Consider the following 57406-nt stretch of genomic DNA (forward strand, 5'->3'; position numbering starts at 1 on the left):
TGAACCATCTCGGATTGATTTGCCAACCCGCCGCACGAAAGAAATTGATCTGTGGATCGGCCCTGTCGGTCGACCCTGGGCACCCGGGAATCACAGGAAAAACACGCCGAGATAAGGGTGGATTGATGGCCTCGTAATGTGTAAACGGGCGCTCCCTCCCGGAGCCTCCCATGTCGATCTGCGGCCTTGATTTCGGAACGTCGAACACGACGCTCGGCACCATTGATGGCCGGGCGCCCGCGCTGGCGCCGCTCGAGGCGGCCCACACCACGATTCCCAGTGCGATCTTCTATGAGCCGAATGGCAACGTCCTGATCGGCCGCAGGGCCATGGAGGCCTATGTCGAAGGCACGGCCGGCCGGCTGATGCGCAGCCTGAAATCGGTGCTCGGCACCTCGCTGATCGAGGAAACCACCCGGCTCGGACGCGCCCGGGTCGGCTTCCGCGACGTGATTGCCTATTATGTCGGTGCGGTCAAACGCCGCGCGGAACAGGCAACTAGCCGCGAACTGCGCCGTGTCGTCCATGGCCGCCCCGTGCATTTCGTCGACAATGCGCCGGACGCCGACCGCAAGGCCGAGGAAACCCTGCGGTCGATCGCAATGGGAGCGGGCTTCGAAGAGGTCACGTTTCAGTTCGAGCCGATTGCGGCGGCTCTCGACTATGAGCGGCAGATCGCATCCGAGGAACTCGCATTGATCGCCGATATCGGCGGCGGCACGTCGGATTTTTCGATCGTGCGCCTGGGGCCCGAGCGTCATGGCAAGGCCGATCGTGCGGCCGATATCCTCGCCAATGACGGCGTGCGGATCGGCGGCACCGATTTCGACCGTCAGCTCAGCCTCGGCGTCGTCATGCCGCTGTTCGGATTCCGCAGCGCCATGAAGCGTGCCGGGCTTGACGTGCCGTCGAGCTATTTTCACGACCTCGCCACCTGGTCGAGCATCAACCGCATGTATGAGTCGCGCGTGATGACCGATATCCGGCAGGTCCGCCAGCAGGCGAGCCGGCCGGAACTTCTCGACCGGCTGATCCGCGTGATCCACGAACAGCGCGGCCATACGCTGGCGATGGAAGTCGAGGATGCCAAGATCGCGCTCTCCGAGAAACCGCGCGCGGACATTTCCCTGGAATGGGTCGCTCCCGGCCTCAGCGCTGACATCGGCCGCCCCGATCTCGTCAACCACACAAAACAGTTGGCCGATCGCATCGCTGCACGTATCAGGAACTGCCTGGTTCAGGCCGGCCTTGCCGCCGGCGATATCGATTCCGTTTTCCTGACCGGCGGTTCCGTAAAGCTCGCCCACGTCCAGAAGGCGATCACCAAGGCCGTGCCGTCGGCCCGCATCGTCGAAGGCGACATCTTCGGCGCCGTCGGCAAGGGGCTGACGCTGGAGGCGCTGCGCCGATACGGGCCTGCGAATTGAGGCCCGTCTTCGCGGAACAGTGGCTGTTCAGCCCACCACTTCCGTCACCGGTTGGAGATCGACGGCAAACGTTTCCAGAAACTTCGACGTCATGATGTAAAAGCCGACCGAGAGCTGCAGTTCGATCAATGCGGCCGGGCTCAGCTTGGCGGCAATCGCGCTGAAGGTCGCCTCCGTCGGCTTGTGACGTTTGACGATTTCATCAGTGAACGCCAGCGCGGCGCGCTGCACGTCGTTGAAGCACGTTGCCGATTCCCAGTTCTCCAGCGCCTCGTTCTGCTCGTCGGTAACACCGACATTCTTGCCGATCCGCTTGTGGGCGACGATTTCGTAAGGCGACTCGCACAGGATGCCGGTGCGGGTGATGGCGAGTTCGCGCACGATCGGGTCCAGTTCGCCCTTGTGTCTGATCGCTCCGCCGAGCCGGCAATACTGTTCGAGATAGCTCGGCGAATGCGCCATCATCCGGAAGATGTTCGCATTGCGGTTTTTGCCGAGCAGTTCTCGGGTGCGATCGTTGTGCTTGGCAGGATCGCTATATTCAATGCGGGCCATTACTTCACCTTGGGCTTTGCACTTTTCTGATTTGCTGACAGAGGGATCATGCACCGCAGCAGGAGCCCGATCAACCGTCGAAACGCGGCCGCCGCGGGTTCGAGCCAGCACCCAAGCCCTTAGATCCGCGCCAAAAAACTCCCTTTCTCGCGCACAAACCGGCTGCGAGCGAGACAAATTGCCGCCTCAATGCTGGTCGATTCTCGGGACTGTCGATATTCGCTGAGTGGGGACTCAAAAGAGCGAATACTCGTCGCGCGGGGTGTTCCGAGTAAAACCAAACTGAGCTCATCAGGCCTTCACGGGCAAGGATGACTCATGCCCAAGTCTAGGGAGTTAGGCATGAAGGAAGCCACCAGGAAGGCGGCCTCGGAAGCGCTCGCGCAGATGTTGGCGGTATCAGCAATGCTCGTTATCGCCAGCGTTGTGTTCTACTGGCACTGAATGTTGACGCGTCGAAGCACTCAGATTTTTCACCCGTTCCGCGTAATTCTGGGTTGCTTCGTTGCGTGAGCATTGTGTCTGAACACGTCACTTCGTCTTCTCGAAATACGGGATCAGCTTTCCAGCAAACGGCCGATAGCTTGCGATGACCGCATCGCCGATGGCGAGATCGTTGTCGCCATGCGCCATCATGCGAAAACCCTCCACTGTATCGACCAGCACGATGTTATAGGGAACATGCGCGCGCGTCTCCGGCGTCGCCGCACGGCACACCAGCGAGGTCGCATAGACAGTCGCGATTCCGCTTGCTTGCTTCTGTGCCGGATCCGGCGCGCCACAGGCGGCGCAGAAGTTGCGGCGGAAATACTGTACGTTCCCGCAGGCCGGGCAGGATTGATAGACGATGGCCTCGGCGCCCTTGGTCCAGTCCGCTGACTTGTCGCTCATCGCACCCGCTCCAGGAACATGCTGACATGCGACGACAGCACGCCACCGTCGCCGTGCAATAGCGCAATCGAGGCATCGCGGACCTGCCGGGGACCGGCACGCCCGGTCATCTGCAGATGCGTCTCGACCAGATGCGCCATCGCGCCGCCGACGCCGCAATGGCCATAGCTCAACAGGCCGCCATGGGTGTTGAGCGGCATGGCGCCGTCGCGGCCGAAATGCCCTGCCCGCACCCGCGCCGCTGCCTCGCCGCGCCCGGCAAGGCCGAGGTCTTCTAGGAGCATCGCCAGCGTGATGGTGAAACTATCGTAGACCGCAGCGTAGCGCACATCCGATATCGCGACGCCCGAGGCGGCCTTCGCCTTGGCAATCGCGATCTCGGCGCCGAGTTCGCTCAAGGCCGGCGCGGCGGTGACGTGCTGGTGGGTGTGTGCCTGCGCGCAGCCGCGCACGCGAATGCCGGTCGCGGAGGTCGGCTCGCGGCTGACCACGAACGCCGCGCCGCCGTCGGACACCGGGCAGCAGTCCAAAAGCTTGAGCGGCATCGCCACCGGTTTTGAGGCCATCACATCGGCGACGGTGATCGGTTCGTGAAATTGCGCGCCGGGATGGGTCATCGCGTGCGAGCGCATCAGCACCGCAAATTCGGCGAGGTCTTCCTGGGTGACGCCATACTCATGCATGTAGCGCGAGGCGACGAGGCCGTAATAGGCGGGGATCGTCGGCCCCAGGCTCACCTCGTAGTCGGGATGGCCGACCTGCGCCAGCGCCTGGATCGAGGCGTCGCGGCTTTGCCCGGTGAGACGGTTTTCGCCGCCGACCACCAGCACATGTCTTGCCACGCCGGCATCGACTAGATGATGCGCCAGCATCGTCATCGCAAGCCCGGTGGCGCCGCCGACCTGCACGGCGTGGGCATAGGACGGCTGAATGCCGAAATGTTCAGCGAATACGGTCGCCAGCATGATGTGCGGCGAGACCGTGGAATAGCCGCAGAGAATGCCGTCGACCTCGGAGCGCTTCAGCCCGGCATCGGCAATGGCTGTCTCAGCGGCCTTGCTCATGAGATCGAGCGAGGACGAGCCTTCATGCTTGCCATAGGACGTCAGTCCAACGCCGGTGATGAAGCTCATGGTTGTTCCGGTTCCCTCTTCGTCATCCGGGGCGCGTCGCAGACGCGAACTCGGAATCTCGAGGTTCCGGGTTCGATGCTTCGCATCGCCCCGGAACGACGTTAGAGCTCAGTCATCTTCAATACGACTTCGGCAGACTCAGCACCTTCTCCGCGATAAAACTGAGAATGAGCTGCGGGCTGATCGGGGCGATGCGCGGGATCAGCGATTCCCGCAAGTAACGCTCGACGTGATATTCCTTGGCGTAACCGAAGCCACCATGCGTCATCACCGCCTGCTCGCAGGCGTGGAAGCCGGCTTCCGCCGCGAGATATTTCGCAGCATTGGCGGCCGGCCGCATTGCATGCCCTGGTCGTATTGCCAGCCGGCGGAGAGCACCATCAGCCACGCGGCTTCCAGCTCCATCCAGTTCTTCGCCAGCGGATGCTGGATACCTTGATTCATGCCGATCGGGCGATTGAACACGATGCGGTTCTTCGCATAGGCGGCGGCCCGCGACAGCGCAACCTGGCCCAACCCCACCGCTTCGGCCGCGATCAGGATGCGCTCCGGATTCATGCCGTGCAGGATATATTCGAAGCCGCGGCCTTCCTCGCCGAGACGATCTTCCACCGGGATTTCAAAATTCTCGAAAAACAATTCGTTTGAATCGACGGGCTTGCGGCCCATCTTTTCGATCTCGTGCACGGTGACGCGCTGCTTGTCGAAATCGGTGTAGAACAGGCTCAGGCCGTGGGTCGGGTTCTTCACCTCTTCGAGCGGCGTGGTGCGCGCCAAAAGCAAAATCTTGTTGGCGACCTGCGCGGTGGAAATCCAGACCTTCTGGCCGTTGACGACGTATTTGTCGCCCTTGCGCACCGCGCGTGTCTTCAGTTGCGTGGTGTTGAGCCCGGTATTGGGTTCGGTCACGGCAAAGCACGACTTGTCGCGACCGTCGATGATCGGCGGCAACATCCGCGTGCACTGCTCCTTGGTGCCGAACACGACGACGGGATTGAGCCCGAACACGTTCATATGAACGGCGGAGGCACCGGACATGCCGGCGCCCGATTCCGAAATCGTCCGCATCATGATTGCGGCGTCGGTGATGCCGAGCCCTGCCCCGCCATATTCCTCGGGAATGCAGATGCCGAGCCAGCCGGCATCCGCCAGCGCGCGGTGGAAGTCGGCGGGATAGCCGCCTTCCTTGTCCTTCTTTAGCCAATAGGCATCGTCGAAACGCGAGCAGATCTTTCCGACCGCGTCACGGATCGATTCCTGGTTGGCGGATAGCGCAAAATCCATATGTCCGTCCTACGTGTTTGGTACGGCCTTGGTAACGCCTTCGCGAACCAGGCTTGCGATTTCATCCGGCGTGAAGCCGGCCTCTTGCAGAATTTCGGCGCTGTGCTCGCTCAGGCGCGGCGCCAACCGCTTTGTTTCAACCGGCGTTTCGGAAAACCGCGTCGATGGCCTCATGTTGCGAATGCGGCCCTCGGTCGGATGCTTGACGACCGGAAAGAACTTCGTCGCGACGATGTGGGGATCGCCGAGCAGGCTTTCGAGATCGTGCATCGGCATAACAGGCACATCGGCTTTCTCGAGGATCGCGGTCCACTCGGCGGTGGTCTTGGTCTCGAGGATGCGCGCCAGCTCGGCATAAACCGTATCGATATTGGCGGCGCGGCCGGCGAAGGTCGCAAATTTCGGGTGAACGCGAAGATCCTCTCGTCCAGTAGCATCGAAGAAGTTCTGCCACTGCTTGTCGTTGTAGACGATCACGCAGATATAGCCATCTGACGTCTTGTAGGGACGGCGGTCCGGCGACAAATGACGGGCGTAGCCGCCCTTGTCGAGCGGCGGCTCATAGGTGAGGCCGCCCATGTGGTCGCCCATCACGAAGCCGGCCATGGTTTCGAACATCGGGATGTCGACGCGCTGGCCGCGCCCGGTACGGTCACGGTCGACCAGGCTGGCGCAGATCGCACCCACCGCAGTCAATCCGACGATGCGGTCGACCAGCGCATTGGGAACGTAGCGCGGCACGCCGTCGGCCGTCTGCGCCATCAGCGCCGGAAGTGCGGTTGCGCCCTGGATCAGATCGTCATAGGCGGGCTTTGCCGCATAGGGGCCGTCCTGGCCGAAACCGAACACGCCGGCATAGATCAGGCGCGGATTGACTTGCGACACCACGTCGTAGCCGAGGTTCAGCCGCGCCATCGCCTGCGGGCGCACATTGTAGACCAGCACGTCGGCGGATTTGATCAGCCGCAGCACCGCGTCGCGCCCGGCCGGTTTCTTCAGGTCGAGGCAGATGGAGCGCTTGCTGCGGTTGGTGTTGAGGAACACCGGTCCCATGCCGGGATGGCGCGTCGGCCCGATCTGCCGCGTCACGTCGCCGTCGAGCGATTCAACCTTGATGACGTCGGCGCCGTAATCGCCGAGCGTCTGGGTTGCATAGGGCCCCATCAGCACGGTCGTCATGTCGATGACCTTGATGCCCGCCAATGGTCCCATGGATCAGCTTGCTCCCGCTTAGCGGCCATCGCCGGCCGCATTGTTGTGGGAACCAAGTAACGGCAGGCGCTTGCGAAGATCAAGGCGCGCTCAGCGTATGGCCGTATGCGCGATGGCGGCGGCTATGTCGTCGGCGGCTTGGATCTGGCGTCGCGCTCCCGGGTCAGGCGTTCCAGCTCTTCATTCTGCTGGTGGAGGCGGTCGGCGATGCGCGCTTCGTTCTGTTCGCCGGAGGCGGCGGCAGCCTGTTCGATCAACTGCCGGATATTGTCTTCCAGAATTCTGATCCGGTTGTTCAGTTCTGCCGATGACAACGAACTTTCGTTGCTCATGATGTACGCTCCGGAAATTGTAGGGTGGGCAAAGTGACGCCCACCGGCCTCATCTCGCGGTACTCATGGTGGGCACGGCGCAACTGCGCCTTTGCCTACCCTACGGTAGCACATTCGCGGCTACTTTGCGGGCTCCAGTACGGAGACGTAATTGGCCACCGCCGCGCCACCCATGTTGAAGATGCCCGCAAGCTTCGGGTTCTTGAGCTGCATGCCCTCGGGCGCCTGGCCGGCGAGTTGCATCGCGCTCATCACATGCATGGAGACGCCGGTGGCGCCGATCGGGTGGCCCTTGGCCTTCAGGCCGCCGGATGGATTGACCGGCAGCTTGCCGTCCTTCAGCGTCCAGCCTTCCTTGATCGCACGGGCGCCCTGCCCGCGCGGCGTCAGGCCCATCGCTTCATATTCGATCAGTTCGGCGACCGTGAAGCAATCGTGCGTTTCGACAAAGGAGAGATCGGTGAGCTGCACGCCGGCCTGCGCCAGCGCGCGTTGCCAGGCGACCGTGCAGCCTTCGAACTGCAGGATGTCGCGCTTGGACATCGGCAGGAAATCCTGCGCATGCGCGGTGGCGCGGAAGTTCACCGCCTTGCCCATGGCCTTCGCGGTCTCCCTATCGGTCAGCACCAGCGCCGCCGCGCCATCAGACACCAGCGAACAGTCCGTGCGTTTCAGCGGGCCAGCGACATAGGGGTTCTTCTCGCTCTCGGAACGGCAGAACTCGAAGCCGAAATCCTTGCGCATCTGCGCATAGGGATTGGCGACGCCGTTCTTGTGGTTCTTGGCCGCGATCATCGCCAGAGCGTCCGACTGGTCGCCATATTTCTGGAAATAGCCATGCGCGATCTTGCCGAATACGCCGGCGAAGCCGCCGACGGTGTCGCCATCCTCGGGCAGATAGGACGCCTTCAGGAGATAGCGCCCGATATCGGCCGAGGGCGTCCGCGTCATCTGCTCGACGCCGACCACCAGCACAATCCTGGCCGCGCCCGAGGCGATTGCCCGAATGCCCTGATGCACCGCCGCCGTACCGGTGGCGCAGGCGTTCTCAACACGGGTTGTCGGCTTGAAACGCAGCTTGGGATCGGCCTGCAGCACGAGCGAGGCGGTAAAATCCTGCGGCGAGAAGCCAGCATTGAAATGCCCAAGCACGATCTCGTCGACGTCTTCGGCTGAGATACCGGCGTCGGCCAGCGCGTCGGTCGCAACCTTCACCACGAGGCTTTCGACGGTTTCGGCGTCGAACTTGCCGAATGGCGTGTGCGCCCATCCGACGATGCTGGCTGTCATGGTCGTTCTCCCTGTTCCGGTTCTGAAGCCCTTGTAGCCTATCGGGAAAAAGACTTCACGCCGGTTTCAGCGATTTCAGGGTGCGCTGGCACATGGCGGTTATGCCGGCCCAATTGCCGGCCCGTATATCCGCTGCCGGGCAGATCCAGGAACCGCCGACCGCCACTACGTTCGGCTCGGCCAGCCAGGACGCCGCGTTGGCCTCGCCGATGCCGCCGGTTGGACACACCCTGATGTTCGGGAACGGTCCCGCCAGCGCCCGAAGTGCCTTGATACCGCCGGCCTGCTCGGCGGGAAAGAATTTCACGAGATCGAAGCCGGCCGCCAGCGCCTGCATCAGCTCGGAAGCGGTCGCGATCCCCGGGGCAAACGGCAGGTCGCTTGCGGCGGCAGCCTTCAAAAGCTCTGGCGTTGCGCCCGGGCTGATGCCGAATTTGGCCCCGAGCGCCTTCGCGCGTGCCAGATCGTCGCCGTTGAGGATCGTGCCGATGCCGACGATGGCGTCCGGCACCTCCGCGATCATGGCCTTGGCGGCGTCGGCGGCGACCGGCGTCCGCAGGGTGACTTCCAGCACGCGCACCCCGCCGGCCACCAGCGCGCGCGCCAGCGGCACCGCATCTTCCAGCCGTTCGATGGTGAGCACGGGGATGACGGTGGCGGACTTGAAGATGGCGGCGAGTTTTTCCTGCCTTGTGGCTGCGGTCATGGCGATGCCTTGCGAGAATTGGCGTGGTTCGGGATGAGCCCCGGCGGCATCGCCGCACGCGGGATAATTGCACCGGGATGGCATACCACAACGCCAGCCAGACGATGCCCCGCCCGGGCGGCCTCAATCGGATCCGCACCCACGAGGCGCGCGGCCACGTAGGCGGCCGCAAAGCTGTCGCCGGCCGCCGTCGTATCTACGACGGGCTCCTCCACCGGCTTCGCCTTGATCGGATAAGGAACGCCTTCCAGGCGCACGATGCTCGCCGGCTCGGAAAGCTTCAACACCACCTCAGCCCCGGGAATCCGCGCCAGCAAGGTTTCGTTGGTTACACCCGGATAGAGCGGCAGCAAATCCTCCGTGGAGGCCAGCACGATATCGGCCGTGGCAAAGGCCTCGCGGAAAACGTCGCGGGCGACGTCGAGGTCGGGCCAGCCGCGCGCCCGGAAATTGGTATCGAAGGCGAACCGCGCGCCGGCTTCACGCGCGCTTCTTAGCGCCCCAAACAGCCGCGCCCGGCCCTCCCCGCCATAGAGCGACAGCGTGATCGCGGAGAGATAGATGACGTCATAGCTCGCCAACGAATCCAGGATCTCCGGCGTCTGCGGCAAATCCATCAGGCTGCGCGCCGCGGCGCTGTCGCGCCAGTGGAAGAACCGGCGTTCGCCCTTGTCGTCGGTCTGGATCATGTAGAGGCCCGGCAGCTTGCCGGCCAGCCGCGCCACGCTGGCGGTGCCGACCCCCTCGGCCGCCCAACCCGCGATCATCTCCTCGCTAAGGCTGTCGTCGCCAAGCGCGGTGATGTAATCGACGCCGGCGCCAAGGCGGGCGAGATAGACGGCGGTATTGAGCGTGTCGCCGCCATAGCCGCGCGAAAACAGGCCGCCATCGGCCTGCTTCAGCTCGACCATGCATTCGCCGATGCAGGCTACCCTGCTCATGACCGCATCCACGCTGGGAAACGTGAAGCCACGTCAGCCTGCGAACTTGCCGCCGAGTTCATCCTCGATGTGGATCCGGATGATGTCGTCGAACGTCTTCTCGGCGGTGGTGAAGCCGAGCTTGAGCGCGCGGTCGGTGGAAAAATCGCGCGGCCAGCCCGATACAATACTGATGATGGTCGGATCGGGCACGCGCTTGATGCGCGCGGTGACGTTCTTGCCGGCGACGCGGTCGAGCGCGGCGATCTGTTCGCCGACAGTCACGGACATGCCGGGCATGCTGAGATTGCGCCGCGGGCCCATCGCGTCGAGATCCATGGTGCCGGCGTGGACCAGAAAGCCGACCGCCGATTTCGGCGAGGCGTGCCAGTGCCGGACATCCTCGGACACCGGCAAGATGGCCTCCTCGCCCGCCAGCGGCTCGCGGATGATGTTGGAGAAGAAGCCGGAAGCCGCCTTGTTCGGCTTGCCCGGACGCACACAGATCGTCGGCAGGCGAATGCTGATGCCGTCGAGCAGGCCCTTGCGGGTGTAGTCGTTGATCAGGAGTTCGCAGATCGATTTCTGCGTGCCGTAGCTCGTCAGCGGCGTATGAAAGAATTCGTCGCCGATCTTTTCCGGGAACGGCGCGCCGAACACCGCAATCGAGGACGTGAACACCAGCCGCGGCTTGTAGCCGCCACCGGCGTGACGGATGGCATCGATCAGATGGCGGGTGCCGTCGAGATTGATGCGGTAGCCCTTGTCGAATTCGGCTTCCGCCTCGCCGGAGACGATGGCGGCGAGATGAAAGATCACCTCCGGCCGGTGTGCGATCAGCGGCGCCGCCGCGCCGGCATTGGCAAAATCGGAAGACACGACCTGGATCGGGATCGACGCGTTGGCAGGCTTGGCGGGCGCCACCACGTCCTGCAACGTCATGCGGGTGATGGCGTGCTTGCCGAGGCGGCCGTCGCGCAGCAGGCGGTCGGTCAACTTGCGGCCAACCATGCCGGCGGCGCCGAGAATCAGAACGTGCAAGACCCGTCTCCTTTTTTTGGCCTTCTATAGCGTTTTCAGGCGAAGTGGGAATCGGTTCGCGTGAAGAAAACGCGTCAAGAGATGATGTCAGATACGGGCCTTGAAGCGCTCACTCTTTCACGGCTCCCGTCATGGCCGACACATAGTGCTCGACGAAGAAGGCGTAAAGGATGACGAGCGGCAAAGAGCCCGCCAGCGCGCCCGCCATCAGCGAGCCCCAGCGATAGACGTCGCCATCGACGAACTCGTTGACGATCGCGACCGGCACCGTCTTGTTGGAGGTCGATTGCAGGAACGTCAGCGCGTAGATGAACTCGTTCCAGCACAATGTGAAGCAGAAGATGAACGCCGAGATCAGCCCGGGGATCGCCAGCGGCAGCACGATCTTGATCAGGATCTGCCAGCGGCTGGCACCGTCGATCAGCGCACACTCTTCCAGCTCGAACGGGATGGTCTTGAAATAGCCCATCAGCAGCCAGGTCGAGAACGGGATCAGGATCGTCGGATAGGTCAGGATCAGCGCGAGCGGCGAGTCGAACAGCCCGTACTGGAACACGACAGTGGCAAGCGGAATGAACAGGATCGACGGCGGCACGAGGTAGGCAAGGAAGATCAGGCCACCGACGAGATTGGCACCCTTGTAGCGCAGCCGCACGATGGCATAGGCCGCGAGCACGCTAGCGATAATCGACAGGATGGTGGCGCCGACCGCGACATACATCGTGTTCCACAGCCACCGCGGATAGTAGCTCTCAAACAACAGCTTGTAGAAGTGCTTGAAGGTCGGCTCCCAGGTCCAGAACGGATTGTAGGTTTCCATGTCGAGGAGCTGCGCATCCGGCTTCACGGCCGTAAGCGCCATCCAGTAGAACGGGAACAGCAGGACAACGACGATGATCAACAGCGGCAAATAGAGCGTCACCAGCCGGCGCGGCACCGACTGCAGATAGCTCATGCCCTCGCTGTGGTCTTCCTTTGCAACCGTCGGCGCCGAAGCCGACAGCACGCCCTTGAGATCGATACGCGTGGTCGGGAGATCAGTCATTGTTTTCTCCCTGCTGCCACTTGCGCCGCTGCAAGCCGAACCAGGAAACCATGATGGCGGCGAGCAGGAACGGAATCATGGCGCTGGAAATCGCGGCGCCTTCGCCCAGTTGGCCGGCGATGATCGCCCGCTGGTAGGACAAGGTCGCCATCAGGTGCGTCGAGTTCACCGGACCGCCACGGGTCATCGCCCAGATCAACTGGAAGTCGGTGAAAGTGAACAGCACCGAGAAGGTCATCACGACCGCGATGATCGGGGTGAGCAAGGGATAGGTGATGTGGCGGAACATCTGCCAGCGTGTTGCACCGTCGAGTGTCGCCGCCTCGTAGAGCGAAGGCGACACCGTCTGCAAGCCGGCGAGCAGCGTGATCGCGACGAACGGCACGCCACGCCAGATGTTGGCGAAGATCACGCAGATACGCGCCCACGTGGTGTCGCCCAGGAAATTGATGTTGTAGTCGATGATGCCGAGATGTTTCAGCGACCAGGAGATGATCGAGAACTGAGAATCGAAAATCCACCAGAAGGCCAGTGCCGACAGCACGGTCGGCACGATGAAGGGGATCAGCACCGCTGCACGCAGCATCGCCTTGAATGGCAAGTTCTCGTTCAGGAGCAGCGCGAGATAGAGGCCGATGCCAAATTTGATGGCACTGGCGACAAACGTGTAGAGCAGCGTATTGGTGACCGAGAGCCAGAAGATCGCATCGTCCCACAGCCACTCGTAGTTCTCGATACCGATGAACTGCCCGACCCGACCGATCTTGGTATCGGTGAGCGAGAGCCAGATGCCGAGCCCGAGGGGGTAGGCCAGGAAAAAGATCAGGAACCCCATCGCTGGCACCATGAACCAGAAACCGAGCCAGTTCCTGTTGTGCTTGACCTGGTCCCACGCCGTCGCTTCGCGAAGCTGCGGCTTGGCTTTGGTCGGCGTGAGTACAATGTCAGCCATGGGCCGATTCCCGGGCGATGCCACTCGTGGTGAGATTGGAACGGGCGGCGGTCAGCCGCCGCCCGTCGCTCGCGTTCTAGCGATAGATGCGCTTCAACTGCCGCTCGGCTTCCGCCATGGCGGTCTTGGCATCCTTGGCGCCGGTGCAGTAGTTGGCGAACATGTCGACGACGATAAAGTCAGCGATCGCGGTCGCCGCCTTTTCGCCGACCTTGCCGATGCCTGAGGCGGGCAGCGCGCGCTTGCTCGCCTGGGCAAACACCGCGTTCTTCGGGTCCGCGGTCCACACTGGCGCAGCGTCGTAGGCGTTGAGCGTGTGGGTGAGGTAGCCGCGGGCGCCCGTCAGCCACTTGTCGTAGTTTTCCTTCTCGAGCATGAAGGCGACAAAGGCCTTTGCGGCGTTCGGATATTTCGTGAAGTTGAACGCCAGGATCGGCACCGCGAGCTGCAACTCGGTCGGCTTGCCGATCGGGCCCACCGGCCACAGCGCATGATACGTGTCTTCGGTGAGTTCCTTCTTGGTGGGATCGTCCTTGGCGGCGACATAGATCGAGATGCCGTTGGCGGTGCAGTACAACTCGCCGGCAAGGTATGCCTTGTTGTTCGAGCCGTCATTCCAGGATGCGGTGCCTGGAATGAAGGTGTCGGACAGCGCTTTGCAATATTCCAGCGCTTTCATCGTCTCCGGCGAGTTGATGATGACCTTGTCGTCCTTGTCGACGGTCCAGGCATTGTGGCCCCAGAGGATCCAGGCGAGCCAGGCGTTGGCGTCACCGGTGGCATGACCGAGCGCGAAACCGGCCGGGGTGTTGTTGGCCTTGAGCTTCTTGCACAACTCCAGGAAGCCCGGAAAATCCGTCGGGAATTCCTTGAAGCCCGCCTTGTCGACCGCGGACTTGCGATACGTCAGATAGCCGCCGACGGTTGCGACAGGGATGCCGAGCCAGTCGTTGCCCAGCATGCAGGTCTTCTGAGCGGCATCGGTCCATCCGCCGTATTTCTTGCCGAGGTAGTCGGCAACGTCGTTCATTTTCAGGACCTTGGTCGGGAACAGCTGCGGCAGCGTGTGCAGGCCCCAAGCGAGGTCGAGACCCGAGCCGACATTGGCGGCGACCGACGCTTTCGGCTGCACGTCCTCGAACGCCTCCGAGAAGACGTTCATCTCGGTGCCGGTCGCGGTCTTGAAAGCGGCGACCATGGCATTGAAGGCGTCGTCCTCCGCCGGCACGAAACGCTTCCAGCGCATCACGGTGAGCTTGGCGCCGGGCTCCGCCTTCCACGGCGAGGCCTGCGCCCAGGCCTTGGCGAAATCGAGCAGTGCGGGTCCGGTCAAGGCGCCGGTCGCCGCCAGTGCCGTGCCACCCTGAAGCAGAGAGCGGCGGGTAAAGTCATGCATGGTCCATCCTCCCTTTGAATATTTTTTAGTTATTGCTCAGCCACTTAAGTTCTTGTCAGCCATTCAGTCGCTTGCCAGTCGCCTCGTCGAACAGATGCACGAGCGACGGATCCGGCTTGAGCCGGATTTTGTCGCCCGGATTGAATTGATGACGCTCGCGGAACACGGCGACCACCTGTTCTCCGCCAAGCTTGGCGAAGACCTGGGTTTCCGATCCGGTCGGCTCGACCACGACGATCTCGGCTTCGGCGCCGTCATCGGCGATGGTGAAATGTTCGGGCCGCACGCCGTAGACGGCCGGCTGGCCCTCGGAATTGGCGGGGGCGGATTTCAGCGGCAGCTTGACGCCGTTCGGACCTTCGAACCCGGCGCTGCCGTTCGACTTCACCTTGCCCTTGAGGAAGTTCATCGCCGGCGAACCGATGAAGCCGGCGACGAACTGGTTGGCCGGGGTGTCGTAGAGTTCGAGCGGGGTGCCCATCTGCTCGACGATGCCGTCATGCATCACGACAATCTTGTCGGCCATGGTCATGGCCTCGATCTGATCGTGGGTGACGTAAACCGTGGTGGTCTTCAGCCGCTGGTGCAGTTCCTTGATCTCGGTGCGCATCGCGACGCGCAGCTTGGCGTCGAGGTTGGACAAGGGCTCGTCGAAAAGGAACACCTGCGGATCGCGCACGATGGCGCGGCCCATGGCGACGCGCTGGCGCTGGCCGCCCGACAACTGCCGGGGATAACGATCGAGCAGCGGGGTCAGCGCGAGGATTTCAGCGGCGCGCTTGACGCCGGTGGAGATCTCATCCTGCTTGGCGCCGCGCAGCTTGAGCGAAAAGCCCATATTGTCGGCGACGGTCATATGCGGATAGAGCGCATAGTTCTGGAACACCATGGCAATGTCGCGCTCTTTGGGCTGGACATTGTTGACCACGCGGTCGCCGATCGAAATCGTGCCGGAGGTGATGTTCTCGAGGCCGGCGAGCATCCGCAGCAAAGTCGATTTGCCGCAACCGGAGGGGCCGACAAGCACGACGAATTCGCCATCCTCGATCGGAATCGACACGCCGTGCAAAACTTCAAAACTGCCGAACGACTTGCGCACGTCGCGAATCTGTACCGACGACATCGAATTCACTCCCCTCATTGTTCTGTTATTGGCGCCACAAGCGGGCGGCGGCGCCTTGCTGTCTTTTCGACTCTAATGCCGGAAGCCGAATTCAACGGTCATTATCATCCGCAGTTTGTCGGTTTTTAGCAATCCGATGGTAGCGCTGTCAATAATTGTTCAAACGTCTAATCTGTTGTGGTATGAGCGCAAGATGGGACGAAAACAGACAAAGTCTGGCAAAATCCGCCTCACCGAGGTCGCCAAGCTCGCGGGCGTCAGTCCCATTACGGCATCGCGTTTTTTCAGGAACCCCGAAGCGCTGTCGGAAAGCAAGCGGGAACGCGTCGACAGCGCGGTGAAGGAACTGGGTTACGTTCCCAATCTCGCCGCGCGCGCCCTCGCCTCGCACCGCACCGAAGTCATCGGCGTCGTGATTCCGTCTCTCACCAACAATGTGTTCGCCGATGTGTTGCGCGGCATCTATGATTCATCCGAAGGCAGCCGCTACTCCATTCAGCTTGCCAATACGCGATACAGCATCCTGCAGGAGGAAAAGCTGCTGCGGCTGTTTCGGGCGCAGAAGCCCGCAGGGCTGATCGTCACGGGCATCAATCAGACCGCGGAATCGCGCACGATCCTGGAGTCGATGAATTGCCCGGTCACGCAAATCATGGAGATCGGCGACAGCCCGGTCGACATGATGGTCGGCTTTTCGCATTATGACGCAAGTTTTGCCGCGATCTCTCACATTCTGGAGCAAGGGCACCGCCGCATCGGATTTCTCGGCGCGCGAATGGATCCGCGCGTGCAACGGCGGTTCGAAGGGTATCGTGATGCCATGAAAGCGGCATCCCTGTTCGATCCGAACCTCGTCGTCACCACGTCGGTGCCGACAACGGTCACGCTTGGCGGGACGTTGTTCGCCGATCTTCTGACGCGGGCAGCCGAGATCGACGCCGTATTCTGCGTCAACGACGACCTGGCGCTGGGCGTGCTGTTCGAATGCCAGCGCCGCCAGATCGCGGTACCGCGCGACCTGGCGATCGTCGGCTTCAACGACCTGGAGTTCATGGCGTCCGCGGTCCCCTCCCTCACCAGCGTGCGCACCAATCGCTATGAAATGGGAAGACACGCCGTCACCATGGTGATCGACGCGATCGAAGGCCGCCGGCCGCGAGAGCCCGTGCTCGACCTCGGCTTTCAGCTCATGGTCCGCGAAAGCTCGATGCCGCAAACCGCGTAACGATGACGTCAGACACAAGGTCGCAGCGGGTGACGAAAATGGTAGCGCTACCTTTCGGAGCGAACTAGGATTGACTTACCTGAAACCGATTGACGCGGGCGAGCGCGTTTGCAGCGGATGAAATTTTCAGCATTGTGCAATCGCTGCCTCGATTTGAACCGCTCACCCGGTTTGCAGTGCGGGAGGACCCAATGAAGAAGAACGACAACAAGACTGCCACCAACGGCAAGGGCCGCAGGCTGCGCTCCCTCGAATGGTTCGACAACCCGCACAATCCGGGCATGACGGCGCTCTATCTCGAGCGCTATCTCAATTACGGCCTGACCCGGGAGGAATTGCAATCCGGCAAGCCGATCATCGGCATCGCCCAGACCGGCAACGACCTCTCCCCGTGCAACCGGCATCATCTCGAACTGGCGCACCGCGTGCGCGAAGGCATTCGCGCGGCCGGCGGCATCGCGATGGAATTTCCGACGCATCCGATCCAGGAGACCGGAAAGCGGCCGACCGCAGCACTCGATCGCAACCTCGCCTATCTCGGCCTGGTCGAAGTGCTTTTCGGCTATCCGCTCGACGGCGTGGTGCTGACCACCGGCTGCGACAAGACCACGCCGGCCTGCATGATGGCGGCAGCGACCGTCAATCTGCCCGCGATCGTGCTCTCCGGCGGCCCGATGCTGAACGGCTGGTTCAACGGCGAGCGCACCGGGTCCGGCACCATCGTCTGGAAACAACGCGAGCGGCTTGCCGCCGGCGAGATCGACTACAACGAGTTCATCGAAATCGTGGCCTCCTCAGCCCCGTCGGTCGGCCATTGCAACACGATGGGCACGGCATCGACGATGAATTCGCTGGCGGAGGCGCTCGGCATGTCGTTGCCGGGATGCGCGGCAATCCCCGCGCCCTATCGCGAGCGCGGCCAGATCGCCTACGAGACCGGCAAGCGGATCGTCGAGATGGTCTGGGAGGACTTGAAACCCTCGGACATCCTGACCCGCAAGGCATTCGAGAACTGCATCGCCGTGAATTCGGCGATCGGCGGCTCGACCAACGCGCCGATCCACATCAACGCGCTGGCCCGGCACATCGGCGTCGAGCTCTCGATCGACGACTGGCAGAAGCATGGCCACGACATTCCGCTCCTGGTGAACATGCAGCCGGCCGGCTTCTATCTCGGCGAGGAATATCATCGCGCCGGCGGCGTGCCGTCAGTGGTGCGCGAATTGATGGCGAAGAAGCGGATCCACGAAGACGCCGTCACGGTCAATGGCCGCACCATCGGCGACAACTGCCGCGAGGCGCCCAAGCCCGACGGCGACGTGATCTGGAGCTACGACAAGCCGCTGGTGAAGGATGCCGGCTTCCTGGTGCTGCGCGGCAACCTGTTTGATTCCGCAATCATGAAGACAAGCGTGATTTCGAAGGAATTCCGCGAGCGCTACCTAGTCAATCCGAAGGACCCGAACGCGTTCGAGGGGCGCGCCATCGTGTTCGAGGGACCGGAGGATTATCACGACCGGATCGACGATCCCGCGCTCAACATCGACGAGCACTGCGTGCTGTTCATCCGCGGCGCCGGGCCGATCGGCTATCCCGGCGGTGCCGAGGTCGTGAACATGCAGCCGCCGGCGGCGCTGATCAAGCGCGGCATCCTCTCGCTGCCCTGCATCGGCGACGGCAGGCAGTCCGGCACTTCGGGCTCGCCCTCGATCCTCAACGCCTCGCCGGAAGCAGCCGCCGACGGCGGGCTCGCAATCCTGCGGACCGGCGACAAGGTTCGCATCGACCTCAACAAGGGCGACGCCAACATCCTGATTACGAGCGATGAACTGAAGAAGCGTCGCGCCGAATTGAAGGACAAGGGCGGCTTCCCCTACCCGGCCAACCAGACGCCGTGGCAGGAGGTTTATCGCTCGACCGTCGGCCAGCAGGCCACCGGCGCCTGCATGGAGCTCGCCACGCGCTATCAGAATATTGCCGGCACGGTCGGCGTGGCGCGGGATAATCATTAGGCAACCGCCGTCATTGCGAGGAGCGTAAGCGACGAAGCAATCCATTCTTCCCTTTATCGCGGTGAGATGGATTGCTTCGCTTCGCTCGCAATGACGACCAATAGACATCCAGCCAATTCTCGGAGAAGAAAAAAATGTCAGATCGCCTGAAGGGCAAGCGCGCTTTCGTCACCGCCGCCGCTGTCGGAATCGGCCGCGCCTGCGCGGTGGCCTTTGCGCGTGAAGGCGCAACGGTGTTCGCCACCGACATCGACGAAGCAAAACTCGCCGCGCTCAAGAGCGAAGGTATTGCCGACGTGGCAAAACTCGACGTGCGCGACAGCGCGGCCGTCGCCGCCATGGCCAAACGCGCCGGCAAGACCGACATCCTGCTCAATGCCGCCGGTTTCGTGCATCACGGCACGATGCTGGATTGCTCCGATGAGGACTTTGATTTTTCGTTCGACCTCAACGTCAAGTCGATGCACCGCACGATCCGCGCGTTCCTGCCGGGCATGCTGGCAAATGGCGCAGGTACAATCGTGAACATTTCCTCGGCAGCCGGCGTGGTGAAGGCTGCACCCAATCGCTACGTCTACGGCGCCACTAAAGCTGCGGTTGCGGCGCTCACCAAGTCGGTAGCCGTGGACTTCATCACCAAAGGCATACGCTGCAACTGCATCTGCCCCGGCACCGTCGAAACCCCGTCGATGCTCGATCGCGCCGCGGCTGCAGGTCCCAACGGCCGCGAAATGTTCATCGCGCGGCAACCGATGGGACGGCTCGGCACCGCCGAGGAGATCGCATCGCTTGCCGTCTATCTCGCGAGCGACGAGAGCGCGTTCACGACGGGCGTCGCGCACGTCATCGACGGCGGCTGGACGTTGTAGGAGAAAGCCCAATGAACAAGATCGATCTGAACGGCCGTTGCGCCGTCGTCACCGGCGGAGCGCAGGGTTTTGGACGTGCGATCGCCGAGCGCTTCGTTGCATCGGGCGCCAAGGTCGCGATCTGGGATCACGACCTGCCGTTTGCGGAAAAGACCGCGAAGGAAATCGGACCTGATGTCTCGGCCTTCAAGGTCGACGTGTCCGATCTCGCCGCCGTCGAGAAGACTCGTGACGAGACGCTGAAGGCGCTCGGCAAGATCGAGATCCTCGTCAACAACGCCGGTATCGCCGGCATCAACGCTACCGTGTGGGAGACCGACCTCGACGAATGGCGCAAGGTGATGCGCATCAATCTCGACGGCCCCTTCATCTGCTGCAAGGCCGTGGTGCCGGCGATGCTCAAGCAGAAATACGGCCGCATCGTCAACATCGCCTCGATCGCCGGCAAGGAGGGCAACCCCAACGCCGCGCATTATTCGGCCTCGAAGGCCGGCCTGATCGCGCTGACCAAGTCGCTCGGCAAGGAGCTTGCGCAGCATGACATTCTCGTCAATGCGGTGACGCCCGCAGCGGCCAAGACCGCGATCTTCGATCAGCTCACGCAGCAGCACATCGATTTCATGCTGTCGAAAATTCCGAAGGCGCGTTTCGTCCTGGTGGAAGAACTGGCGGCGATGGTGGCGTGGCTTTCGTCGGAGGATTGCGCGTTCTCGACCGGCGCGGTGTTCGACATTTCCGGCGGCCGGGCGACTTACTGACATGGGAACCATCCGGGAAGGCGGGTGCTTCTGCGGCGCGGTCCGGTTCAAGGCCGAGGGCGAGCCGGTCAATGTCCGCATCTGCCATTGCCGCAACTGCCAGAAGGCGATGGGCTCGCCGTTCTTTGCCCGCGCGCTGTTCGACCAACGGAATTTGACCGTCTCGGGCGACACCGCTCGCTATCCGTCGTCGGAAGCGCTCGACCGGGTGTTCTGCAAGGTTTGCGGCACGCGGCTGTTTTCCCGGCGCACCAACGGCACGGTCGTCGGCGTCGCGCTAGCCGTCTTCGACGACCGCAACGCCTTCGCGCCGACCGAACACATCTGGGTTTCGGAAAAGATGGCCTGGGTGTGCCTCGACGACGGCCTGCCGCAGTATCGGGAGACAGTTCCGTAGGTCCGTAGCCCGGATGGAGCGCCAGCGTAATCCGGGATTGTCCCACATCGGGGCGACCGTTCCCGGATTGCGCTTCGCTCCATCCGGGCTACGATGCCGGACAAACCGGGGCAGACCACTTGGACATCTCACTCTACGGCATTTCAGTCTGGATTCTCCCCCTCCTCATCGCCATCACCTTCCATGAGGCGGCGCATGCCTTTGTCGCCTGGCGGCTTGGGGACGATACGGCCTGGCAGCTCGGCCGGGTCAGCTTCAACCCGTTCAAGCATATCGATCCCTTCGGCACCGTGATTCTTCCGGGCGTGCTGGTGCTCTCGCATTCGCCGTTCGTGTTCGGTTATGCCAAGCCGGTGCCGGTGAATTTCCGGAACCTGAACCACCCCCGGCTCGACATGGTCTGGGTGGCGCTGGCGGGCCCTGCCATCAACATCGTCCTGGCGGTGATCGCAGCCCTTGCCTTCCACGCCCTGCCCCTGGTACCGGCGGACGCCGCCAAATGGACCGCGGACAACCTCAAAAACACGTTCCTGATCAATATCGTGCTGGCGATTTTCAACATGATGCCAATCCCGCCGCTGGATGGCGGCCGGGTCGCGGTCGGACTGCTGCCGCGGGTGCTGGCTTACCCGCTGTCGCGGCTGGAACCGTACGGGATGTTGATCCTGCTCGGTCTTTTAATCGTGCTTCCGGTCGTCGGCGCGCAACTCGGCCTAAATCTTGATGTTATTTCGGCGATACTGCGGACACTCATCGGATATGTGATCAGCGCGCTTCTCTTCATCACCGGCAACGCTTAAACTTCCGATAGAAACAAGCGCACAAGGGAAGAACCGACCCGGGCCATGGCGACAAAAGCTGCGGACATGTTGATTGCACGGCGCGCCGATACGCGCGCGAGGGCAGATTTCGCAACCTGGAAAATGCTGGCCAAGCTTAATGGCTTCTCCGCCCTGCCCGCCGAAGCGCAAAGCTTTCTTGAGGGCTACCGGCAATTGCTGGCGAGGATGACGGAAGCGGACGCGTCCGAAGCCACCATCCAGCTCATGTACAAGAGCTATTATGCCGAGATGGGCGGCTCCGGAACGCCGCCCGAGCTTCCTTCGCGCGCAAGCGAGCCGGTTAAGGATGCCGGCAACGTCACCGCGTTCCGGCGGCCGCCGCCGCGGCCCAAGCCTGCGGCATCCGGACCTCAGACCAAACCACGGCTTCCCGTGGCGCTGATCTTTGCGTGCCTCGCCATTGTCTATGTCAGCATCCGCCTGTACTGGCGCTGACACAGCCGCTTCGAACCATCGCACTCATGGCCACGCCGCGTAGGACGGACCGCTGCGCGCGTGCTCGAGTCTGATCTGCCGGCGATAATTTCCCGGAGATGCGCCGCGGTACTTGCGGAAGAAGCGGTTGAAATAAGCCGGATCGCGAAAACCCAATCCATATCCGATCTGCTCGACGGGAAGATCGAGCTGCTGCAGCCGCGTGCAGGCTTCGCGGACCAGGCGCTCGTGGATGATCGCGCGCGGGCCGCAGCTTTTCTCGCGCTGGCAATGCGCATGCAGCTTGTCGGAGGTGACGCCGAGCGCGTTGGCATAGCGCGCCACCGGCCAGCCGTCGCGGTAATGCAGCTCCACCATCTGCAGGAAATTGCCGACCAGCGCCGGACCGCCGCCACGCGCCGCAACCTCGTGGCGCTCGTCATGCGAGGCGCTGAGCCGCCAGAGCTGCAGACACAGCAGAAGCAGATGCGAGGAGATCAGCGTCGCGCCGCCAACGCCGGGCGCTCGCAGCTCAGCGACGATGGCGCGGCAGGATTCGGCGACCGTATCGAGCGAGGGTGGGAGCGCTTCGCCTGATATCAGCGCAACGCGCTCGGTGGTTCTGCGCAGATGCAGCGCCTCAGCGGTGCCGGCGATGATCTTGATCAGGAAATCGTCGTCGACCGATAGGAGGAAGCCGTCCGCGCCGGGGCCCACTTCGATCGTCGCGTCAGTGCTGCCCGGCAGCCAGAGCAGCGCCGGCACTTCCAGCGCAACACTGGTCCCGTGCCAGGATGCGCGTCCGCGATCCGATTGCAGCAGCAACAGATGCGCGCGCCGCTCGGACTTCTGCCGGATCACCCAGGATCGCACCGCCAGATCAGCCGAAAATGCCTCCGCACGCACCGCCAGCGCGATGCCGACCGGCAGTCCGTTCAGTCCCGGTGATGCCGCCATGCCCGCCCCTCCTGAGACAATCCGCCGCCAGTAAACCGGCGCATTTGCCAGAAAAGTACAATCTTTCCCCGGCTTCGTCCAATTCCAAGCATCCCGGGACCTCCCCTAACGTCAGGAGGACCATGAGCGCCAGTTCAATGGCGCCGGTCGAACCATCCCGGGAGGAGAACATGACGACATTTTTGACGCGGCGTGCCGCCCTGCTCGCGGCCGCGACCTGCGCCGCCACGATCGGCCTGACTGCAATTGCCGAAGCCCAAACCTCGATCAAGATCGGCTATGCGATCTCGCGCACCGGCCCGAACACCGGCGGCGCCGCCGTCACCACGATCCCCAACTACGAATTGTGGGTGAAGGAAGTAAATGCCGCTGGTGGCATCAAGCTCGGCGACAAGCGCGTCCCGATCGAGGTCGTGCAGTATGATGACCGCTCCAACGCCGAAGAGGCCGTACGCGCGCTGGAGCGGCTGATCAACCAGGACAAGGTCGATTTCATCCTGCCGCCATGGGGCACCGGCCTCAACCTGGCCGTCGGCCCGACGCTCAACCGCGAAGGCTATCCGCACCTCGCCGCAACAGCCGTGACCGACCGCGCGCCGGAACTCGCGAAGCGCTGGCCCAACAGTTTCTGGCTGCTCGGCACGTCGGCGGATGCCGCGAAGTCACTGGTCGAGTTGCTGAGCAAACTGCGCGACGAAAAGAAGATCGGCGACACCGTGGCGATGGTCAGCATCGCCGACGGCTTTGGCATCGATCTGTCCGGCGCGGCGCGGCCGGCGCTGACCAACGCGAAGTTCAAGCTCGCCTACGACAAGACCTACCCGATCGGCACGCAGGACCTGGCGCCGATCGTCAACGAGATCAAGGCGCTCAATCCCGATGTCTTCATCGCCTTCAGCTATCCGCCGGATACGCTGGCGCTGACCGAGCAATCGCGCATCGCCGGCCTCAATCCGAAAGTGTTCTATACCGGCGTCGGCACCGCCTTCCCGCTCTACAAGCAGAAGTTCGGCAAGAACACCGAAGGCGTGATGGGCATCGGCGGCTGGAGCGGCGACAGCCCGGCGATCAAGGACTACCTCGCCCGCCACAAGGCCTCGGCCGCCAACGGCGCCGAGCCGGACCGCTGGGCGAGCGCGGTGACCTATGCGAGCCTGCAGATGCTGCAGCAGGCGATCGAACGTGTCGGCAAGGTCGACCGCGCCGCCGTGATCAAGGATCTGCAGACCGGCACGTTCGACACCGTGATCGGCAAGGTCAAGCTCGAGAACAACATGCCGACGCGCTACTGGTGGGTCGGTCAGTGGCAGGATGGCGAGTTCTACGGCGTCGCACCGGCGGGCAACGAAGGCGCGCGCAAAGCGATCGTGCCGAAGCCGGCGTGGGTGGCACCGTAACATCAAGATAGAGATACGGCCGGCTAAGCCATGACCAACGCCATTCTGACCGGCCTGATGCTGGGCGGCATGTATGCGCTCATCGCCATGGGGCTTACGCTCCAATACGGTGTTGCGCGCATCATGAACCTCTCCTACGGCGAGTTCCTGATCGCCGCCGCCTTTGCATCGCACTGGCTGTTCACGGGCTGGGCCGTCAGTCCGTTTCTCGGACTGGCGGTGGTCGTTCCGCTCGCCTTCGCGCTGAACTTTGCGATCTACAAGATACTGCTGACGCCGCTGGTGCGCCGCGCGCCGAACCGCGACGCGCTCGAGGTCGACAGCATTCTCGCAACCTTCGGCCTCACCTTCGTCATTCAGGGCTCGATGCTCGCGCTGTTCGGCGGGGCCTATTACAGCTATTCGTTCCTGGCCTTCCCGGTGCAGTTTCTCGGCGAGACGGTGGCGGCCAACCGCCTCACCGCACTCGGCATCACCATCCTGCTCGGGCTGGCGCTCTATGCCGCGCTGACGCGCACCCGCGCCGGCACGGCGGTGCGCGCGGTTGCCGTTGATCCCTTTGCCGCCCAACTTGTCGCGATCAATGTGCCGCAGGCCTCTGCGCTGACCTTTGCGCTCGGCGGCGCACTGGTCGCGGCAGCCGGCGTTCTGGTCAGCACATTCCTCACCTTCAGCGCATCGTCAGGCGTCGTCTTCACCATGAAAGCCCTGATCGTCGTCGTAATGGGCGGCGTCGGCAATATGCTGGGCTGCCTGGTCGCAGGCTTGGCGCTCGGCCTCAGCGAGGCGCTGGTCGCTTCTTACGTCGATCCCGGACTTACGCTTGCGGTGAACTTCGCGCTGTTCCTCGCCGTGCTGCTGGTGAAGCCGGCCGGCCTGTTTGGCAGGGCCACACGATGAGCGCCCGTATCGCCGGCTTCAGTGCCCTCGCGCTCGCGGCGCTTGCGCTGCTAGCGTTCGTTCCCCGTCTCGGCAACGCCTATTACCTCGCGCTTGCCATCAGCCTGCTGCAATACACCGTGCTGGCGACGGCCTGGGGCATGTTCTCAGGCCCCACCCGCTACGTCTCGCTGGCGACGACCGCCTTCTTCGGCGTGGGCGCCTATACCGTTGCCGTGCTCGGCGAGATCCTGCCCTGGCCGCTGGTGCTGCTGACCGCTGCGGCGCTCGGCGCCATTGTGGCTGGCATCGTCGGACTGTCGACGCTGCGCCTGAGCGGCGTCTACTTCGTCATCTTCACCTTTGGTCTCACCGAACTGATCCGCCAACTCGTGGTCTGGTTCGAAGTTAACAAGTCGCGCGTGCTCGGCCGCTATGTCTTCGTCAACATCACCCAAGCCGATATCTACTGGCAATTGCTGGCGCTGACCGCAGCCGTATTCCTGCTGGGCTGGCTGATCGCGCGCTCGCGCCTCGGCTTTGCGCTGCGGGTGATCGGCGAGGACGAGACGGTGGCAAAGCATTGCGGGATCAATACCACCTTCGCCAAGGTCGCCCTGTTCACGATCAGCGCCACGGTCATGACGCTGGTCGGCGCGATCATGGCGCCGCGCTGGACCTATATCGAGCCGTCGATCGCCTTCAATTCGATGATCTCGTTTCAGGTGCTGATCATGGCGCTGCTCGGCGGCGCACACCGGCTGTGGGGGCCGGTGCTCGGCGCCGTGCCGCTGACGCTGCTGTTCGAACTCTTGAGTGCGCGCTTTCCCAACACATTCACGATCATCCTCGGCTGCATCTTCCTGCTGATCGTCTACATGCTGCCACGGGGCGTCGCAGGACTGTTCGAGAAGCTGTCGACGAGGACGAGCGGCAAAACTGCGCAACGGGTGGCCGCATGAGCCAGGACACCCAAACGGCGGTACTCGAAATCGACGGCCTGCGGCGCGCGTTTGGCGGGCTGGTCGCGGTGAACGATCTCGGCTTTTCGGTCGGGCAAGGCGAAATCATGGGCCTGCTCGGCCCCAACGGGTCCGGCAAGACCACGGCGCTCAATCTGATCTCGGGCGTGCTGCGCCCCGATGCCGGCACGATCCGCCTGATGGGTCAGAATATCGCGGGCCTTGCGTCGTACCGGATCGCCCGGCTCGGCCTGGCCCGGACATTCCAGCTCGTCCGCGTGCTCGACGGCATGGATTGCCGCGAGAACATCAAGGCGGGACTCGCGTTCCAGAAACCGCATCTGCCCGTTGCCGAAGCCGAGCTACGGATCGACACGCTGCTCCATCGGGTCGGCCTTGCCGGACACGATCGGCGCCCCGCGGCGGACCTCACCTATATCGACCGCAAGCGCCTGGAGCTTGCCCGCGCCCTTGCCGCAGGGCCGCGATTGCTGCTCCTCGACGAATGGCTGGCAGGGCTCAATCCCTCCGAACTTGCGATCGGCATCGACCTGATCCGGTCGTTGAAGGCTGATGGCATCACCATCGTACTGGTCGAGCATGTGATGGCTGCGGTTCGCGCCCTGTGCGACCGCTGCATCGTGATGAGCAGCGGCCGCAAGATCGCGGAAGGCGCGACCGCGGACGTGCTGAGCGATGCCGCGGTCGTGAAGGCCTATCTCGGCGGGGTGGCCACCGATGCTTGAGGTCAAAAATCTCAGCCTCGCCTACGGCCTGCACCGCGCGCTCGACGGCGTTACGCTCAACGTCAACAGCGGCGAGATCGTCACGATCCTCGGCGCCAATGGCGCCGGCAAGACCTCGCTGCTGAAAGCCATTGCAGGGGTGGTGCGTACGCTACCCGGCAAGCAGGTGAGCCTCGGTGGCCGTGACATATCCGCGCTTCCCGCACACGACATCGTCGAAAGCGGGCTGGCGCTGGTGCCCGAAGGCCGTGGCATCTTCGGCGATCTCACGGTGAAGGAAAACCTCCTGCTCGGCGCCAACCCGAAGCGCGCCCGCGACGGCGAAGCGGCGCGGCGCGAGCAGGTGTTTTCGCTGTTTCCGCGGCTGCGCGAGCGCACCGCCCAGATCGCGCGCACCATGAGCGGCGGCGAGCAGCAGATGCTCGCGATCGGCCGCGCGCTGATGTCCAATCCGGATATTCTGCTGCTCGACGAGCCCTCGCTCGGGCTCTCGCCTGCCATGGTGCAGGAATTGTTTGCCACCCTGCGGCGGGTGCGCGAGGCCGGCGTCGGACTGCTGCTCGTCGAGCAGAATGCGCAGGAGAGCCTGCGGATCGCCGACCGCGGCTATGTGCTCGAAAACGGCATCATTGTCGGCCACGGCAGCGCCGATCAGCTGAAATCCGACCCCGCCGTCCAGCGCGCCTATCTCGGCGGCGTGCCGCCGGCCACCGCCACACCGTCATCGTAACGCCCTGCCTGAGGAGAGAAAGCCATGTATGAAATTTCGCTGCTGCTCGAAAGCAAGGATGTTCCCGCATCGAACGGCGCAACGTTCGATCGCCTGAACCCGGTCACCGGCGACCTCGCAAGCCGCGCCGCGGCCGCCCAGATCGCGGATGCGAAGCGCGCGGCCGACACGGCCGCAGCCGCCTTTCCTGCATGGTCCGCCACCGGTCCGAATGCAAGGCGCGCGATCCTGCTGAAGGCAGCCGACCTGCTGGCGTCGAAGACGCCGCAGTTCATCGAGTTGATGGCCGCGGAAACCGGCGCCACCGCGGGCTGGGCCGGGTTCAACGTCCACCTTGCCGCCGGCATGCTGCGCGAAGCGGCCGCCATGACCACGCAGATTTCAGGCGAGGTCATCCCCTCGGACAAGCCGGGCTGCATCGCGATGGCCGTGCGCCAGCCCGCCGGCGTGGTGCTGAGCATGGCGCCGTGGAACGCGCCGGTCATTCTCGGCGTGCGCGCCATCGCGCTGCCGCTGGCGTGCGGCAACACCGTGGTGCTGAAGGCCTCCGAAATCTGCCCGGGCACCCACCGGCTGATCGCCGAATGCCTGCGCGACGCCGGCCTGCCGCCGGGCGTGCTCAACGTCATCACCAACGCGCCGGAGGATGCCCCTGCCCTGATCGAGATGCTGATCGGCCATCCAGCCGTGCGCCGCGTCAACTTCACCGGCTCGACCCGCGTCGGCCGCATCATCGCGCAGGTGGCGGCGAAATATCTGAAGCCGGCTTTGCTCGAACTCGGCGGCAAGGCGCCGATGATCGTGCTCGACGATGCCGATATCGATGCCGCGGTGGCCGCGGCTGCGTTCGGCGCCTTCATGAACCAGGGCCAGATCTGCATGTCGACCGAGCGCCTCGTCGTCGACGAGAAGATCGCCGATGCGTTCGTGACCAAGCTCGCGGCAAAGGCCGGATCGCTGGTCGCCGGCGATCCCCGCAAGGGCAATGCGCCGCTGGGCTCGCTGATCGGCACGGATGCAGCGGCCCGCATCCAGGCCCTGATCAACGACGCCGTCGGCAAGGGCGCCAAGGTGGTAGCCGGCGGACGCAGCGAGGGCACGCTGATGTCGGCGACCGTGATCGACGGCGTCAACTCATCGATGCGGATCTATGGCGAGGAATCGTTCGGTCCGGTGGTCTCTGTCGTGCGCGTCAACGGCGTGGATGAAGCCGTTCGCGTCGCCAACGACACCGAGTATGGGCTGTCGGCCGCCGTGTTCGGCCGCGACATCGCCCGCGCGTTCGAGGTCGCCAAGCGGATCGATTCCGGCATCTGCCACGTCAACGGCCCGACCGTACACGACGAGGCGCAGATGCCGTTCGGCGGCGTCAAGGCGTCAGGCTATGGCCGTTTCGGCGGCAAGGCCGGCATCGCCGAGTTCACCGAATTGCGCTGGATCACGATCGAGACCGGACCGCAGCATTATCCGATCTAGCTCTTGGTCTTGACGCGGAAGATCACGGGCAAGGTGAAGCTCAGGCCTTCGTCGGCGATGACAGGCGGCGGCATCGGCACTGGATCGGAGCGCCGAACCATCGCCAGCGCCGCCTCGTCGAAGGCCGGATCGCCCGAGCCCTTTTCGATCTCGGTCGAGAGCACGTGGCCCATGCGGTCGAGCGTGAAGCGAATCTGGATCTCGGCAGATTTTTGCTGCCGCTCTTTTGGGTAGCGCTTGTGCTTGTCGAGATGCGCGACCAGCTCCTTCTGCCAGGTCGCTCGCGCACGTCGTGCGCTCTCGCCGGTGCCGATCACCGGCGCCACAGAACGCTGTCCCTCCGGCATTTCCTCGGAGCTCGGCGTTGCGGTGGCCTCGGAGGCGACCGACTCGGGGGACGCTTGCGTCTGCACCGCCGCGATCTTCGGGTCGTCCTCTTTCGGCTTCTTCGTCTCGGTCTCCGTCACCATCCGATCGGCCTCTTCGGGCTCGGTCGGCTTGTCCTGCGGCAGGTCGGTTTCCTTCGCCTCCGCATTCTGCTCAGGAAGCGGCGGCGAGTGCGCGGAAGCATCGGTGTCCGGCCCCGGCGGCAGGTCGGTCACCTCGCGGCGCAGGGCGGCCATTTCGAGCCCGACCTCGATCGCCGTCGCGCCGAGGGCGTTATCGGACTCTTCGGTCTGCAAATGCGCGATCGCCAGCGCAGCGCCGCCAACGTGAAGCGCCAGCGCGATCACCGCGGCTGTAATCCAGAGCCGCCGCGAGGGCTTTTGCTCGTCGAGCCCGATCAAGGTTTTGCCGGCGCCACCGGCGCCGCCGCTGCATCAGGAACGCCTTCGAGCGCCACCAGCTTGAGCTTGGAATAGCCGCCGGCACGCAGGATTTCGAGCACGTTCATCAACTCGCCATAGGGCACGGCGCGGTCGGCACGCAGGAAGATGTAACGCTCCTTGCTGGCGTCCGGCATCGCATCAAGCGAACGCACCAGATCGACGCGCTTGACCATGTCCTCCCCGATCGCAACGGAGAGGTCCGGCTTGATGCTGACGTAAGTTGGCTTGTCCGGCTTCTTCTGCGGGGTCGCGGTCGATGTCGGCAGATCAATAGGAAGATCGACGGTCGAGAGCGGGGCCGCGACCATGAAGATGATCAGGAGAACGAGGATGACGTCGATGAACGGCGTGACATTTATCTCATGCGATTCCGCGAAATCGCTGTCGTCATCGTGGTCATGTTCTGCGATCGAGGCGCCCATCGCCTACTCCGCCGCCGTACGGGAATGCGAACTGACATGGGTGCGATCGAGATCGCGCGACAACAGCCGCGCCGCAGCGCCCGACGCACGGCTGACCAGCTCCATGTAGCCCTTGGTCACCCGCGAAAAGTGATTGTAGATGATAACGGCGGGGATTGCAGCAACCAATCCGATGGCGGTTGCGAGCAGAGCCTCGGCGATGCCGGGTGCCACCACGGCAAGGTTCGTGGTCTGCGATTTCGAAATGCCGATGAAGCTGTTCATGATGCCCCAGACCGTGCCGAACAGTCCGACGAAGGGCGACGTCGCGCCGATGGTCGCGAGCAGTCCCATGCCGAGCCGGATACGCCGCGCTTCGGCGCGCACGATTTCGGCAAAGCTCGATGCCGCGCGCTCCTTGATGCCGGCATCGCTCGAGATGCCCGCCGACAGCCGCGCCTCGCGCATTGCCGCCGCCAGGAAGGACGCCAGCACGCTGCCCTTGGCGCCGAGTGCGAATTGCGCTTCCGCCAGCGACCGCGCGTCTGCGATCTTGGCCAGTGCCGAGCGCACCTTGCGCTGAACGACGGTCAGCTCCAGCATCTTGGCGATGAAGATCGTCCAGGTGACCAGCGAAGCAAAGGCAAGGCCGATCATGACCGCCTTGACCACCACGTCGGCCGACTTGAACATCGACCATGGCGACAGTTCCTTGAGCTCGGCGGCCGCCGCCTTCAGCAATTTGCCCTCGCGCTCGGCCTGCGTCGCTGCGTCCGAAGGCGCGGCCGGCGCAGCCGCTGCCTGGGGCAGCGCGGCCGGAGGCTGCGATTGCGATACCGCGGGCGATTGCTGAGCCGCAGGGGCCATGCCCTGCTGGGCCGACGACGGCGCCGCCAGCGACAGCATCGCCAGCGCCGAGATCATCACCAACGTCGTCACGCGAGAAAGAGTCATGTTCTTCATACTTCGGCCCAGTAGCGGATCAGGTTGCGATTGGTCAATTTGACCGTTTCAGGGTCGTCTCGCCCGAGCCGCTCTACCAGGGCCTGGATCGCGGTATCGAGATCGAAGACGAGGCTGCGGGCGTCTGCATCCCGTACCATGCTCTGCAGCCAGAAAAAAGCCGCTACACGCATACCTCGTGTGACCGTCGAGGCCAGATGCGAGCTAGACGCAGGCTAATGCACGAGGCTCCCCGCCCCGAACTTGATCTCATGTGAGTCATAGAGGTCCTCCACTATCACTTCGCTACCGTCGTATTCGTCCGGTTCCGACGGGCACAGCGTCACCGAGAGGTGAGTCCGGAGATCCGCAATCCCGTGAGACGATCTCCCCTCACCGCGTTGTCGACATGAAGGCCGAATTGGTGGCCGTGTGAGGCCACGTAGCGGTTAAACAGCGGCGGAACGAACTGCAGCAGGGGTCGCCGCTGCGATGAATTCTGGACTGGTGGTCAGCGTCGAAAGCACGCAACGGCCGAGCATACCGCGCACCGCGCCTGCGGTGGAGCGGCCATCTTCCACACGGGCCGCGACATGATGCGGCGGAGGTCCGCCACATCGGTCGCGATGTACATTCCGATACAAACCAGCATTCCAGCCGTCCCTTAGAATTTGTCTAGAACCGTGCCGAGAGCGCCATGCTCACGCTGCATCCAGGCGCCACGAACACGAATGGTGTCGCGTTCCGATCAGGGCGCATCGTAGCCGAGCTAGCTTGTCAGGCTTGGCGACCAACCGTTTTGCGTTCCGGTTCCTGTTAACCTCCCTTACAAGCGTTCTAAGGAATGCCGGGAAATCCTGGAAAGTCAGCACTGGTTGTTCGTCCAACTTTCATCAATCAAACCGTGCCGGCGGCTTCATCAGCGGAAACAGCTCACCGACCGTCGATCGTGCAATCTGCCCTACGCGATCAGCGTCGTCCATGCCGGCAATGCTGATGCCCCCACGACGGCGACGCGCGCAATCAGGCCCATGATCAGAATCCGACGCGCCATTCCTGCGCGCACTCACGCCCGGAGCTCGCAATAGAATGGCGACGGCAGCGAGCCGCCCACCGCGACGGCCAACCTTTCCAATTGTTTAGGATTCTCAAGCCTTAGTGTTTGTACAGGCTGAGCACGCGAACGTTATATCGGAGGAATTGGGGAACTTCCGGAAATCCGTGAATCATGTCGAGGTCGCGCACCATCCGTTGGGCTTTGCCGGTCGTCGCAATCGCCGCACTGGGCTATCTGGGCTGGCAGCGATTCCAGAGCGGAGACCATGCACCGCAAGCTGAAGCACAGAAAGCCGCGCCCGCCCGTGCCGCCGTTCCGGTGCGGATTGCCACGGTCGAAAAAGCCGATTTTCCGGTCTACCTGACCGGGCTCGGCACCGTGCAGGGTTTCAACACCGTCGTCGTCCGCACCCGCGTCGACGGCCAGATCAATCGGATCGCGTTTCAAGAGGGCCAGGTCGTCAAGGAAGGCGACACGCTGGTCGAGATCGATCCGCGGCCGTTCCAGTCTGCGCTCGATCAGGCCAAGGCCAAGAAGGCGCAGGACGAAGCCAACCTCGCCAATGCCAACCTCGACCTGCAGCGCTATACCAAGCTCGGCGAATTCGCGACCCGGCAACAGACCGATACGCAGCGTTCCACCGTCGCGCAGCTCACCGCGCAGATTCAGGCTGATGCAGCGATGATCGAGACCGCGCAGACGCAGCTCGATTACGCCACCGTCAAGGCGCCGATCTCCGGCGTCGTCGGGCTACGCCAGGTCGACGTCGGCAACATCGTCAATGCCGCAACCCAGACCGGCATCGTGACCATCGCCCAGATCGAGCCGATCGCCGTGATCTTCACCGCGCCGGAAGACCAGTTGCCGGATATCAAGGCCGCGCTGGCCGCCGGCTCTCCCCAAACCATTGCGCTCTCAACCGACGGCAAGCGCGTGCTTTCCGCCGGCACGCTTTCGCTGATCAACAACCAGGTCGACACGTCGAGCGGCACCGTCCGCCTCAAGGCCGTGTTCGACAACAAGGATCACGCGCTGTGGCCGGGCCAGTCGGTCTCGACTCGGCTGCTGATTGCGACGTTGAAGGACGCCACCGTGATTCCCGACGACGCTGTTCAGCATGGCCCCAACGGTCTTTACGCCTATCTGGTCAACAAGGAGAACAAGGCCGAACTCCGCAAGATCAAGGTGACGCGCTCGATCGATGGCCGCTCCATGGTCGATGAGGGGCTTTCGCCCGGCGAGCAGGTGATCACGGCCGGCCAGTTCAAGGTTCAGCCGGGCACGCTGGTGTCGACGGCGGTCGCCAGTTCGGATCAGGCTAAGGTTGCCGGCGAATGAGCGAGGGAATCTCCGCACCCTTCATCCGCTATCCGATCGGCACCTCGTTGATGATGGCGGGGATCCTGTTCGTAGGCCTCGTCGCCTATCCACTGCTGCCGGTCGCGCCGCTGCCGCAGGTCGATTTTCCGACCATTCAGGTTTCGGCGTCGCTGCCCGGCGGCAGCCCGGAAACCATGGCGTCGTCGGTGGCGCAGCCGCTGGAACGCCAGCTCGCGCAGATTCCCGGCGTCGCGCAGATGACCTCGACGAGCTATCTCGGCACCGCGGCGATCACGATCCAGTTCGACCTGAACCGCCCGATCGACGCCGCCGCCAACGACGTGCAGGCGGCGATCAACGCCGCCAGCGGCCAGTTGCCGAAGAGCCTGCCCTCGCCGCCGACCTATCGCAAGGTCAACCCGGCGGACTCGCCGATCCTGCTCCTGTCGGCAACGTCTGACACGCTGCCGCTGACGACCGTGAGCGACGCCGTCGACGCCCAGCTCGCGCAGCAGATCAGCCAGATCTCGGGTGTTGCCCAGGTCATCATCGGCGGCCAGCAGAAGCCGGCGATCCGTATCCAGATCGACCCGGCCAAGCTCGTGGCCAAGGGCCTGTCGCTGGAAGACGTGCGCAGCCAGATCGCGATCACGACCGTCGACAGCCCCAAGGGCAATATCGACGGCGAGCACCGCGCCTACACCATCTACGCCAACGACCAATTGCCGAATTCGAAGGACTGGAACGACGTCATCATTGCCTACCGCAACGGCGGGCCGTTGCGGATCCGCGACATCGGCCAGGCCGTGACCGGGCCGGAAGACGCCAAGCAGGCGGCCTGGGCCAACGGCAAGCGCGGCGTGTTCCTGGTGATCTTCAAGCAGCCCGGCGCCAACGTTATCGAGACCGTCGACAAGATCAAGGCGACGCTGCCGCGGCTGGTAGCCGCCATTCCGCCGGCAATCAAGATCGAGGTGATCAGCGACCGCACCCAGACCATCCGCGCCGCCGTCGAGGACGTGCAGTTCACCTTGCTCCTGACCATTGCGCTGGTCGTGATGGTGATCTTCGTCTTCCTGCGCAGCTTCTGGGCCACCGTGATCCCGACGGTCACGGTGCCGCTGGCGCTGCTCGGCGCCTGTGCGCTGATGTGGGTGTTCGGCTATACGCTCGACAATCTCTCGCTGATGGCGCTCACGATTGCCGTGGGTTTCGTGGTCGACGACGCCATCGTGATGCTGGAAAACATCACGCGCTATATCGAGGAAGGCGAAAAGCCGCTCGCCGCCGCCTTCAAGGGCGCCAGCGAGATCGGCTTCACCATCGTCTCGATCAGCATCTCGCTGGTCGCGGTGCTGATCCCGCTATTGCTGATGGGCGGCATCATCGGCCGGCTGTTCCGCGAATTCGCGGTGACGCTCGCCATGACCATTTTCGTGTCGATGATCGTCTCGCTGACGCTGACGCCGATGATGGCCTCGCGCTTCCTGCGCGCACACGGCGAAACCAGGCACGGCCGGTTCTACCAATGGAGCGAGCGCGGCTTCGACGCGATGCTGCGCGTCTATGAACGCGGCCTCGACCTCGCGCTGCGCTGGAAGCTCACCACGCTGATGATCTTCTTCGCCACGCTGGGATTGTCGGTCTACCTCTTTGTCATCATCCCGAAGGGCTTCTTTCCGCAGCAGGACAACGGCCTGATCACGGCCACCTCGGAGGCCAGCCAGGACATTTCCTTTGCCGACATGAAGCGGCATCAGGAGGAACTCGGCAAGATCGTGCAGGCCGATCCAGATGTGGCCTCGGTCGCGATGGCGATCGGCGGCAGCGGCCGCGCCGGCAACAATGGCAGCCTCTTCATCACGCTGAAACCGCGCGACGAGCGCAAGGCGAACGCGCAGCAGATCATCGCGCGGCTGCGTCCGCAGTTGGAGAAGGTCGAAGGCGCCCGCCTCTATATGCAGGCGGCGCAGGATGTGCGGCTCGGCGGCCGGCCGACGCGAACCCAGTTCGAGTTCACGCTGCAGGACGCTGATTTGGCCGAGCTGAACGAATGGGCGCCGAAGATTCTGGCGAAGATGCAGACGCTGCCGGAGCTGCGCGACGTCGCCACCGACCAGCAGACCAACGGCACCACGCTGGAGCTGAAGATCAACCGCGACACCGCCGCCCGCTACGGCATCCAGCCGCAACTGATCGACGACACGCTCTATGATGCGTTCGGCCAGCGGCAGGTGACGCAATATTTTACCCAACTCAACACCTACAAGGTGGTGCTGGAAGTGCTGCCGGAGCTGCAGGGCAGCCTCGACACGCTGAACAAGATCTACGTGAAATCGCCCACCACCGGCGACCAGGTGCCGCTCTCGACCTTTGCCACCTGGACCAGCGTGCCGGTACGGCCATTGTCGATCAGCCATCAGGGCCAGTTTCCGGCGATCACGATCAGCTTCAACCTCGCGCAAGGGGTGGCACTCGGACAGGCGACTGACGCGGTGCAGAAAGCGATGGTCGAGCTTGGCGCGCCGACGACGCTCAATTCGAGCTTCCAGGGCACCGCGCAGGCATTCCAGCAATCACTCGGCACCGTGCCGCTGTTGATCCTCGCCGCGCTTGTCGTGGTCTATCTGATCCTCGGCATCCTCTACGAGAGCTACATCCACCCGATCACGATCCTGTCGACGCTGCCGTCAGCCGGCGTCGGTGCGCTCGCCATCCTGATGCTGTTCGGGTTCGACTTCAGCCTGATCGCGCTGATCGGCATCGTGCTGCTGATCGGCATCGTGAAGAAGAACGGCATCATGATGGTCGACTTCGCGATCACGGCCGAGCGCGACGAGAACCTGGAGCCTGAAGCTGCGATCCGCAAGGCGGCGCTGTTGCGCTTCCGCCCGATCATGATGACGACGATGGCGGCGCTGCTCGGCGGCGTGCCGCTGATGCTCGGCACCGGCACGGGCTCGGAAATCCGCCAGCCGCTGGGCTATGCCATGGTCGGCGGGCTGCTCGTCAGCCAGGCGCTCACGCTGTTCACGACGCCGGTGGTCTATCTCTATCTCGACCGGCTTTCGAACACGTTTGCGCGGTGGGGCCGTTCTTCCAATCCTAACCATGCGCATTCGGACGCCCACGGATCGGTCAAGCAGGCGGCCGAATGACTTGACTTTAAGTTGCAACCAGCACATCCGAATGATGTTTATTTCGGAGCTGGATAGTGAACATTGCCATAAAGCTTGCGGTTGCAACCGTAATAACGCTCTCCTTTTTCGCACAAAGCCAGGCCCAGGCGCCCAAGGCCAAGAATGCCCCCGCCACGGCGCAGGCCACGCCGTCCCCCGCCGCTGCTGCAGCCGAGGGCGCAAACGCACCGACGCCTCCGGGCTGGATTGCGCGGTGCAGCAGCGCCAGCCGCGGCGCGCCGCTCGAATGCGCGATCGAGCAGACCGCGGTTCTGACCAAGACCGGCCAGCTCATCGTGCTGATCAATATCCGCGTGCCCGCCGACACCCGTGCGCCGATCGCCCTCGTGCAATTGCCGCTTGGGCTCAATCTGCCGGCCGGCGCCAAACTTCAGGTCGATGACGGCAAGACGTCCGACCTGCAGATCCAGACCTGCGAGGCCCGCGGCTGCTACGCCAACCTGCAGATTTCGCCCGAAATGCTCACCGCGTTGAAATCCGGCAAGCAGTTGAAGGTCTCGTTCCAGAATCTGGCCAAGGAAACGATTGCGATCCCGATGCCGCTGGCGGACTTTGCGGCGGCGTACGACAAGATCAAGTAACGCTCTCTCCACGACATTGCGAGCGAAGCGAAGCAATCCATCGCTCGGCATAACGGATAGATGGATTGCTTCGTCGCTTTCGCTCCTCGCAATGACGAAACCGCGAGCGGAGCCCTACTGCCGCGCCATCTCCGCCGCGCCCACCCCCTCACCGTCCAGCTTCTGGTCCTCGTGCATGTCGACCGTCACCTTCAGCAACTGCCCGGTAAATTCGAACGGCGCCTCATAGTGCGAGACAGCGCTTGCGCGGTCGCGACCGATATCGAGGCCAGACCATGAGATGAAATTGTTGAAGGCGAACTGGGTCTGGATCGAGCCTGACGGCTCGCCGTCGATCAGCAGCGTATAGGCGGTCACGCCGGTGCGGGAGCCTTTTGCGGGCGGCTCTCTGCGTACCAGGCGCTCGACATGCACGCCGAGCCGGTGCGCCCCTGCCGGCACCTTGCGGTCGGAGGTTACGATTTCATGGCCGCCACCGATATTGAGATCGTGCACCAGAAAACCGTCCTTGATGTAGAGGCTGTAGCCCGAGGTCGCATCGCCATGGGCGATCAGCACGCCCTCCGCCCCCTCCTCGCCGATCTCGACATGGGCCTCGATGGTGTAGCTGCGGCTGCGCACATCGGGCGCGACGTCGGTCGGCACGTGGCCCATGCCGGCGTGAAAGGTGAACTTGTTGCGCGCGCCATGGAAGCGCGCTGCGTTCTCGGCAAAGCGCGGGCCGAAGCGGTCGTCGAGCGGCAGCACATTGTGCTTCTCGGCCTCGCTCCACCACAGCTTGATCATCGCCTCAAGCCGTCCGGGTTCCTTTGCCGCGAGATCGTCGGTTTCGGAAAAGTCCTGCGCCAAATGAAACAGCTCCCATTTGTCGTTCTCGAACGGCGTGCCCGAGGGATGAAAGGCGACCGCCTTCCAGCCGTCGTGCCAGAGGCCGCGATGGCCGAACATCTCGAAATATTGCGGCGAGCACTTTGACGGCGCCGATGCATCGGTGACGGAACGCGCAAAGCTCTCACCTTCGAGCGGCATCTGGACAACACCACCGATCTCCGAGGGCGGCGCGATGCCGATCAGGTCGAGCAAGGTCGGCGTCAGGTCACAGGCATGGACGAACTGATGGCGCACCGCGCCGCGCGCCGCGATCCTGTTCGGCCATGTCATGATGAAGGGATCGCGGATGCCGCCGCCATGGGTGTTCTGCTTGTAACGCCGCAGCGGCGTGTTCGACGCCATCGCCCAGCCATGCGGGAAATTGCTGTGCGAGTCCGGCCCGCCGATGTCGTCGATCCGGCGCAGCTTTTCCGCTGGTGGTTCGGGGCGGAAATTATACGGCCCCATCGCGTTGACAAATCCCCACTGCCCGCCCTCCTGGCTGGCGCCGTTATCCGACAGCACCAGGATCAGCGTGTTGTCGCGGATGCCGGCCTTGTCGAGAAAGCCGATCAGCCGCGCCAGATGCTGGTCGGCGTGGTCGAGCATGCCGGCAAAAGCCGCCTGCAGCCGCGTGAAGACGCGCCTTTCGTCGGCACTATGCTCGTCCCATGCCTTCACGCCGTCATTGCGCGCGGGCAGCCTTGTCTCCTCCGGCACGAGGCCCATCGCCTTCTGCCGCGCGATGCGCTGCTCGCGTTCGACGTCCCAGCCATGAGCGAACCTCGCGTCATAGCTCTTGATGATATCCATCGGTGCCTGGTGCGGCGCGTGGCAGGCGCCGAGCGCCACCCAGGTCAGCCAGGGGGTGTCGGGGCGATCGGCAGTGTGATCAGCGATGAAGCGGATCGACTGGTCGATCAAATCAGACGTGAGGTGATAGCCCTCCGCATAGGTCCCAGGCGGGTCGATGTGGGCATTGTCGGATACGAGCTCCGGCGCGAACTGATCCGTCTCGGCATCGAGAAAGCCATAGAAGCGATCAAAGCCGCGGCCGAGCGGCCAGCCGTCGAACGGCCCGGTGGCGCCGCTTTCGGTGAGCGGCGTGACATGCCATTTGCCTACCATGTAGTTGCGATAGCCGTGCGGCCGCAGCATTTCCGCCAGCGTCCCCGCCTCGCGCGCGATCTTGCCGCGATAGCCGGGATAGCCGCTGTCGAAATTGGCGAGGCAGCCGACGCCGACCGAATGATGGTTGCGCCCGGTCAAAAGCGCCGCGCGCGTCGTCGAGCACATCGCCGTGGTGTGAAAGCTCGAATAGCGCAGGCCTTCGGCGGCGAGCCTGTCGATGGTCGGCGTCTTGATCGCCGAGCCGTAACAGCCGAAATCGGAGAAGCCGACATCGTCGAACAGCACGACCAGGATGTTCGGCGCGCCCTCCGGAGGCTTGGCGGCCTGTGGCCACCAGGGCTTTGAGCCCGCCACCGTCTTGCCAATCGTGCCGCCGAACGGTTTTGCGCTGCCTGCCGCCATCGCCTACTCCCTTTTATCCGCTTCCCGGGTTGATCCCGTGGGTTCGCCGCGTGCCTCGCGTCCGGCGCCGGTCGACCGCCTCGTGCCACCATTGCCTAAAACCATAATCCGAATTATCATTATGATTACTTCGAACGGAGAAGCAAGTTCCGGATGCAGCGATCGGCCGAATTCGACCTTCCCGGCGTTACCCCGTCGCGGCAGAAGCGCAGCCGCGAGACCACGGCCGCCCTGCTCCAGGCCGGCGCGGAGATGCTGCGCACCCACAGCCTTGCGGAATTGTCGATCGAGGCGCTGTGCCGGCAGGTCGGCGCCACCGTCGGCGCCTTCTACAGCCGGTTCGACAGCAAGGACGCCTATTTCAACGCGCTGATGGCGCTGGCCGCGCGCGACGGCGAAAGCAGGCTCCTGCGCATGAAGGAGGACAAGCGGCTGACTGAGGCCGATCTTGCCGATCTCAGCCGCCTTCTCGTCCGCGGCACCATCGGCTGGATCCGCAAGCATGAGGGCGTGCTGCGCGCCGCGCTCCAGCACGACGACACGCGGCCGGACCGCTGGTCCACGTTCAAGGAGCTAGCTCGCGCCAACGTCGCCAATGCCACGCCCATCCTGCTCGATGTGATGGGCCGCGACCGCAAGGCGGCAAAGACCCGCGCCATCGCTTTCGGCTTTCAGGTCGTGCTGGGCACGCTGGTCAACGCGATCCTCAACGACCCCGGCCCGCTATCGGTTCACGATGAAGAGCTGGAGGCGCGGCTGGCGAATTGCCTGCTGCTGTTGCTGCGGGCCGAGATGATGCCCGCAGCGCCGGCCCGAGCTGCCGCGCGTCACGGGCGGAAGAAGTGACGGGCTGCTTAAGCTTTCAACACTTCAAATCCGAAGGGCGGAAGCCGAAAAATGCCCCCTCTTCCGCGCTTGCCAAAGACAGGACCAAGCGGGTAGAACGACGCCAACCTTGGCGCGGTGATTTGTCCAGATCCCGGCGCCGGCGATTGATCCAGATAGTCATATAAACTATTGATTATATTGGATAATCCATTGGGGAATGGTGTAACGGTAGCACAACAGACTCTGACTCTGTTTGTCTTGGTTCGAATCCAGGTTCCCCAGCCAGCCATAACACCTTGAAATCGTTGCGCTATTTCCATGTTTTTGAAGCGTTAATTGCTTATTAATGTGTTGCGCCTGTTGCGCCAAATTCCATAGCGTTTTCAGCGATTCCCCTGCATTCCCGGCAAATCGGCGCAACATGAGGCGCAACATGTGAGTGTGCTATGTGGATTACGGGGGACGGTCGAAATAGTTACTCAGTAGTTTGGATACGCCGTGCCACCATCGGTTGATGATTCGACCGAGATCAACATGACAATTCACAAACTGATCGACCCGCAGCCTGGAAATCCCACAGTCGTCAATCTCCGATGTCCGCATTGTCGCCATCAAGGCGCATTTAACGCCGTCAAGAATTGCAATGACGTCGCTTGGATCGAAGGCGTCAAAAACCAAGGTGGCAAGCTTGCGCCAACCGGCTTTTCAGCCGGCGCCCGCGTATGCCCCAACAACGAATGCCGCGGCTTAGTGCAAGTCGTCTTGCGCAATGGCCATTTGATCGAAAGTTATCCTCCAGAAACTATCGACTTCGACTCGACGGATCTTCCGCCGAATATTTTGGATTCTCTGGAAGAGGCAATCAAATCTCACGCGGCGGGTTGCTACAAAGCTAGCGCCCTGATGGTCCGGAGAGTTCTTGAAGAGCTTTGCGATGATAAGCAAGCCAACGGCGGCGATTTAAAGCAACGGTTGGCCAAACTAAGCCAGAGCGTGGTGGTCCCCAAAGAACTGCTCGATGCCGCGGACGAGCTTCGGTTGTTGGGCAATGATGCTGCGCACGTTAAAGCGAACAATTACAACGCCATCGGCCTAGACGAGTCAGCCTTGGCCATCGAACTGGCTAAGGAATTGCTAAAAGCGGTTTATCAATACACCAGCCTCGTGAGTAAGTTGAAAGCATTGAAAAAACCTTGAGGATATGCGCATGGGTGTTTTGGATGACGTAAGAAAATGGCTCAACGACGTTCCACTTTGGAAAGAGCTTGGAACAATACCCGACCGAACCAAGGCGCTCGAAGAGAAGGTTGCCGCCCTTGAGGCAATGCTAAACGGCAAGCGACCCGGCGATGTATGCCCGTTCTGCGGTGCTCAATCATTCCGCCTCGACAGAGTTGACATGCACGGCGACCGCGAAGTGTGGAAGTGTACGGACACGGCATGCGGAAAGTCCCGGGAAATTCGGCACGATCTCAACGCAAAAAACCGCCGATCCGGCACGGCACTGTTGGGCGGCAACCGGCGCTAAAGCCGCAATTCCCATTTCTCAGTGCTATTTCTGCCAAGGGCAAAAAACAGGGCTATGGCGACCGCAAGCACCAAGTCGTCATGGCTTCCCGATCGCGCATTGAAGGTGACGCGACCGCTTTCCGATACCTTGCGGGCGAAGTCCTTGAGTTCCTCGGCGAGCGCGCCGGCATCCGCGATATCAGCGGCGATTTTCAGTTCACCCGAATGAAGCCGCGCTTCCAGTTGCGAAATCAGGGTTTGCTTGGGCACATGGAAAATCGTGCCGTTGCTCGTCGTCTCAAATCCCGCGGTTATCAGCACACCATGCGGCCGCAAGCCGGCGCGCTGAAACATATCGAACACCGGCCGGCCGACGCCGGTATAATCCAGCACGAAATGCGCACCCACAAGCGGATCCCTCGCCAGCAGGTTAGCCACATGCTGGATTTGCGCCGGGTACGGCGTGCCCAATGGCAATCGCTCTAAGTGCCGAACATGAAAACTCTCGATGCGCTCTTGCCGCAGCACCTTTGATGCCTCGTCGGGAATCATTTTTCCAGTGCCGCGCACGATGTGTTCCAGAGCACAAACCGCAGTCGGGTCTACAGACTGGCCGATATCGGCAGCCACAATCCATTCGTGTCGCGCCTTGACGTACTGACGGCGCCAACTGCGCTGTTCTAGCTCTGTCGTCATCTCCATAGCGCTTTGACCTTTGTTGAAAATGCCGCCTCGATTATCGACGTGTTGAAAGCAGCGGTGTCGCTATCGAGGAATTCACAACCGTATTCCTCGGCGAACCGGGACTCGCCCAAATTCTTGCGTTCACGCGCCAGGAATTCCGGAGTGATGCGCGGGCACGATCCGAGCTTAATGTGGATCCGGTCCCAATCTGGATCGTTGTTTGTCCACGTCTCGTAATACGTTCCGCGGCGGCCGGCGGGGGTCGACAGATAAACGAGCTGCGCCTTGGGATTCGTCGCCAGCATGGGCCTGAGCGCCGCTATCAACTCGTCACTGCATCTTGCCGTCTCGTCGACGATCGCCAGGCGCACATTTGCCAAGCCGCGCAGCGTGTCGCCGTCATTGTCTCCGGGTAGTGCCAGCATGCGGCTGCCGTTCTCGAACCCAATGCGGCGCGCGGCGTCGCCCACCAGGGCGGGCGCGTCCTTGATCCGATTGTAGGTGCGGCGGCAGCGCAGCACGAATTCATCGGACAGGCGCTGCGCCGGCGCGATAGCCAGCACGAGGCTATCCGGTTCGGTCGTGGCCACAGACAGGGCCTTGACGACGGCCGCTTCGGTTTTGCCGTGTTGGCGAGGAACGAGCATGATCGTCTGCGGCGCGGTGGAGCGCACGAACTGCTCTTGCCACGGGTCTAGGGCGATATCCGCGTCAGCGGCGAGCAATGCCGGGTCGCACGCATAGGCTAGGGCCTTGGCCATTTGGCTCATGGCAGCGGGACCGGGCACGGTGGCAACTTGGTTGGCGTGGCCTCGATAACGGGTGGCGCCGCAACCGGCATGGCCTCTATCACCTTGGCGGGCTTGCGGGCCCTACTGGTGATGTCCTCCGCGGCCTGCGTCTCGATGCCAGCCAGTGCACGGCCAACGGCTATGCGCGCCTCTGGGAACGGCGCCAGGGCCTTGAGCAGCACTTCGCGCAAGCGGAGATAGTCGGGATGCGTCAACAGGTGCTGGTGGCGCTGTTCGGTGACGTTGACCAAAACGCCAAGCAGCTTGCTGACGAGCTGCAGGTTAGCCGTCACGGCGCCCTCGCCGCGAATGGCCGCGCTCGCGTCCCCGGTCTCGACGGCTAGTTCGATGTGGCTGGCGAGCCGCGCACGCTGATGCACGAGGTGGTGCAGCAGGTTCTCGCCCTCGCTTACCTTGAGCGCGTCCAGGTCGACCGCGCTGGGGTGTAGCGCGTGCTGTACGGCCGCCATCATCTGGGGCGATAGGTGGTTCTTGCCGTGCCGCTGTACGCTATGCGGTGACAGTCCGAACCGCTTTGCAATGGCGTCGTGGCCAAGGCCATGCGCCAACGCTACGTCAACGGAATGCCGATGCGGGGATTGACAGACTTGGCAGTTGCCGCGGCCGGGCTTGCCGGGTTCGGGTGTGATCATACAATTGATATATTTCGACGAGTAACGGATATACAATCCGATATTCGGCCCTGAATGCTTCGAAACTGCGCGCAAACAGGGCCGAAAACGAGCGCGTTTTAATAATCAGTAGCGACGCTTGCAGACCCCTTCAATGTATTCACGCAGTCCGCAAGCATAGCTCAGCCCTAAGCGTCTGATCTGCACGCTGTAGCCTTTCGCAGCAGCATCCTCTTGCAGTTGCTCGGCGCGACGCTTGTAATAGTACTGATGGTCGCTCGGATCGGTCATGTCACCCAGACTGCCGATGTTCGCTTCGGTCCACTCCCGAAGGAATGCTTCGAAATCTTCTCGTTCACTCATTGCCCACCTATCGACGGAACGGCACCACGTTGCTGCCGGGCGGTCGTGGCCACGGTTCGCCGTCATCGTCCCAATAGACGTGACGATCGGCGATCACCTGAATGTCGGCGCCTGTCATGCCGGCCACCCGGCCAGCTTCCCACAGTTCAGCCAACGCCGCTGCAACTTGATCGGACGCGCTCTGCGGAATAGCGGCACTGTTCACGATCTTGGCCATGCCGTGAGCGTTTGCCACGGCCGCCGCAAATGTCTGTTCGATTTCCATGTGGTGTTCTCCGTCGTTGGCCGCGCGACAACCATGGCACAATTCAAAAAGTAATGCAATTACAAATAGTTATGTAAACAAATTACACGCGTGTTGCTTATTTCCATTGCCATCATCACCGCGGGGCCAGGGCGTGATGGACGCGGGTTTCCATTGTGCAATCCAGTCAACACGGAAGTGAGGTAGCAGGAGTAGCACTTCCTCAGATTCTAAGCGTCTAGGCGCTGACGTCTGGAATCCAGAGATGTGCTACTCCTGCTACCCGTACATCATTTTACCGTTCCGGCACCGGCGGCATTGTGATTGGCCGCAACCGAACGCCTTTGAATCCGCGAGCGCCATTCCTGCCCGATGCCTCAAAGCCCTTACTCGCCAGCGCCTCGTAAAACTCGGTTGCGTTTCCGATTCGCTCGCGGGCGTTGTTGGCCCATCCCGACCATGACGCAAACAATTCTGTGCGGGCTGCCCATGTGCCTATCGCCTGCTCGCACCGTTCGTCCAACCAAGTTGCCAACGCATCTTGGCCGGACAGGTATTCTTCCGTTGCCGCCCGAACCGCCGCAGGTGGTTGCAAGCCGTCCCGCTGCCACGCCAAGCAGCCTTCCACCATCCATTGCAGGATGCCGCCCCATTCGGCTTTGAGCCTTTCAGGCAGCGCCGCGTCGCGTTCTGCGGCAGGAATTTGGACGGTGAAAGGAATCATGTTCATGCGCCGGCGGATTGCCTCGTCGACGGTGCTAAGGCGGGGCTTGTGATTTCCGGCAATGATCAGCTTGAACGTTGGGATATACTCGAAAAAGTCCCGGCCCATGAAGCGCGCCGATATCGGGTCGCCACCTGTCAGAGATTTGATTTTAGACTCTGCCCATTTCCGGCCTTTCTCTGTCTCGCTGGCCATGACGAACCGCGAGCCGCGCAGTCCGGCTAGGTCGGTCGGGTGACGGTCGCCAGCGTTCGCGCTGTCCGTAAACGTCGCCATGGGCGCGGTCTTGGCATAGTCGGCCAGGATGCCCGCCACGGTGTTGAGCAAAACGCCTTTGCCGTTGCCGCCTTGGCCATACAGGAAGAAAAGCACCTGCTCGCGAGTGTCACCTGTCAACGCGTAGCCAAGCATTCGTTGGACAAAGCCGATTAGCTCGGCATCGCCGGCAAGAGACTTGTGCAGGAACGCCTTCCATGTCGGGCAATCGCCACCGGCTGCAACGGCGGTTGATTTAGTCATGTGGTCGTCGGGGCGAGATTCGCGAATGACACATGTGCGCAGGTCAATGACGCCGCCGGGCGTATTCAATAGCCACGGGTCAGCGTCCCAGATAGCGGCCTCGGTGGCAATGCGGGGATCCGTCTTGGCCATACGTTCGACGGCCGCGACGGTTTTCGCGGACAGGATTTTGCGCGCATCCTGCAGATGCATGCCGCTGCCCATTTTGCGGAGATGTTCGCGAACAAGATTATAGGCGCGGGCCGTCTTATCGGTTTGCCATCGGGCACCGTCCCACCGCAGCCACCTGCCCCACTCTTCGCAGTGTCGCAGTTCTCTGACGTGCTCGCCTGCAAAATCCAGCGCCAGACTATCGTCGGCGTCCATCGGAAGCACTTCGCCGCGCGGTCCCATGAGCGTACCGCCGCGCGGCATGAGCGCACCACCGGGAGGGGGCGGCAAGGGGACCGGGCACGGCGGAATCTGTCCAGGCGCCAGCGGCGGCGAGACCATGGTGGCAACGCCTGCGAATATCGCTGCGGCCGATTTGCGAACGTGGAATTTTCGGCCGGTCAATTGCTCGGCGCGCCTGATCAGCGTGCCAACCCGCCGATAACTCTTGCCGGGCCTTTCGGCGGCATCCATTCGGTCCCACTGGTAAAGGAATTCGTCCTCGTCAACGTCTTTCCATGTTATTTGCCGCGCAACTTCGCGGGCCGTTTCGGTATCGCCAAGCGCCAGTTTGATTGCGCCTAGCCCGGTGAATTTCCAGCTTTCTTCATCGTCGAATTCGCCGCGCGCATCGAGCGCAGCAATCACCGCAGCGATATCGTCGGGGTCGCTCTGTCCGGCCGTGCCCGCTTGATACTCGACAACGGGCAATTGCATCTTTTCTAGCAATCCGGGCGTGCAGTCATATTGCTTGTCCGCCGAGTTGGTCAGCACGTAACGCTTTGCGCCGAATGCCGAGCCGGGCGCGACACAATAGCCACGGTTGCGCACGCTGATTAACTCGCGGTCCTTTTCGCCATCGGCAAGCGGGCGCGCGTGCGACGTCATGCGCGGTTTCCAAAGGCCCCTTATCTGCTCGGGATCAACGTCGGCGGGACGGTCCACCATGAAATGATAGCCGCCGCTCGGCGAGATGCAGTAAGCTTCAAGCCAGGGAGAACCGATCTCGGCGAGGAAATCGGCAAAGGCAATAAGGGCTAGTTCCTGACCAACGTGCCCCACGTCGAGGTCGAGCAACAGCTTCCCCGACATGAACGCATTGATGCCGAGCATGTAGCCTTCGGCAAGCCACGCTTCCCACTGCTTGCGGTCCGGTGACGATTCAGTTTTCCATTTGTACGCGGGATTCTTGCTATGGGCATAGACCGGGAAAAGCCAAAGCTTGCGCCGTTCGGCCCATTCAAGACAACGCTCATCGAAAAAATCCGTTGACGCGACAGCAGATTCATTATATGACATTCATCATTCCTTGGTAGTTTCGGCCCGCCAGGCCACAAGATGTTGAAGCCCCGCCCTTGCCCGGCGGGGTTTTCTTTTGTGTCAGCGCCTAAACCGCGACGGCGGTACCATAGGCGGTGGTGGCGGCAATGGTCGTCGCGGCTTGGGCGCCAAGGGGTGCTGCTGGCAAAACGTCAACCATTCGAGATTTTCGAACAATTCCCGGCAACGTCGAATCCACGCCGAAGGCTCGACAACGATTTCCGCGCGGTATTGCTCGCAGTGCCGCTGGAAAAGCTGATAGGCGTGCTCGACGGCCGCGTCGATTTCGCTGCTCATGGTCACAAAACCCGGATGGCTTTTGCCCAATACGTGCCGCGGGCGGCGTCGTGCACAGCCTCGAATTCGATGCGGTCGCCCTTTTGGAGCATGCTGTCGGGGCACTGTTTCGCGTGCAAATAAACATCTGGGCCGCCGCCGTCGCGAGTGGCAAAGCCGAAATTGCGCTCCTGGTCGAAGAACCGGACAACACCTTGTTCACTCACGGGAGCACTCGCACGTTGGTGGCTTGCATTTTGCCGGTGCGCTTGCTGATTTCCGTATCGAACGAAACGCGGTCGCCCGGCTTCAATTCGTCAACGCCGCGGGGCAAGGCACTACCATGGCAAAACACGTCTGCCTCGCGTTCATTGTCATTGCGAATGAACCCGAAAAATCGATCCGGATTCCAGTTCAAAACTCGTCCTTGATTCACGTCGAATTCCTCTATCAGGGGGATTGGATGGGTGGCGGCAGCGGGCCAAAAAGGGTTCAAGGCACCTAAACGGCCCGCGCCACATCGGCGGCAACCGGCAGGAAAAACCGCCGTAGCTCTACGCAATCTTCATGACGTGGGTTTCGATCGCGAGGCCGAACAGCGAACGAACCGTCTCGCGATGCGCCCCTTGCACCTGCTTCGCCGCTTCGATCACAGCGCGATCGGCGTCGAATTTCGCCATCTCATCCGGATAGGTGGCGCGGCGCACTTCGTCGACGATGCGATTGTGGTGCAGTTCGCCGAGGCCGGTCAGTTCGCGGGGGCTACGCGCGAGTGCCAGGCGAGTGGCCGGCGAACTCTTAAGCAACACTTCCTGCTTGTCCTCCGATAGCGCGCGGAAATTGGCACGCAATTCAGCATCCACTTGCGCACCGCCGGCCGTGGTCGGCTGTTCGAGCGGCGGCAACGACGCAACCAAAGTGGTCTCGGCTTCCTTGATCGCAGATTCGAGCCCGCGGCTTTTCTCCATGTGCGCGGTCATCTTGTGGCGACGCGCGGCGGCCTTGAGTTCGGTGGACAATTCCTTGTCCGCATTGATCGACGCGGCGTCGCCCTGCGCGTCGATACGATCGAGGATAGTTTGCTTTGCCATTTGTGCCATCTTCCGGACTGGCACGTGTTCGGAAGTGGTGGCGCTCAGGTCGTTGTGGAGCTTCTGAAAAACGTCCATTGGTAGTTGTCTTTCTGGTTGGCGGTGGATGGGGAGATCAGGCCGCGCTCGGCGGTTCGACTTTGCCGGCGTTCGTCGCGGCGGTCTTGCAGGCCGTGACCTTGGTCGCGAATGTGCTCTTGGCAGTGGTGACGCTCTCGCCCGTACGCGCGAATAGATTGTCGTAATCCGCGTTCACGCTGGCCGCGATCCTGTCGCATTCGACCGTAAAGGCCGCGACCTGACCGGCGCCCGTGCGTTCGGCATGGTGCAGTTGAGCGGCGACAAGCTTTCTGTTGCCGCCGGTGGTGATGCTGTCGAGTTCTGCAGACATTGTGGTTTAGTCCTTCCGTTTTGCGCGTGTGATGATTGGTTCGAGCGATGCGCTGTCGCTTAAATTCGATCTCAGGCAGCCGCGGCGTTTTCGAACGCGGCGAAAAAGACTCGCGGATCGAGTCCCCACCTGCCGGCGACTTTTTTAGCGCCAGGGATTTTGCCGGCTTCGAGCGCGGCGAACGTCGCTTTCACGGGGCGGTCAATCACTTCGGCGATCGCCTTCGCGCCCCAAACAATCTTACGTTGGTCAGTGCTCACAATGAAACCCCTACGGCTAGGCACAAAAAAGCCCGCGCAACTCCCAGAGGGAATTGGCGGGCCGGGTTACGTAATGGCGCGTACGCCATTGGCTCTACGGTGAACTTATCAGATTCCGCGGGAATGTCAAATGAACGGCACGTTAACCTATTGATTTAGTTCACTTATTTGTTGACAGGCATCGCCTGCGTTTATCGTAACGGTTTGATCGCATTTGGAGATTCTTCGTCCGTCACCCGTGCGCACCCTCTGCTGCCGCAAGCTCTGCGGAGTCATCTCCGCGCGGAAACAAGTGCGAATAAAGATCACTCGTGATCGCGATGTTGCTGTGCCCGAGGCGTTCACTCACGATCTTAAGCGGCAATTCCAATCCGCCATCGATCTTGCGGTTGACGCACCAACTAGCAAAGTGGTGACGCATCGCGTGCAAGCCCGAATATTTCGCCGTCAGCACAGTCTTGCCGCGCTCGTCGTGAACGACCTTCCCATTCTCGTCACGCTTGGGTGCGGTCACGTTGGCCTTGATCATGATCGGGCCAAGCCCGCGCGTAACGATGTTGGCGTGCGATTCAACGTTGCCGGATCCGTTGGGGAAAACGTAATGCACGTCGGTCACCGGCTTGCCGTGCGCATCCCTGCGCCCGGTATCGCGCCGCGGGCATTTAAGCTTCCACTCTCGCAAAGCGGCCAACGTGGTCGGTGGGATCGGCACAGTGCGCTCCCCGGATTCCGACTTGGGCGGCCCGATTTCGTTATAGGCATCGGCGCGTTGTCGAACGTGCAGTTCTCCCTTTTTGAAATCGACATCCTCCCATCGCAGGCCGCGCAGCTCCGATGCACGCAGGCCGCAGCGAATGGCTACCAGCAACAGCGGGCGCCATCTGCCATCGGCCACTTTCAACACGGCGTCGATTTCTGCCGGTGTGGGAATGTCGACGCCGATTTTCAATTTACCTTTAGCGCGCCGCTCCGCCTTGCGTTCCTTGCCACGCTTGCGGTTTGCCTTAAGGCTCCGAACGACGTTGACGCCAACATGGCCACGCTCTTGTGCGTCGGCGAGCAGCGAGCCAAGCGAGCCGGTGACGCGCTTCACCATATCAGCAGTGCGCGGCTCGGCTGTTTCCTGTCCCGGCGCCGGCACACCCTTGCGAAGTTTGTCCTGCCAATCGCGAATGGTTGCGACCGTCAAGGCCGACAATTTCACGCCACCGAGATACGGCTCAATGTGCAGGGTCAAATGTTGCTCGTACCCGTCACGAGTCGTGCGCTCAAGATCGGCGCACGCGTCAATCCAGTTTCGTCCAGCCTCTGTGACAGTGATTGATTTGGATGCAGGGACGTGCACGCCCTTCGAAATGTCGACCGCAACGCTCGCCAAATGCGCGACCGCTTCTTTGCGAGTGGCGAACGAAGGGGCATAGCGGCGCCGCTTGCCGCGGGCGTCCTTCTCATTGGTCGAATATTGCGCAATGTAGACGGTGCTGTTTTTCAGAACGCGCTTTCGAATGGACACGGAATTCCCCGCAATGCTGTTGAATGCTGGGGAGTGTAGCGGAATTGCAGGAAGGCGCAACAGAAGCGCAACGGATTTGCAGAATTCTCTAATGATTTCAACAATACTCTATGGACTCTGACTCTGTTTGTCTTGGTTCGAATCCAGGTTCCCCAGCCAATCTTCTCCAGGCATTCAAAGCAATTGAAATTGCTGAGTTTTATGATCCAGGGTAACTAACGTACCCCAACGCCGCCCCTAACGCCTGCCCTCAACGGTGACGCCGTACACACCGGCCGCTCGTAGCATCGCGCGACGGCGAATTCTGTCGGCGCTGATTTCAGATCGACCAAACAAAGATACGCATTCAATGAAGCGCCCCCAGCTATCAACCCGAAACCTAGGACCAGCAACCATGCGCCCAATTGCTCACTCCCTGCACATGCTGATCGAAGCCGGCGACCATCGGCAGCTCCGTTGACCTTCCGGCGAGAAATGCTGTCAGAGAGCGAAAGCTTGCTTCCGCCCCACGCTGCGCGAATGCCAGTTGGTCAATAATCATCTTGACCCGGTAAGCGAGGATTGGAGCCAACCGCCGTCAGTAGTCGTGGTGGCCCTTCAACATCTCCAAACGTTATTGGCAGCGATTGCCTGAAGCGAATTGCGGGCCATCGATAAGGCCATCTCCATTGCACTCCAAGCCACTGGCGAACGCGATGGCAGATAGAGCCAGCGCACTTAGGCCATCTGAACGAATCCAAGTTGCTAGGTAAGGTCGGTCCTCTCAGGAAAACCTCAGAGCCGGAACAGAGTTGCGGCGTAAGCACAAGCGATTAGCTACGGCTGCAATTCTGAAGGCCAGCGCAATGACACGTAGCTGATCGCCACAAAAGTTCGTTCCCGAAAGGAGGCTCGCCTTCTCTTGCAGTCGCTCCCCACGAGATAGGCGGTCGATGCCCGAGCCTTTACGAAGAGCTTGCCATGCAGGACGCACCAGAGTGAAGACAGTACCTTGTCAATGGCCCAGATTCTTGCTCGCCCGCTGACAGAGTCGGTGCGGGTTGCTCATGGCAGTTGTGCGAGGTATCGCGCGGAAAGACCGCATTCTATCGACAAGTTTCGTGTACGATCTACCTTTGGTAGTGCTGATAACAAGTAGGTAGCATTTTCCCCGGATACAGACTAATTTAGGATCAGGTCGTGCCCGCGGTAGTCCGATTTTCGCGCGTTTCATTTTAAGAAACCAGGCGAGCTCCTACTATGCGATACATGTCACTGCCTGCAAAGCTCCGAGCTCTTTTGTCTTTGTTACTTCGCGAAGTAAACCAATTAGTCAAAGCGTTCTGGAGTCTCACAGCTTGGGGCCGATTGCTATGGTCCGGTGCAATTTCGTACATCAATGCTGCGTTCCTAAAGGCTTCAGTATCGTTTCGACAAAAGCTCCAAGCCTTTTTGTCCGCACTGCTTCGCGAAGTAAGTCAATTAGCTACGGTAGGGGTCAAGGCGTTCTGGAGGCTCACAGCTTGGGGCCGATTGCTATGGTCCGCCGCAACTTCGTACGTCATATCACTTCAACCAAAGCTCCAAGCCCTTTCGTCAGCACTGCTTCGTGAAATAAGTCAATTAGCCGCGCTAGGGGTCAAGGCGTTCTGGAGGCTCACAGCTTGGGGCCGATTGCTATGGTCCGCTGTAATTTCCTACATCGATGCTTTCCTAAAGGCTCTAGTATCATTTCGACACGTGTTGATTGTCGCCCTCATGGCTTCGATCATCCTAAGCTGGCCTCAACAGGTACAGGAGCTCTATGCCGACATTCTAAGCCCCGGTTTGGCCAGTTGGATCCAGCTAGCATTTAGTTTGCTATTCCTCATCGCCCTTACTGCATCAATATTGCTGCTTCTAGAACTCAAGAGGAGCAACTATCTTGACAAATTTGGCAATAGACGCGGCCATATCGTTTTCCGAATAACGTCCATAGTCACAGTCATCGCGCCTATTTTGATGCTGCAGTTAGGCCTCACTGCAGGCGTTACAGGAGTGATGACCTCAGACTTCCAAGCCATACAGCAACTGCACGCGCAACAAGTTGACCAGGACATTTCCAGTGTCTTCCCCATTGAGCTTGCCAATGAGACACCGATTTCCGTTATCAAGCTTCATTTCATTCGTTGGGCTTCGATCGTTTTAATCATTTTCCTATTAGCGCCCTACCCAGCCCGGCTGATTAGACGTTATCTGGTTGGTCGCGGAGGCGCGATGTCAAAAAGACCGCCTTTCGCGAGTTCGCGTTTTTACTTTACGATCATTGCAATTACTGTCCTTGCCACAATTGTCTTCGCTCTTCCGTACCTAGTGCCTTGGCTCAATGTTTTGTTTGTAGTGCCGCAGTACTTAGGAGCGCTGGCACTGATCATTCTTTTCCTTGCTCTGGCTACATTGCATTTCGCTGCTCTGTCCGACTTGGGGGACAGAACCGGCTATCCACTGGTCGGAGGACTGTTCGGGTTAGCCGTAACTTTTTCGTTCTGGAACTTGAACGATAATCACGAGGTTGCGACCGTGCTCGTTGAGCCGTTGAAATGGCAAAAGGTAGACCCCTCATCAGGTACCATCCTTCCGCACGTTGGCCTTGAGAAGAAACTAGCGGGTATACACTTGGAGAAGGGATGGGCCGCACTTCGTGGCGGCGACTCCCGATTACCCTATCTAGAGGAGGCGTTTGCTGATTGGCTGCAGCAAAGGCCGGCGCACGCTAAGGAACGTTTCAAGGGACGCCCCTATCCAATCATTATCGTGGCAGCAGAAGGCGGCGGCATCTTCGCGGGCGCCCAGACGGCGCTCTTCCTTGCGAGATTATACGACCGTTGCCCGCGGATCGCCCATCATCTTTTTGCGATCAGCGCTGTGTCAGGGGGAAGTCTAGGCGCGGCGCTTATCTCTTCTCTCGTAAAGCAGCGGACTGAATTGCGCCAGGGATCGGGAAATGCCGCAGCCGAGACATGCGCTTTCAATCACACGACACCAGCGGGGCCGCTGGAGGACAAAGTACGACAGATGCTTCTGGACGATCACCTTGCCCCACTGTTCGCTGCAGGGCTATTTCCTGACTTTATGCAACGCTTTCTCCCCTTTCCAATCACGTCGGTAGATAGGGCGCGCGCTCTCGACAAATCGATTGAGCAGAGCTGGGAAAAGGCGATGCCATCGACTGCGAATTACTTCACTCGCCCATTTCGAGATCATTGGGCGGCATCAGGTGATGCCCCCATGTTGCTGCTCAACACGGCATCGGTTGAAACAGGAGAGCAAATTGTCATCGCACCCTTTGAAGGCCCCGGCATCAGTGAAAGAGAAGCCTCGTACGTTAAATCATTCTTTGGTCGCACCGGCTTTCTCTCAAGACGTTACGATGTAGCCCTAAGTTCAGCTGTAGGACTGAGTGCTAGATTTCCAGGAATAAGCCCATCGGGCTACCTCGTAGAGCGGGACAAGGGACCAGATGGTGATCCGCTCATCCTACCAACGCGATCTGTTCGGTTTGTTGACGGTGGATTTATCGACAACTCAGGAGGGGAAACGGCGTTGCAGGTTGCGGCGGCGCTCTATGAGCTAATCGCACACAAAAATCGCAATCCTAGGCTCTCGGGTTTTGGTGGCAAGCCGGTCGCGTTGCCGGATATGGCCATTGAGTTTCACGTGCTGATTATTGGTGGTGTCGGCGGCGTGACACAAGAACAAACTCTGCGCTCGAAGGCTATATGGGGCAGTCTATCCCGAAGGGATCTCACGGAATTGGGCGCACCTGTAACAGCGCTGTTGAATTCTCGGAAGCAGAGGGCAACCTCGGCTATTCAGGGCATTCACGCATCAGGCGTCAAGGTCCGCCAAACGTCATTGCCCTGGGGCTATATCAATCCGCCATTGGGTTGGAAAATGACCCCGCGAACACTCAGCCTTATCGCAACGTTTATTGGGACCCCTGACCGATGCAAAGGCGACATACTGGCGGTGAATCTTACTTACCGACTGCCGCCCGAGATGCAACAAAACGAACTGGCCCTGCGCTACATCGAACTCTTAGAAAGGCTCTCCAACAACAATTGTACGGCGCATAGAATGATTGAGTGGGTCAACTGACGAATTGGCGACTCACCGCACAGCTCCGGACTAGAGCCCAAGAGAATCATTTTTGCGTCCGCATCGGACTATGACTTTCAAATGCTAATCACTGGCCGGGCGAACTGGCTCTCGAAGGACAGCTACTCGTTCAATCTTTGATAAAAAGTCGAGATCGGTGTTGCGAAAGCGTTGAGGTAAAGTATCTCGCTCGAGATCGTCTATAAAGTTATCGAGGGCAGGAATGCGGCGTCCAACCGCCACAATCTTATTTACAAGATTCCAGACACTTCGCACTGGAAACAATGTAAGATCAATTAGAGCGCCAGCAACCTCCTTTACATCGTCCGCCGTGTCGAGCAGCATAGCGCGCTTTTCTCTACGTACTCCCAGTTCGTACAGGTCTTTAGAGAGCCGCTCTATCTCAGATTCACGCTCTTCGAACGGCAGTTGGGATAGCCTAGAGAGCAATGCGCGTCCTTTTCGCCGTGTGGACTGATACGAAGTTAGGCTAATCAAATCACGAAGCTTGGCATGAGGCGGGAAATCAAAGATTGGCATCGACGGCAATAGCCTGATCTTCTCCTCTCGACGTCGCTCGTTCGTTGCCCAAGCAGCAAAGATTCGGGTATTGCAGGCCCTGTAGAAATTCAGCCTATCTCCCACAAGCCTTCGAAGCATTATTATTCCGCTCTTCTCTTCCAGGGGCGGGATCAGCGTGGCATTGAAAGCGTGGGCAATGTGAACGTCGTCACTTGCTACAAATGCCTCCAGTCGAAGGTCTTGGCCCGTCGCTCGCTGAATCTGATCGCCAAGAAGCCTACCTTGTCCAAAAGCGCCGATTGACATTAGTCCGCTCGTCATAAGCGGCAAGAGGCAGGACCGTCGAGCAGAACTCGGCCAAAGGAGAAGTTGAATTATCTCCAACTCCGACAAGTGTAATTCTTGAGCCATTTGACGAGCAAGCTCAGGGACATGGTCGGCAACACCATTAAATCGATATTCGTCCGCCGTTTGAACAAGGTCAGCGGCCAAAAGCGCCGACGCCTTCCGCCGACCAATAATTGCGGATGGGTTCGCTTGGTAAACGGCATGGAGGAAGGCTACATCAGTGCGCTCTTCGGGTTGACGAAGCACGAAGCGCACGCGATCGGCGCCGGCAAGCTCAACAAAATCGTCTCGACTGAGGCTCTGCCGGCGCCAGAAGGATTCCTCTCCATCACCGATGAGCGGCGGCGACATCAGAACAGTGTCGTAACAAAGTATTGTCTGTCGGAGGTCGATTTGTGGGAAACTAGATGCATCGACATAACAAGTTGTTCCAAGTCGCTCGACATCAATCACACGGTTAGGATTTAAGCTTCCCTCGAAAAGAGCATCAACGTGATCAAACCAATACGCCTCATCCTCCTGAACGAAGCGTGGTAGAGCAGTTCTCGTCCGCACCGGTTTGATGCGAAGCATGTCGCGGCCAAATGGCGAATCCGGCGCGGCTGTTTCGCCTGTGGATGATGCCACGGCGAATTCAATCGGCCATCCTGCCTCCCATTGCTCAAAGAATGCCGCCACTGATCGCTTCTCGTCATCTAGTAGTTCGCGCTCAAAACAAAGCGTGATACTGGGGGACTCAACGTCCTCAACCCTTACGAGACTGGGAAGCGAGGGGAACTTGCCATATAAGACGGTACGCAAGTCGTCTCGATTGAACGGAAGCCCGGCAAACCCCGAAGCTATTTGGTGATCAGCAATAGTCGCTATCTCGCGCAGGAAATTCGTTGGAATGTCATTGGACAATTCGATGGAAAGCGCGGCAGGTTGAATACTATTTGCGAACTCCCCGCGTATTTGATCGGCTCCGAGGATGGCTGCATCAAACACGATCGCATATTTGAAGGGACTGACTTGGAAGATTCGGGTTTGCAACTGCGGATACCGAGCACGCAACTCCAAATCCGTCCTCCTGACGGCTGCGCTGCGCGGAGGAAAGTCGATTGGGTTTGATACAGGCGCTGTCGGTTCTGGTTGCGTCACAACTTCACCGGTGTGCGGTTGGAATTCCAAAGACTTCCGTGGACCTGTCTCGCCGGTTCTCTGCGCTCTGCTCCGCGCTCCCTTTTTTTGGACCGGTTTCACCGCTCGTCTCGCCTTCCTGACCTTTTTTGTGTTCTTTGTTCTTTTCGCCATCTGAGGCCCCCCACAGTGAAGTACAACTTTAACGAAATTTAGAAAAATAGACTCAAGCGTGCAACCCTTCTAGCATTCGCCTAGACATTGGTTTCATTAGATTCCCCAAGGCCCACACAACGCAATG

Annotated in this window: 52 protein-coding genes, 1 tRNA gene and 2 pseudogenes; 22 read left to right on the top strand and 33 right to left on the bottom strand. The window is 61.5% G+C overall.

The window, feature by feature from the left end; all coding sequences use genetic code 11:
- Positions 1–170: 170 nt before the first annotated feature.
- Positions 171–1427: an Hsp70 family protein gene (locus CQ12_RS10465; RefSeq protein ID WP_057835227.1), complete on the top strand. Its 1257-nt coding sequence runs from the start codon at positions 171–173 to the stop codon at positions 1425–1427.
- 27 nt (positions 1428–1454) lie between these two features.
- On the opposite strand, the gene CQ12_RS10470 is transcribed toward CQ12_RS10465, so the two are convergent.
- The 14 genes and pseudogenes from CQ12_RS10470 to CQ12_RS10535 all read right to left on the bottom strand — a co-directional run bounded on the left by CQ12_RS10470 (position 1455) and on the right by CQ12_RS10535 (position 15307).
- Entirely contained in the window at positions 1455–1982 is a 528-nt protein-coding gene (locus CQ12_RS10470) for a carboxymuconolactone decarboxylase family protein (RefSeq protein WP_057835228.1), read from the bottom strand.
- A gap of 531 nt (positions 1983–2513) precedes the next feature.
- Complete coding sequence (locus CQ12_RS10475) at positions 2514–2873, bottom strand: Zn-ribbon domain-containing OB-fold protein (RefSeq protein ID WP_057835229.1); 360 nt, start codon at positions 2871–2873, stop codon at positions 2514–2516.
- The gene (locus CQ12_RS10480; protein WP_057835230.1) at positions 2870–4006 is read right to left on the bottom strand and encodes a thiolase family protein; all 1137 of its coding nucleotides are present in this window, start codon (positions 4004–4006) and stop codon (positions 2870–2872) included. The genes CQ12_RS10475 and CQ12_RS10480 overlap by 4 nt, the downstream gene beginning before the upstream one ends.
- 118 nt (positions 4007–4124) lie before the next feature.
- Positions 4125–5290, bottom strand: a pseudogene (locus CQ12_RS10485) (acyl-CoA dehydrogenase family protein).
- 9 nt (positions 5291–5299) lie between these two features.
- Positions 5300–6502 (bottom strand): CaiB/BaiF CoA transferase family protein, encoded by a 1203-nt coding sequence (locus CQ12_RS10490; protein ID WP_057835231.1) that lies wholly within the window; start codon positions 6500–6502, stop codon positions 5300–5302.
- A 122-nt stretch (positions 6503–6624) separates the two neighbouring features.
- On the bottom strand, positions 6625–6834 hold the full coding sequence (locus CQ12_RS10495; protein WP_057835232.1) for a hypothetical protein: 210 nt from the start codon (positions 6832–6834) through the stop codon (positions 6625–6627).
- 120 nt (positions 6835–6954) lie between these two features.
- The gene (locus CQ12_RS10500; RefSeq protein ID WP_057835233.1) at positions 6955–8124 is read right to left on the bottom strand and encodes an acetyl-CoA acetyltransferase; all 1170 of its coding nucleotides are present in this window, start codon (positions 8122–8124) and stop codon (positions 6955–6957) included.
- 55 nt (positions 8125–8179) lie between these two features.
- Positions 8180–8830: a bifunctional 4-hydroxy-2-oxoglutarate aldolase/2-dehydro-3-deoxy-phosphogluconate aldolase gene (gene eda, locus CQ12_RS10505; RefSeq protein WP_057835234.1), complete on the bottom strand. Its 651-nt coding sequence runs from the start codon at positions 8828–8830 to the stop codon at positions 8180–8182.
- Entirely contained in the window at positions 8827–9771 is a 945-nt protein-coding gene (locus CQ12_RS10510) for a sugar kinase (protein WP_057835235.1), read from the bottom strand. Before CQ12_RS10510 ends, eda begins: the two co-directional genes overlap by 4 nt.
- A 33-nt stretch (positions 9772–9804) precedes the next feature.
- Positions 9805–10791 (bottom strand): D-erythronate dehydrogenase, encoded by a 987-nt coding sequence (gene denD / locus CQ12_RS10515; protein WP_057835236.1) that lies wholly within the window; start codon positions 10789–10791, stop codon positions 9805–9807.
- A gap of 109 nt (positions 10792–10900) precedes the next feature.
- Entirely contained in the window at positions 10901–11836 is a 936-nt protein-coding gene (locus CQ12_RS10520; RefSeq protein WP_057835237.1) for a carbohydrate ABC transporter permease, read from the bottom strand.
- Positions 11829–12788: a carbohydrate ABC transporter permease gene (locus CQ12_RS10525; protein WP_057835238.1), complete on the bottom strand. Its 960-nt coding sequence runs from the start codon at positions 12786–12788 to the stop codon at positions 11829–11831. Before CQ12_RS10525 ends, CQ12_RS10520 begins: the two co-directional genes overlap by 8 nt.
- Positions 12789–12864: 76 nt before the next feature.
- On the bottom strand, positions 12865–14184 hold the full coding sequence (locus CQ12_RS10530) for an ABC transporter substrate-binding protein (RefSeq protein ID WP_057835239.1): 1320 nt from the start codon (positions 14182–14184) through the stop codon (positions 12865–12867).
- A 55-nt stretch (positions 14185–14239) separates the two neighbouring features.
- On the bottom strand, positions 14240–15307 hold the full coding sequence (locus CQ12_RS10535) for an ABC transporter ATP-binding protein (protein ID WP_057835240.1): 1068 nt from the start codon (positions 15305–15307) through the stop codon (positions 14240–14242).
- 193 nt (positions 15308–15500) lie between these two features.
- Between CQ12_RS10535 and gntR the strand changes: the two genes are divergently transcribed.
- From gntR to CQ12_RS10570, 7 genes are all read left to right on the top strand, one after another.
- Positions 15501–16532, top strand: coding sequence for an HTH-type transcriptional regulator GntR (gntR, locus tag CQ12_RS10540; RefSeq protein WP_057835241.1), 1032 nt, complete (start codon positions 15501–15503; stop codon positions 16530–16532).
- A 191-nt stretch (positions 16533–16723) separates the two neighbouring features.
- Positions 16724–18544, top strand: a complete 1821-nt coding sequence (locus tag CQ12_RS10545) for an IlvD/Edd family dehydratase (protein WP_057835242.1) — start codon at positions 16724–16726, stop codon at positions 18542–18544.
- A gap of 134 nt (positions 18545–18678) precedes the next feature.
- Positions 18679–19413: an SDR family oxidoreductase gene (locus CQ12_RS10550; RefSeq protein ID WP_057835243.1), complete on the top strand. Its 735-nt coding sequence runs from the start codon at positions 18679–18681 to the stop codon at positions 19411–19413.
- An 11-nt stretch (positions 19414–19424) separates the two neighbouring features.
- A complete protein-coding gene (locus CQ12_RS10555; protein ID WP_057835244.1) occupies positions 19425–20171 on the top strand; it encodes an SDR family NAD(P)-dependent oxidoreductase in 747 nt (248 codons plus the stop codon).
- A 1-nt stretch (position 20172) separates the two neighbouring features.
- Complete coding sequence (locus CQ12_RS10560) at positions 20173–20568, top strand: GFA family protein (protein ID WP_057835245.1); 396 nt, start codon at positions 20173–20175, stop codon at positions 20566–20568.
- 119 nt (positions 20569–20687) lie between these two features.
- Entirely contained in the window at positions 20688–21368 is a 681-nt protein-coding gene (locus CQ12_RS10565; RefSeq protein WP_057835246.1) for a site-2 protease family protein, read from the top strand.
- A gap of 45 nt (positions 21369–21413) precedes the next feature.
- The gene (locus CQ12_RS10570) at positions 21414–21845 is read left to right on the top strand and encodes a hypothetical protein (protein ID WP_157088120.1); all 432 of its coding nucleotides are present in this window, start codon (positions 21414–21416) and stop codon (positions 21843–21845) included.
- Between the two features lie 24 nt (positions 21846–21869).
- Here the strand turns inward: CQ12_RS10570 and CQ12_RS10575 are convergent, their stop codons facing one another.
- On the bottom strand, positions 21870–22781 hold the full coding sequence (locus tag CQ12_RS10575) for a helix-turn-helix domain-containing protein (RefSeq protein ID WP_057835248.1): 912 nt from the start codon (positions 22779–22781) through the stop codon (positions 21870–21872).
- Positions 22782–22951: 170 nt separating this feature from the next.
- Here CQ12_RS10575 and CQ12_RS10580 point away from each other — a divergent pair, with 170 nt between their 5' ends.
- From CQ12_RS10580 to CQ12_RS10605, 6 genes are read left to right on the top strand one after another with little or no spacing between them, the layout of a single operon-like run.
- Positions 22952–24178 carry an amino acid ABC transporter substrate-binding protein gene (locus CQ12_RS10580; protein ID WP_057835332.1) on the top strand — a complete coding sequence of 409 codons (1227 nt, stop codon included), beginning with the start codon at positions 22952–22954 and terminating at the stop codon, positions 24176–24178.
- A gap of 30 nt (positions 24179–24208) precedes the next feature.
- Entirely contained in the window at positions 24209–25078 is an 870-nt protein-coding gene (locus CQ12_RS10585; RefSeq protein ID WP_245309842.1) for a branched-chain amino acid ABC transporter permease, read from the top strand.
- On the top strand, positions 25075–26019 hold the full coding sequence (locus tag CQ12_RS10590) for a branched-chain amino acid ABC transporter permease (protein WP_057835249.1): 945 nt from the start codon (positions 25075–25077) through the stop codon (positions 26017–26019). Before CQ12_RS10585 ends, CQ12_RS10590 begins: the two co-directional genes overlap by 4 nt.
- Complete coding sequence (locus CQ12_RS10595; RefSeq protein ID WP_057835250.1) at positions 26016–26765, top strand: ABC transporter ATP-binding protein; 750 nt, start codon at positions 26016–26018, stop codon at positions 26763–26765. Before CQ12_RS10590 ends, CQ12_RS10595 begins: the two co-directional genes overlap by 4 nt.
- A complete protein-coding gene (locus CQ12_RS10600; RefSeq protein WP_057835251.1) occupies positions 26758–27495 on the top strand; it encodes an ABC transporter ATP-binding protein in 738 nt (245 codons plus the stop codon). Before CQ12_RS10595 ends, CQ12_RS10600 begins: the two co-directional genes overlap by 8 nt.
- A gap of 24 nt (positions 27496–27519) precedes the next feature.
- Positions 27520–28971 carry an aldehyde dehydrogenase gene (locus CQ12_RS10605; RefSeq protein ID WP_057835252.1) on the top strand — a complete coding sequence of 484 codons (1452 nt, stop codon included), beginning with the start codon at positions 27520–27522 and terminating at the stop codon, positions 28969–28971.
- Here the strand turns inward: CQ12_RS10605 and CQ12_RS10610 are convergent.
- From CQ12_RS10610 to CQ12_RS10625, 4 genes and pseudogenes are all read right to left on the bottom strand, one after another.
- Positions 28968–29759: an energy transducer TonB gene (locus CQ12_RS10610; RefSeq protein WP_057835253.1), complete on the bottom strand. Its 792-nt coding sequence runs from the start codon at positions 29757–29759 to the stop codon at positions 28968–28970. The genes CQ12_RS10605 and CQ12_RS10610 overlap by 4 nt on opposite strands.
- On the bottom strand, positions 29756–30223 hold the full coding sequence (gene exbD, locus CQ12_RS10615; protein ID WP_057835254.1) for a TonB system transport protein ExbD: 468 nt from the start codon (positions 30221–30223) through the stop codon (positions 29756–29758). The genes CQ12_RS10610 and exbD overlap by 4 nt, the downstream gene beginning before the upstream one ends.
- Before the next feature lie 3 nt (positions 30224–30226).
- Positions 30227–31156, bottom strand: a complete 930-nt coding sequence (gene exbB, locus CQ12_RS10620) for a tonB-system energizer ExbB (RefSeq protein WP_157088121.1) — start codon at positions 31154–31156, stop codon at positions 30227–30229.
- A 5-nt stretch (positions 31157–31161) separates the two neighbouring features.
- Positions 31162–31796, bottom strand: a pseudogene (locus tag CQ12_RS10625) (Fe2+-dependent dioxygenase).
- Between the two features lie 576 nt (positions 31797–32372).
- Here CQ12_RS10625 and CQ12_RS10630 point away from each other — a divergent pair.
- From CQ12_RS10630 to CQ12_RS10640, 3 genes are read left to right on the top strand one after another with little or no spacing between them, the layout of a single operon-like run.
- Entirely contained in the window at positions 32373–33539 is a 1167-nt protein-coding gene (locus CQ12_RS10630) for an efflux RND transporter periplasmic adaptor subunit (RefSeq protein WP_057835256.1), read from the top strand.
- Positions 33536–36679, top strand: coding sequence for a multidrug efflux RND transporter permease subunit (locus CQ12_RS10635; protein WP_057835257.1), 3144 nt, complete (start codon positions 33536–33538; stop codon positions 36677–36679). The genes CQ12_RS10630 and CQ12_RS10635 overlap by 4 nt, the downstream gene beginning before the upstream one ends.
- Positions 36680–36735: 56 nt before the next feature.
- The gene (locus CQ12_RS10640) at positions 36736–37302 is read left to right on the top strand and encodes an invasion associated locus B family protein (protein ID WP_057835258.1); all 567 of its coding nucleotides are present in this window, start codon (positions 36736–36738) and stop codon (positions 37300–37302) included.
- A 114-nt stretch (positions 37303–37416) separates the two neighbouring features.
- On the opposite strand, the gene CQ12_RS10645 is transcribed toward CQ12_RS10640, so the two are convergent.
- Positions 37417–39705: an arylsulfatase gene (locus tag CQ12_RS10645; RefSeq protein ID WP_057835259.1), complete on the bottom strand. Its 2289-nt coding sequence runs from the start codon at positions 39703–39705 to the stop codon at positions 37417–37419.
- A gap of 153 nt (positions 39706–39858) precedes the next feature.
- Here CQ12_RS10645 and CQ12_RS10650 point away from each other — a divergent pair, with 153 nt between their 5' ends.
- The 4 genes from CQ12_RS10650 (at position 39859) to CQ12_RS10665 (ending at position 42061) form a co-directional block, all read left to right on the top strand.
- The gene (locus CQ12_RS10650; RefSeq protein WP_057835260.1) at positions 39859–40551 is read left to right on the top strand and encodes a TetR/AcrR family transcriptional regulator; all 693 of its coding nucleotides are present in this window, start codon (positions 39859–39861) and stop codon (positions 40549–40551) included.
- A 193-nt stretch (positions 40552–40744) separates the two neighbouring features.
- Positions 40745–40818, top strand: a tRNA-Gln gene (locus CQ12_RS10655).
- A gap of 249 nt (positions 40819–41067) precedes the next feature.
- Entirely contained in the window at positions 41068–41730 is a 663-nt protein-coding gene (locus CQ12_RS10660; RefSeq protein WP_057835261.1) for a DUF4145 domain-containing protein, read from the top strand.
- Positions 41731–41740: 10 nt separating this feature from the next.
- Positions 41741–42061: a hypothetical protein gene (locus CQ12_RS10665; protein WP_157088122.1), complete on the top strand. Its 321-nt coding sequence runs from the start codon at positions 41741–41743 to the stop codon at positions 42059–42061.
- Here CQ12_RS10665 and CQ12_RS10670 read toward each other — a convergent pair.
- The 12 genes from CQ12_RS10670 to CQ12_RS10725 form a co-directional block, all read right to left on the bottom strand.
- A complete protein-coding gene (locus CQ12_RS10670; RefSeq protein WP_245309843.1) occupies positions 42058–42744 on the bottom strand; it encodes a hypothetical protein in 687 nt (228 codons plus the stop codon). The two genes, CQ12_RS10665 and CQ12_RS10670, sit on opposite strands and share 4 nt — an antisense overlap.
- Positions 42735–43487 (bottom strand): terminase large subunit domain-containing protein, encoded by a 753-nt coding sequence (locus tag CQ12_RS10675; RefSeq protein WP_057835263.1) that lies wholly within the window; start codon positions 43485–43487, stop codon positions 42735–42737. The genes CQ12_RS10670 and CQ12_RS10675 overlap by 10 nt, the downstream gene beginning before the upstream one ends.
- 5 nt (positions 43488–43492) lie before the next feature.
- A complete protein-coding gene (locus CQ12_RS10680) occupies positions 43493–44170 on the bottom strand; it encodes a hypothetical protein (RefSeq protein WP_057835264.1) in 678 nt (225 codons plus the stop codon).
- Between the two features lie 105 nt (positions 44171–44275).
- Complete coding sequence (locus CQ12_RS10685) at positions 44276–44512, bottom strand: hypothetical protein (RefSeq protein WP_057835265.1); 237 nt, start codon at positions 44510–44512, stop codon at positions 44276–44278.
- Positions 44513–44519: 7 nt separating this feature from the next.
- Positions 44520–44777, bottom strand: a complete 258-nt coding sequence (locus CQ12_RS10690; protein WP_057835266.1) for a hypothetical protein — start codon at positions 44775–44777, stop codon at positions 44520–44522.
- Between the two features lie 274 nt (positions 44778–45051).
- Positions 45052–47448, bottom strand: a complete 2397-nt coding sequence (locus tag CQ12_RS10695; RefSeq protein ID WP_057835267.1) for a phage/plasmid primase, P4 family — start codon at positions 47446–47448, stop codon at positions 45052–45054.
- A 320-nt stretch (positions 47449–47768) separates the two neighbouring features.
- Positions 47769–47972: a cold-shock protein gene (locus tag CQ12_RS10700; protein WP_057835268.1), complete on the bottom strand. Its 204-nt coding sequence runs from the start codon at positions 47970–47972 to the stop codon at positions 47769–47771.
- Entirely contained in the window at positions 47969–48181 is a 213-nt protein-coding gene (locus CQ12_RS10705; protein ID WP_057835269.1) for a cold-shock protein, read from the bottom strand. The genes CQ12_RS10700 and CQ12_RS10705 overlap by 4 nt, the downstream gene beginning before the upstream one ends.
- 118 nt (positions 48182–48299) lie before the next feature.
- A complete protein-coding gene (locus tag CQ12_RS10710; RefSeq protein ID WP_157088124.1) occupies positions 48300–48836 on the bottom strand; it encodes a hypothetical protein in 537 nt (178 codons plus the stop codon).
- Positions 48837–48951: 115 nt separating this feature from the next.
- Complete coding sequence (locus tag CQ12_RS10715) at positions 48952–49227, bottom strand: hypothetical protein (protein WP_057835271.1); 276 nt, start codon at positions 49225–49227, stop codon at positions 48952–48954.
- Positions 49228–49298: 71 nt separating this feature from the next.
- Entirely contained in the window at positions 49299–49487 is a 189-nt protein-coding gene (locus tag CQ12_RS10720; RefSeq protein ID WP_057835272.1) for a hypothetical protein, read from the bottom strand.
- A 232-nt stretch (positions 49488–49719) separates the two neighbouring features.
- Complete coding sequence (locus tag CQ12_RS10725; RefSeq protein WP_057835273.1) at positions 49720–51000, bottom strand: tyrosine-type recombinase/integrase; 1281 nt, start codon at positions 50998–51000, stop codon at positions 49720–49722.
- A 1239-nt stretch (positions 51001–52239) separates the two neighbouring features.
- Between CQ12_RS10725 and CQ12_RS10730 the strand changes: the two genes are divergently transcribed.
- Positions 52240–55116, top strand: a complete 2877-nt coding sequence (locus CQ12_RS10730) for a hypothetical protein (protein WP_157088125.1) — start codon at positions 52240–52242, stop codon at positions 55114–55116.
- An 84-nt stretch (positions 55117–55200) separates the two neighbouring features.
- On the opposite strand, the gene CQ12_RS10735 is transcribed toward CQ12_RS10730, so the two are convergent.
- Complete coding sequence (locus tag CQ12_RS10735; RefSeq protein WP_057835275.1) at positions 55201–57045, bottom strand: hypothetical protein; 1845 nt, start codon at positions 57043–57045, stop codon at positions 55201–55203.
- Positions 57046–57406: the final 361 nt, after the last annotated feature.

This window comes from Bradyrhizobium jicamae, assembly GCF_001440395.1.
Lineage (GTDB): Bacteria > Pseudomonadota > Alphaproteobacteria > Rhizobiales > Xanthobacteraceae > Bradyrhizobium > Bradyrhizobium jicamae.

Excerpts from the sequence above, each read along its gene's own strand:
- CQ12_RS10465 (WP_057835227.1), top strand. The coding sequence starts at position 171 with ATGTCGATCTGCGGCCTTGATTTCGGAACGTCGAACACGACGCTCGGC.
- CQ12_RS10470 (WP_057835228.1), bottom strand. The coding sequence starts at position 1,982 with ATGGCCCGCATTGAATATAGCGATCCTGCCAAGCACAACGATCGCACC.
- CQ12_RS10475 (WP_057835229.1), bottom strand. The coding sequence starts at position 2,873 with ATGAGCGACAAGTCAGCGGACTGGACCAAGGGCGCCGAGGCCATCGTC.
- CQ12_RS10480 (WP_057835230.1), bottom strand. The coding sequence starts at position 4,006 with ATGAGCTTCATCACCGGCGTTGGACTGACGTCCTATGGCAAGCATGAA.
- CQ12_RS10490 (WP_057835231.1), bottom strand. The coding sequence starts at position 6,502 with ATGGGACCATTGGCGGGCATCAAGGTCATCGACATGACGACCGTGCTG.
- CQ12_RS10495 (WP_057835232.1), bottom strand. The coding sequence starts at position 6,834 with ATGAGCAACGAAAGTTCGTTGTCATCGGCAGAACTGAACAACCGGATC.
- CQ12_RS10500 (WP_057835233.1), bottom strand. The coding sequence starts at position 8,124 with ATGACAGCCAGCATCGTCGGATGGGCGCACACGCCATTCGGCAAGTTC.
- eda (WP_057835234.1), bottom strand. The coding sequence starts at position 8,830 with ATGACCGCAGCCACAAGGCAGGAAAAACTCGCCGCCATCTTCAAGTCC.
- CQ12_RS10510 (WP_057835235.1), bottom strand. The coding sequence starts at position 9,771 with ATGAGCAGGGTAGCCTGCATCGGCGAATGCATGGTCGAGCTGAAGCAG.
- CQ12_RS10520 (WP_057835237.1), bottom strand. The coding sequence starts at position 11,836 with ATGACTGATCTCCCGACCACGCGTATCGATCTCAAGGGCGTGCTGTCG.
- CQ12_RS10525 (WP_057835238.1), bottom strand. The coding sequence starts at position 12,788 with ATGGCTGACATTGTACTCACGCCGACCAAAGCCAAGCCGCAGCTTCGC.
- CQ12_RS10530 (WP_057835239.1), bottom strand. The coding sequence starts at position 14,184 with ATGCATGACTTTACCCGCCGCTCTCTGCTTCAGGGTGGCACGGCACTG.
- CQ12_RS10535 (WP_057835240.1), bottom strand. The coding sequence starts at position 15,307 with ATGTCGTCGGTACAGATTCGCGACGTGCGCAAGTCGTTCGGCAGTTTT.
- gntR (WP_057835241.1), top strand. The coding sequence starts at position 15,501 with ATGGGACGAAAACAGACAAAGTCTGGCAAAATCCGCCTCACCGAGGTC.
- CQ12_RS10545 (WP_057835242.1), top strand. The coding sequence starts at position 16,724 with ATGAAGAAGAACGACAACAAGACTGCCACCAACGGCAAGGGCCGCAGG.
- CQ12_RS10550 (WP_057835243.1), top strand. The coding sequence starts at position 18,679 with ATGTCAGATCGCCTGAAGGGCAAGCGCGCTTTCGTCACCGCCGCCGCT.
- CQ12_RS10555 (WP_057835244.1), top strand. The coding sequence starts at position 19,425 with ATGAACAAGATCGATCTGAACGGCCGTTGCGCCGTCGTCACCGGCGGA.
- CQ12_RS10560 (WP_057835245.1), top strand. The coding sequence starts at position 20,173 with ATGGGAACCATCCGGGAAGGCGGGTGCTTCTGCGGCGCGGTCCGGTTC.
- CQ12_RS10570 (WP_157088120.1), top strand. The coding sequence starts at position 21,414 with ATGGCGACAAAAGCTGCGGACATGTTGATTGCACGGCGCGCCGATACG.
- CQ12_RS10575 (WP_057835248.1), bottom strand. The coding sequence starts at position 22,781 with ATGGCGGCATCACCGGGACTGAACGGACTGCCGGTCGGCATCGCGCTG.
- CQ12_RS10580 (WP_057835332.1), top strand. The coding sequence starts at position 22,952 with ATGACGACATTTTTGACGCGGCGTGCCGCCCTGCTCGCGGCCGCGACC.
- CQ12_RS10585 (WP_245309842.1), top strand. The coding sequence starts at position 24,209 with ATGACCAACGCCATTCTGACCGGCCTGATGCTGGGCGGCATGTATGCG.
- CQ12_RS10590 (WP_057835249.1), top strand. The coding sequence starts at position 25,075 with ATGAGCGCCCGTATCGCCGGCTTCAGTGCCCTCGCGCTCGCGGCGCTT.
- CQ12_RS10595 (WP_057835250.1), top strand. The coding sequence starts at position 26,016 with ATGAGCCAGGACACCCAAACGGCGGTACTCGAAATCGACGGCCTGCGG.
- CQ12_RS10600 (WP_057835251.1), top strand. The coding sequence starts at position 26,758 with ATGCTTGAGGTCAAAAATCTCAGCCTCGCCTACGGCCTGCACCGCGCG.
- CQ12_RS10605 (WP_057835252.1), top strand. The coding sequence starts at position 27,520 with ATGTATGAAATTTCGCTGCTGCTCGAAAGCAAGGATGTTCCCGCATCG.
- exbD (WP_057835254.1), bottom strand. The coding sequence starts at position 30,223 with ATGGGCGCCTCGATCGCAGAACATGACCACGATGACGACAGCGATTTC.
- exbB (WP_157088121.1), bottom strand. The coding sequence starts at position 31,156 with ATGACTCTTTCTCGCGTGACGACGTTGGTGATGATCTCGGCGCTGGCG.
- CQ12_RS10630 (WP_057835256.1), top strand. The coding sequence starts at position 32,373 with ATGTCGAGGTCGCGCACCATCCGTTGGGCTTTGCCGGTCGTCGCAATC.
- CQ12_RS10635 (WP_057835257.1), top strand. The coding sequence starts at position 33,536 with ATGAGCGAGGGAATCTCCGCACCCTTCATCCGCTATCCGATCGGCACC.
- CQ12_RS10645 (WP_057835259.1), bottom strand. The coding sequence starts at position 39,705 with ATGGCGGCAGGCAGCGCAAAACCGTTCGGCGGCACGATTGGCAAGACG.
- CQ12_RS10650 (WP_057835260.1), top strand. The coding sequence starts at position 39,859 with ATGCAGCGATCGGCCGAATTCGACCTTCCCGGCGTTACCCCGTCGCGG.
- CQ12_RS10660 (WP_057835261.1), top strand. The coding sequence starts at position 41,068 with ATGACAATTCACAAACTGATCGACCCGCAGCCTGGAAATCCCACAGTC.
- CQ12_RS10665 (WP_157088122.1), top strand. The coding sequence starts at position 41,741 with ATGGGTGTTTTGGATGACGTAAGAAAATGGCTCAACGACGTTCCACTT.
- CQ12_RS10670 (WP_245309843.1), bottom strand. The coding sequence starts at position 42,744 with ATGGAGATGACGACAGAGCTAGAACAGCGCAGTTGGCGCCGTCAGTAC.
- CQ12_RS10675 (WP_057835263.1), bottom strand. The coding sequence starts at position 43,487 with ATGGCCAAGGCCCTAGCCTATGCGTGCGACCCGGCATTGCTCGCCGCT.
- CQ12_RS10680 (WP_057835264.1), bottom strand. The coding sequence starts at position 44,170 with ATGATCACACCCGAACCCGGCAAGCCCGGCCGCGGCAACTGCCAAGTC.
- CQ12_RS10685 (WP_057835265.1), bottom strand. The coding sequence starts at position 44,512 with ATGAGTGAACGAGAAGATTTCGAAGCATTCCTTCGGGAGTGGACCGAA.
- CQ12_RS10690 (WP_057835266.1), bottom strand. The coding sequence starts at position 44,777 with ATGGAAATCGAACAGACATTTGCGGCGGCCGTGGCAAACGCTCACGGC.
- CQ12_RS10695 (WP_057835267.1), bottom strand. The coding sequence starts at position 47,448 with ATGTCATATAATGAATCTGCTGTCGCGTCAACGGATTTTTTCGATGAG.
- CQ12_RS10710 (WP_157088124.1), bottom strand. The coding sequence starts at position 48,836 with ATGGCAAAGCAAACTATCCTCGATCGTATCGACGCGCAGGGCGACGCC.
- CQ12_RS10715 (WP_057835271.1), bottom strand. The coding sequence starts at position 49,227 with ATGTCTGCAGAACTCGACAGCATCACCACCGGCGGCAACAGAAAGCTT.
- CQ12_RS10730 (WP_157088125.1), top strand. The coding sequence starts at position 52,240 with ATGCGATACATGTCACTGCCTGCAAAGCTCCGAGCTCTTTTGTCTTTG.